Source organism: Actinoplanes sp. NPDC004185 (genome assembly GCF_053603475.1).
In genome coordinates this window covers 1-49,955 of the sequence record NZ_JBSGFR010000058.1, presented here as the reverse complement: position 1 = coordinate 49,955, position 49,955 = coordinate 1, and the positions used below count along the sequence as shown (strand labels likewise).

At 71.7% G+C, this 49,955-nt stretch carries 52 protein-coding genes and 1 pseudogene; 31 read left to right on the top strand and 22 right to left on the bottom strand.

Annotation, left to right across the window (positions count from 1 at the left end; translation table 11 throughout):
* Positions 1 to 106 precede the first annotated feature (106 nt).
* Positions 107 to 256, bottom strand: coding sequence for a hypothetical protein (locus ACWEOZ_RS38610; protein ID WP_451915625.1), 150 nt, complete (start codon positions 254 to 256; stop codon positions 107 to 109).
* 49 nt (positions 257 to 305) lie between these two features.
* Between ACWEOZ_RS38610 and ACWEOZ_RS38605 the strand changes: the two genes are divergently transcribed.
* The 4 genes from ACWEOZ_RS38605 (at position 306) to ACWEOZ_RS38590 (ending at position 3,633) form a co-directional block, all read left to right on the top strand.
* Complete coding sequence (locus tag ACWEOZ_RS38605; protein WP_451915624.1) at positions 306 to 1,418, top strand: glycerate kinase family protein; 1,113 nt, start codon at positions 306 to 308, stop codon at positions 1,416 to 1,418.
* 101 nt (positions 1,419 to 1,519) lie between these two features.
* Positions 1,520 to 1,894, top strand: a complete 375-nt coding sequence (gene erpA, locus ACWEOZ_RS38600; protein WP_360548229.1) for an iron-sulfur cluster insertion protein ErpA — start codon at positions 1,520 to 1,522, stop codon at positions 1,892 to 1,894.
* Positions 1,895 to 2,081: 187 nt separating this feature from the next.
* Entirely contained in the window at positions 2,082 to 3,065 is a 984-nt protein-coding gene (locus tag ACWEOZ_RS38595; protein ID WP_451915623.1) for a carbohydrate kinase family protein, read from the top strand.
* A gap of 7 nt (positions 3,066 to 3,072) precedes the next feature.
* Positions 3,073 to 3,633, top strand: coding sequence for an AAA family ATPase (locus ACWEOZ_RS38590; protein ID WP_451915622.1), 561 nt, complete (start codon positions 3,073 to 3,075; stop codon positions 3,631 to 3,633).
* Here the strand turns inward: ACWEOZ_RS38590 and ACWEOZ_RS38585 are convergent.
* The gene (locus tag ACWEOZ_RS38585) at positions 3,609 to 3,821 is read right to left on the bottom strand and encodes a sulfurtransferase TusA family protein (protein WP_451915621.1); all 213 of its coding nucleotides are present in this window, start codon (positions 3,819 to 3,821) and stop codon (positions 3,609 to 3,611) included. The two genes, ACWEOZ_RS38590 and ACWEOZ_RS38585, sit on opposite strands and share 25 nt — an antisense overlap.
* Positions 3,818 to 4,957, bottom strand: a complete 1,140-nt coding sequence (locus ACWEOZ_RS38580; RefSeq protein WP_451915620.1) for a cysteine desulfurase family protein — start codon at positions 4,955 to 4,957, stop codon at positions 3,818 to 3,820. The genes ACWEOZ_RS38585 and ACWEOZ_RS38580 overlap by 4 nt, the downstream gene beginning before the upstream one ends.
* 247 nt (positions 4,958 to 5,204) lie before the next feature.
* Here ACWEOZ_RS38580 and ctaC point away from each other — a divergent pair, with 247 nt between their 5' ends.
* Both ctaC and ACWEOZ_RS38570 read left to right on the top strand, forming a co-directional pair.
* Positions 5,205 to 6,068: an aa3-type cytochrome oxidase subunit II gene (gene ctaC, locus ACWEOZ_RS38575; protein ID WP_451915619.1), complete on the top strand. Its 864-nt coding sequence runs from the start codon at positions 5,205 to 5,207 to the stop codon at positions 6,066 to 6,068.
* Positions 6,069 to 6,077: 9 nt separating this feature from the next.
* A complete protein-coding gene (locus ACWEOZ_RS38570; protein WP_451915618.1) occupies positions 6,078 to 6,503 on the top strand; it encodes a cytochrome c oxidase subunit 4 in 426 nt (141 codons plus the stop codon).
* Positions 6,504 to 6,606: 103 nt separating this feature from the next.
* Here ACWEOZ_RS38570 and ACWEOZ_RS38565 read toward each other — a convergent pair whose 3' ends face one another.
* The 4 genes from ACWEOZ_RS38565 to ACWEOZ_RS38550 all read right to left on the bottom strand — a co-directional run bounded on the left by ACWEOZ_RS38565 (position 6,607) and on the right by ACWEOZ_RS38550 (position 9,598).
* Positions 6,607 to 6,813, bottom strand: a complete 207-nt coding sequence (locus ACWEOZ_RS38565; protein ID WP_451915617.1) for a hypothetical protein — start codon at positions 6,811 to 6,813, stop codon at positions 6,607 to 6,609.
* Between the two features lie 132 nt (positions 6,814 to 6,945).
* Complete coding sequence (gene trpD / locus ACWEOZ_RS38560; RefSeq protein WP_451915616.1) at positions 6,946 to 8,010, bottom strand: anthranilate phosphoribosyltransferase; 1,065 nt, start codon at positions 8,008 to 8,010, stop codon at positions 6,946 to 6,948.
* A gap of 88 nt (positions 8,011 to 8,098) precedes the next feature.
* Positions 8,099 to 8,545, bottom strand: coding sequence for a hypothetical protein (locus ACWEOZ_RS38555; protein ID WP_451915615.1), 447 nt, complete (start codon positions 8,543 to 8,545; stop codon positions 8,099 to 8,101).
* A 51-nt stretch (positions 8,546 to 8,596) separates the two neighbouring features.
* Positions 8,597 to 9,598 (bottom strand): cytochrome c oxidase assembly protein, encoded by a 1,002-nt coding sequence (locus ACWEOZ_RS38550; RefSeq protein ID WP_451915629.1) that lies wholly within the window; start codon positions 9,596 to 9,598, stop codon positions 8,597 to 8,599.
* 124 nt (positions 9,599 to 9,722) lie between these two features.
* Here ACWEOZ_RS38550 and ctaE point away from each other — a divergent pair, with 124 nt between their 5' ends.
* The 4 genes from ctaE to qcrB are packed head-to-tail and all read left to right on the top strand — an operon-like array spanning position 9,723 to position 13,945.
* A complete protein-coding gene (gene ctaE, locus ACWEOZ_RS38545; protein WP_451915614.1) occupies positions 9,723 to 10,319 on the top strand; it encodes an aa3-type cytochrome oxidase subunit III in 597 nt (198 codons plus the stop codon).
* A gap of 46 nt (positions 10,320 to 10,365) precedes the next feature.
* Positions 10,366 to 11,214, top strand: coding sequence for a cytochrome bc1 complex diheme cytochrome c subunit (gene qcrC, locus ACWEOZ_RS38540; RefSeq protein ID WP_451915613.1), 849 nt, complete (start codon positions 10,366 to 10,368; stop codon positions 11,212 to 11,214).
* On the top strand, positions 11,211 to 12,329 hold the full coding sequence (qcrA, locus tag ACWEOZ_RS38535) for a cytochrome bc1 complex Rieske iron-sulfur subunit (RefSeq protein WP_451915612.1): 1,119 nt from the start codon (positions 11,211 to 11,213) through the stop codon (positions 12,327 to 12,329). Before qcrC ends, qcrA begins: the two co-directional genes overlap by 4 nt.
* The gene (qcrB, locus tag ACWEOZ_RS38530; protein WP_451915611.1) at positions 12,326 to 13,945 is read left to right on the top strand and encodes a cytochrome bc1 complex cytochrome b subunit; all 1,620 of its coding nucleotides are present in this window, start codon (positions 12,326 to 12,328) and stop codon (positions 13,943 to 13,945) included. The genes qcrA and qcrB overlap by 4 nt, the downstream gene beginning before the upstream one ends.
* Before the next feature lie 382 nt (positions 13,946 to 14,327).
* On the opposite strand, the gene ACWEOZ_RS38525 is transcribed toward qcrB, so the two are convergent.
* Positions 14,328 to 14,723, bottom strand: coding sequence for an Imm1 family immunity protein (locus ACWEOZ_RS38525; RefSeq protein ID WP_451915610.1), 396 nt, complete (start codon positions 14,721 to 14,723; stop codon positions 14,328 to 14,330).
* Between the two features lie 204 nt (positions 14,724 to 14,927).
* Between ACWEOZ_RS38525 and ACWEOZ_RS38520 the strand changes: the two genes are divergently transcribed.
* Positions 14,928 to 15,143: a hypothetical protein gene (locus tag ACWEOZ_RS38520; protein WP_451915609.1), complete on the top strand. Its 216-nt coding sequence runs from the start codon at positions 14,928 to 14,930 to the stop codon at positions 15,141 to 15,143.
* Positions 15,144 to 15,182: 39 nt separating this feature from the next.
* Here ACWEOZ_RS38520 and ACWEOZ_RS38515 read toward each other — a convergent pair.
* The 6 genes and pseudogenes from ACWEOZ_RS38515 to ACWEOZ_RS38490 form a co-directional block, all read right to left on the bottom strand.
* Positions 15,183 to 15,694 (bottom strand): annotated as a pseudogene (locus tag ACWEOZ_RS38515) (GrpB family protein).
* A gap of 78 nt (positions 15,695 to 15,772) precedes the next feature.
* Positions 15,773 to 16,060, bottom strand: a complete 288-nt coding sequence (locus ACWEOZ_RS38510; protein ID WP_451915608.1) for an Lrp/AsnC family transcriptional regulator — start codon at positions 16,058 to 16,060, stop codon at positions 15,773 to 15,775.
* Positions 16,061 to 16,133: 73 nt separating this feature from the next.
* Positions 16,134 to 16,964: a nucleotidyltransferase family protein gene (locus ACWEOZ_RS38505; RefSeq protein WP_451915607.1), complete on the bottom strand. Its 831-nt coding sequence runs from the start codon at positions 16,962 to 16,964 to the stop codon at positions 16,134 to 16,136.
* Positions 16,961 to 17,476: an NUDIX domain-containing protein gene (locus ACWEOZ_RS38500; protein WP_451915606.1), complete on the bottom strand. Its 516-nt coding sequence runs from the start codon at positions 17,474 to 17,476 to the stop codon at positions 16,961 to 16,963. Before ACWEOZ_RS38500 ends, ACWEOZ_RS38505 begins: the two co-directional genes overlap by 4 nt.
* Before the next feature lie 31 nt (positions 17,477 to 17,507).
* On the bottom strand, positions 17,508 to 19,301 hold the full coding sequence (locus tag ACWEOZ_RS38495) for a RelA/SpoT family protein (protein WP_451915605.1): 1,794 nt from the start codon (positions 19,299 to 19,301) through the stop codon (positions 17,508 to 17,510).
* A gap of 109 nt (positions 19,302 to 19,410) precedes the next feature.
* Positions 19,411 to 21,210, bottom strand: a complete 1,800-nt coding sequence (locus tag ACWEOZ_RS38490; RefSeq protein ID WP_451915604.1) for a DEDD exonuclease domain-containing protein — start codon at positions 21,208 to 21,210, stop codon at positions 19,411 to 19,413.
* Positions 21,211 to 21,314: 104 nt separating this feature from the next.
* Between ACWEOZ_RS38490 and ACWEOZ_RS38485 the strand changes: the two genes are divergently transcribed.
* From ACWEOZ_RS38485 to ACWEOZ_RS38455, 7 genes are all read left to right on the top strand, one after another.
* Entirely contained in the window at positions 21,315 to 22,841 is a 1,527-nt protein-coding gene (locus ACWEOZ_RS38485; protein WP_451915603.1) for an NYN domain-containing protein, read from the top strand.
* 107 nt (positions 22,842 to 22,948) lie between these two features.
* Entirely contained in the window at positions 22,949 to 23,170 is a 222-nt protein-coding gene (locus ACWEOZ_RS38480) for a hypothetical protein (protein ID WP_360549028.1), read from the top strand.
* Positions 23,171 to 23,192: 22 nt separating this feature from the next.
* The gene (locus ACWEOZ_RS38475; protein WP_451915602.1) at positions 23,193 to 24,449 is read left to right on the top strand and encodes a M48 family metallopeptidase; all 1,257 of its coding nucleotides are present in this window, start codon (positions 23,193 to 23,195) and stop codon (positions 24,447 to 24,449) included.
* Positions 24,449 to 25,573, top strand: a complete 1,125-nt coding sequence (locus ACWEOZ_RS38470) for a glycosyltransferase family 4 protein (RefSeq protein WP_451915601.1) — start codon at positions 24,449 to 24,451, stop codon at positions 25,571 to 25,573. Before ACWEOZ_RS38475 ends, ACWEOZ_RS38470 begins: the two co-directional genes overlap by 1 nt.
* An 87-nt stretch (positions 25,574 to 25,660) precedes the next feature.
* Positions 25,661 to 27,646, top strand: coding sequence for an ABC transporter ATP-binding protein (locus ACWEOZ_RS38465; RefSeq protein WP_451915600.1), 1,986 nt, complete (start codon positions 25,661 to 25,663; stop codon positions 27,644 to 27,646).
* 173 nt (positions 27,647 to 27,819) lie between these two features.
* Entirely contained in the window at positions 27,820 to 28,377 is a 558-nt protein-coding gene (locus tag ACWEOZ_RS38460) for a TlpA family protein disulfide reductase (RefSeq protein ID WP_451915628.1), read from the top strand.
* 75 nt (positions 28,378 to 28,452) lie between these two features.
* Positions 28,453 to 28,866 (top strand): DUF4395 domain-containing protein, encoded by a 414-nt coding sequence (locus tag ACWEOZ_RS38455; protein ID WP_451915599.1) that lies wholly within the window; start codon positions 28,453 to 28,455, stop codon positions 28,864 to 28,866.
* Positions 28,867 to 29,862: 996 nt separating this feature from the next.
* Here ACWEOZ_RS38455 and ACWEOZ_RS38450 read toward each other — a convergent pair.
* Complete coding sequence (locus ACWEOZ_RS38450) at positions 29,863 to 30,531, bottom strand: response regulator transcription factor (protein WP_023359837.1); 669 nt, start codon at positions 30,529 to 30,531, stop codon at positions 29,863 to 29,865.
* A 7-nt stretch (positions 30,532 to 30,538) separates the two neighbouring features.
* On the bottom strand, positions 30,539 to 32,224 hold the full coding sequence (locus ACWEOZ_RS38445) for a GAF domain-containing sensor histidine kinase (RefSeq protein WP_451915598.1): 1,686 nt from the start codon (positions 32,222 to 32,224) through the stop codon (positions 30,539 to 30,541).
* Between the two features lie 287 nt (positions 32,225 to 32,511).
* On the opposite strand from ACWEOZ_RS38445, the gene ACWEOZ_RS38440 reads away from it, so the two are divergent.
* Complete coding sequence (locus ACWEOZ_RS38440; protein WP_360548179.1) at positions 32,512 to 32,964, top strand: SRPBCC family protein; 453 nt, start codon at positions 32,512 to 32,514, stop codon at positions 32,962 to 32,964.
* Positions 32,965 to 33,478: 514 nt separating this feature from the next.
* Here the strand turns inward: ACWEOZ_RS38440 and ACWEOZ_RS38435 are convergent.
* Positions 33,479 to 34,042, bottom strand: coding sequence for a hypothetical protein (locus ACWEOZ_RS38435; protein WP_451915597.1), 564 nt, complete (start codon positions 34,040 to 34,042; stop codon positions 33,479 to 33,481).
* 448 nt (positions 34,043 to 34,490) lie between these two features.
* Between ACWEOZ_RS38435 and ACWEOZ_RS38430 the strand changes: the two genes are divergently transcribed.
* From ACWEOZ_RS38430 to ACWEOZ_RS38410, 5 genes are all read left to right on the top strand, one after another.
* On the top strand, positions 34,491 to 34,676 hold the full coding sequence (locus ACWEOZ_RS38430; RefSeq protein WP_451915596.1) for a hypothetical protein: 186 nt from the start codon (positions 34,491 to 34,493) through the stop codon (positions 34,674 to 34,676).
* A 22-nt stretch (positions 34,677 to 34,698) separates the two neighbouring features.
* Positions 34,699 to 35,649 (top strand): ROK family glucokinase, encoded by a 951-nt coding sequence (locus ACWEOZ_RS38425; RefSeq protein WP_451915595.1) that lies wholly within the window; start codon positions 34,699 to 34,701, stop codon positions 35,647 to 35,649.
* Positions 35,650 to 35,669: 20 nt separating this feature from the next.
* Positions 35,670 to 36,356 carry an endonuclease/exonuclease/phosphatase family protein gene (locus tag ACWEOZ_RS38420; protein ID WP_451915594.1) on the top strand — a complete coding sequence of 229 codons (687 nt, stop codon included), beginning with the start codon at positions 35,670 to 35,672 and terminating at the stop codon, positions 36,354 to 36,356.
* Between the two features lie 25 nt (positions 36,357 to 36,381).
* Positions 36,382 to 37,725, top strand: coding sequence for a flavin-containing monooxygenase (locus ACWEOZ_RS38415; RefSeq protein WP_451915593.1), 1,344 nt, complete (start codon positions 36,382 to 36,384; stop codon positions 37,723 to 37,725).
* A 64-nt stretch (positions 37,726 to 37,789) separates the two neighbouring features.
* Positions 37,790 to 38,566, top strand: a complete 777-nt coding sequence (locus tag ACWEOZ_RS38410; RefSeq protein ID WP_451915592.1) for an alpha/beta hydrolase — start codon at positions 37,790 to 37,792, stop codon at positions 38,564 to 38,566.
* 5 nt (positions 38,567 to 38,571) lie between these two features.
* Here the strand turns inward: ACWEOZ_RS38410 and ACWEOZ_RS38405 are convergent, their stop codons facing one another.
* The 4 genes from ACWEOZ_RS38405 to ACWEOZ_RS38390 all read right to left on the bottom strand — a co-directional run bounded on the left by ACWEOZ_RS38405 (position 38,572) and on the right by ACWEOZ_RS38390 (position 42,800).
* Positions 38,572 to 39,711 carry an FAD-dependent oxidoreductase gene (locus ACWEOZ_RS38405; RefSeq protein ID WP_451915591.1) on the bottom strand — a complete coding sequence of 380 codons (1,140 nt, stop codon included), beginning with the start codon at positions 39,709 to 39,711 and terminating at the stop codon, positions 38,572 to 38,574.
* A gap of 57 nt (positions 39,712 to 39,768) precedes the next feature.
* Entirely contained in the window at positions 39,769 to 40,425 is a 657-nt protein-coding gene (locus tag ACWEOZ_RS38400; RefSeq protein WP_451915590.1) for a TetR/AcrR family transcriptional regulator, read from the bottom strand.
* Positions 40,426 to 40,466: 41 nt separating this feature from the next.
* Complete coding sequence (locus ACWEOZ_RS38395) at positions 40,467 to 41,879, bottom strand: alpha,alpha-trehalose-phosphate synthase (UDP-forming) (protein ID WP_451915589.1); 1,413 nt, start codon at positions 41,877 to 41,879, stop codon at positions 40,467 to 40,469.
* Between the two features lie 69 nt (positions 41,880 to 41,948).
* Positions 41,949 to 42,800, bottom strand: a complete 852-nt coding sequence (locus ACWEOZ_RS38390) for a DUF308 domain-containing protein (protein WP_451915627.1) — start codon at positions 42,798 to 42,800, stop codon at positions 41,949 to 41,951.
* A 201-nt stretch (positions 42,801 to 43,001) separates the two neighbouring features.
* On the opposite strand from ACWEOZ_RS38390, the gene ACWEOZ_RS38385 reads away from it, so the two are divergent.
* Positions 43,002 to 43,718 (top strand): lysophospholipid acyltransferase family protein, encoded by a 717-nt coding sequence (locus tag ACWEOZ_RS38385; protein WP_451915626.1) that lies wholly within the window; start codon positions 43,002 to 43,004, stop codon positions 43,716 to 43,718.
* A 380-nt stretch (positions 43,719 to 44,098) separates the two neighbouring features.
* Here the strand turns inward: ACWEOZ_RS38385 and ACWEOZ_RS38380 are convergent, their stop codons facing one another.
* The gene (locus ACWEOZ_RS38380) at positions 44,099 to 44,791 is read right to left on the bottom strand and encodes a Crp/Fnr family transcriptional regulator (protein WP_212993827.1); all 693 of its coding nucleotides are present in this window, start codon (positions 44,789 to 44,791) and stop codon (positions 44,099 to 44,101) included.
* Between the two features lie 232 nt (positions 44,792 to 45,023).
* On the opposite strand from ACWEOZ_RS38380, the gene ACWEOZ_RS38375 reads away from it, so the two are divergent.
* The 6 genes from ACWEOZ_RS38375 to ACWEOZ_RS38350 all read left to right on the top strand — a co-directional run bounded on the left by ACWEOZ_RS38375 (position 45,024) and on the right by ACWEOZ_RS38350 (position 49,865).
* On the top strand, positions 45,024 to 45,905 hold the full coding sequence (locus ACWEOZ_RS38375; RefSeq protein ID WP_451915588.1) for a phosphotransferase enzyme family protein: 882 nt from the start codon (positions 45,024 to 45,026) through the stop codon (positions 45,903 to 45,905).
* Between the two features lie 15 nt (positions 45,906 to 45,920).
* Positions 45,921 to 46,409 carry a polyadenylate-specific 3'-exoribonuclease AS gene (locus ACWEOZ_RS38370; protein ID WP_433726541.1) on the top strand — a complete coding sequence of 163 codons (489 nt, stop codon included), beginning with the start codon at positions 45,921 to 45,923 and terminating at the stop codon, positions 46,407 to 46,409.
* Between the two features lie 72 nt (positions 46,410 to 46,481).
* Positions 46,482 to 46,982, top strand: coding sequence for a pyridoxamine 5'-phosphate oxidase family protein (locus ACWEOZ_RS38365; RefSeq protein ID WP_451915587.1), 501 nt, complete (start codon positions 46,482 to 46,484; stop codon positions 46,980 to 46,982).
* A 144-nt stretch (positions 46,983 to 47,126) separates the two neighbouring features.
* Positions 47,127 to 48,155, top strand: a complete 1,029-nt coding sequence (locus ACWEOZ_RS38360; protein WP_360548156.1) for a 6-phosphofructokinase — start codon at positions 47,127 to 47,129, stop codon at positions 48,153 to 48,155.
* Between the two features lie 67 nt (positions 48,156 to 48,222).
* The gene (gene proC / locus ACWEOZ_RS38355; RefSeq protein ID WP_451915586.1) at positions 48,223 to 49,035 is read left to right on the top strand and encodes a pyrroline-5-carboxylate reductase; all 813 of its coding nucleotides are present in this window, start codon (positions 48,223 to 48,225) and stop codon (positions 49,033 to 49,035) included.
* Positions 49,036 to 49,091: 56 nt separating this feature from the next.
* Entirely contained in the window at positions 49,092 to 49,865 is a 774-nt protein-coding gene (locus ACWEOZ_RS38350; RefSeq protein WP_451915585.1) for an SDR family NAD(P)-dependent oxidoreductase, read from the top strand.
* The last annotated feature ends 90 nt before the right edge of the window (positions 49,866 to 49,955 follow it).

Genomic DNA, 49,955 nt, shown 5'->3' with positions numbered 1-49,955 from the left:
CCATGGCCACCAGATACGACAAGCTGGCCGTGCGCTACGAAGCCACCCTCACCGTCGCCGCCATCAACCAATGGCTCAAAGCTTTATGAAACGCGGCCTAGGGCACTCAGCGCCGGCGGTTCTGGAACCTGGTCGCGAGCTTGCGCAGCCGCGCCTGGTTCTCCGGCTTGGCCAGCTGACGCTGACCCTGCTGAACGATCTTCTGACCCTGCGGGCTGCGCAGGAACATCTGCAGTCGCTGCATGAGAGTGGCCATGCAACCGAGCGTGACACCCCAACCTGTGTGATGCCTGTACTTTCTCCCCGTGCGCGTATTGATCTGCCCCGACAAGTTCGCCGGCACGCTGACCGCCTCCGAGGTCGCCACCTCGGTGGCCGAGGGCTGGCACGAGACGGCCCCGGACGACGAGACCGTGCTGCGCCCGCTGTCCGACGGCGGTCCCGGCTTCGTCGAGGTGCTGAGCACCGCGCTCGGTGGCCGCCGCCTCCCGGTCGACACCGTCGACCCGCTGGGGCGCCCGGCCCGCGGCGAGGTGCTGCTGGTCGGCGACAAGGCCTACGTCGAGAGCGCCCAGGCCTGCGGCCTACATCTGCTCAGCAAGCAGGAGCGGGACGTCAACGGCGCGACCTCGTACGGGCTGGGCCTGCTGCTCGCCGCCGCGGTGGAGGCCGGCGCGGCCGAGGTGGTCGTCGGGCTCGGCGGTTCCGCGGTCAACGACGCCGGCGCCGGGATGCTGGCCGCGCTGGGTGCCGGCCCGGTCGACGTGAGCGGCTACGCCCTGCCGTACGGGGGAGCGCCGCTGGTCACCGCGACCGCCCTGGCCGGCGAGCCCCAGCTGCGCCAGGTACGCCTCGTGGCGGCCACCGACGTCGACAACCCGCTGGTCGGCCTGCACGGCGCCAGCAGCGTCTACGGCCCGCAGAAGGGCGCCACCCGCGAGGACGTGCTGCGGCTGGACGCGGCGCTGGACCACTTCGCCGGTGTGCTGGAGCAGGCGTTCGGCGTCGAGGATCTGCGCAGCCTGCCCGGTGGCGGCGCGGCCGGGGGGATCGGCGCCGCCCTGCTCGCCCTCGGCGGCCGGGTCGTCTCCGGGATCGGCCTGGTCACCGGCCTGATCGCGTTGGAGGAGCAGCTCGACGCGGCGGACCTGGTGATCACCGGTGAGGGCTCGTTCGACCACCAGTCGCTGCGCGGCAAGGTCGCCGCCGGCATCGCCAACGGCGCCCGCGACCGGGGCCTGCCCTGCGTGGTCATCGCCGGGCGCAACGAGACGGGTCACCGCGAGGCGGCCAGCGCCGGGGTCACCGAGACGTACGCCTTGATCGAGCACTTCGGCTCCGAGGAGCAGGCGCTGGCCGAGCCGGCCCGGGGCCTGCGCGAGGTCGCCGCCGGGCTCGCCCGGCAATGGAGCAGATGACCAGGTGTCCGACATCTCGGCGCCGGCGATTGGGAATAAGCCCGGACAGCGTTAGCGTTGGCCGGTACGGCACATCACCGGACCGGCAGGAGAACCGCAACGTGACCACTGAAGCGCACACCGAGTCGACCGAGGCCACCACGGCCGCGCCGACCGGCGTCATTTTGACCGACGTCGCGGCCGCCAACGTCAAGCGTCTCATCGCGCAGGAGGGTCGCGACGACCTGCGCCTGCGCATCGCCGTGCAGCCCGGTGGCTGCTCCGGCCTGCGCTACCAGCTCTTCTTCGACGAGCGCTCGCTGGACGGCGACATCGTGGCGGAGTTCGACGGTGTCGAGGTCGTCGTCGACCGGATGAGCTCGCCGTACCTGGCGGGTGCCACGATCGACTTCGCGGACCGCATCGACGCGCAGGGCTTCACCATCGACAACCCGAACGCGCAGAACTCCTGCGCCTGCGGCGACTCGTTCCACTGATCCACTCCGCCGAGGGCCGTTCCCGTGACCGGGGGCGGCCCTCGACCATGTCTCGAGCGGAAAACCAGGCCGGCCCGCGACCATGGGCCGGCCCGGGGAACCATGTCCGGCAGATGACGCCCGGGTGTCGCCCGGGCCGACGGCCGGTAGGCTCACCCGGTAATCGCACCCGACCTCGAGGGCCGACATGAAGATCGCCGTTACCGGCTCGATCGCCACCGACCACCTGATGCACTTCCCCGGCAAGTTCGCCGAGCAGCTGATCGCCGACCAGCTGCACAAGGTCTCGCTCTCGTTCCTCGTCGACGACCTGGTCGTGCGGCGCGGCGGCGTGGCGTCGAACATCGCCTACGGCATGGGCAAGCTGGGCCTGCGCCCGATCCTGGTGGGTGCGGTCGGCGCCGACTTCGCCGACTACCGGTCCTGGCTCGAGCGGCACGGGGTCGACTGCGACTCGGTGCACGTCAGCGAGGTCGCCCACACGGCCCGCTTCGTCTGCACCACCGACGACGACCTGAACCAGATCGCCTCGTTCTACGCCGGCGCGATGAGCGAGGCCCGCAACATCGAGCTGGCCCCGGTCGCCGCCCGCGTCGGCGGCCTCGACCTGGTGCTGGTCAGCGCCAACGACCCGGCCGCGATGATCCGCCACTCGCAGGAGTGCCGGGCCCGTGGCTTCGCGTTCGCCGCCGACCCGTCGCAGCAGCTCGCCCGGATGGACGGCAGCGACGTGCTGACACTGATCACCGGCGCGGAATACCTGCTGACCAACGACTACGAGCGCTCGCTGCTGGAGTCCAAGGCCGGCCTCACCGGCGAGCAGGTGCTCGAGCAGGTCAAGATCCGGGTCACCACGCTGGGCAAGGACGGCGTGGAGATCACCGGCCGCGACATCGAGCGGATCCACGTGCCGGTCGCCCGCGACGTCGTCCCGGACGACCCGACCGGCGTCGGCGACGGCTTCCGGGCCGGCTTCTTCGCCGCCCTGGGCTGGGGTGTCGGCCTCGAACGGGCCGCGCAGGTCGGCTCGCTGGTCGCCGCGCTCGTGCTCGAGACGGTCGGCCCGCAGGAGTACGACATCAAGGCCGACTTCTTCCTCAAGCGCCTCGCCGACTCCTACGGTGACCAGGCCGCGGCCGACGTCCAGCCGTACCTGCCCGCCACGGTCTGAGCCGCGCATGCCGACCCTCGCCGTCTTCGCCGGCCTGCCCGGGGTGGGTAAGAGCACCCTGGCCGGGCTGGTGGGGGCGGCGCTGCCGGCTGCCGTGCTGGCGGTCGACACGGTCGACTTCACCATGCGGGCGTACGACGTCACCGAGCCCCGGCCCGGCTATGCCGCGTACGGGGTGGTGGCGGCGCTCGCGGAGGCCCAGCTCCGGATGGGCCACCACGTGATCATCGACGCGGTGAACCCGGTGAAGGCGGCCCGCCAGCACTGGGTCGAGCTCGCCGAACGCCTCGACGTCCCGTTGCGGGTCGTCGAGGTGGTCTGCGGCGACGACGCCGAGCACCGCCGCCGGGTCGAGAGCCGTTTCGCCGCCCGCGCCCACGACGGCCATCCAACCGCCCCACCCGCCGCCCAAAACCGGACTGAAGACTATATCCCGGACTGGGTGCGCGTGCTGGAACGCCAGGCCGAGTACGAGCCGTACCTGGGCCCGCGGCTGGTGGTGGACACGTTCCTGGCCGAGGAGCCGGTCGGCCCGGTCATTGACTACCTGAGTCTGCGCACCTCGTAGACGTCCGGCGCCGGGCTGCCCAGATATTCCTGGGCCTTCATCCGGCACCAGGCCGGGATGTCGTTGGCCGCCGCCGGATCGTCCGCCAGCACTCGCACGACCTCGCCGACCGCCACCGCCGGCAGCCGCCTGGCCAGGTCGATGATCGGCAGGGGACAGCGCCGCCCCCGCGAGTCCACCTCGATCACATCCCCGCCTCCGCCCGGAGTCCGGCGACCACCCCGGGCAGGACCGCCAGGAAGCGGTCCACCTCCTCGTCGGTGGTCCCGCGGTGCAGCGACACCCGTACGTTGCCGTGGCTGAGCACGCCCATCGCCTCCAGCACGTGACTGGGCCGCAGCGTCGAGGCGGTGCACGACGAGCCCGAGGAGACGGCGAAGCCGTGCCGGTCCATCGCGTGCAGCAGGGCCTCGCCGTCGACGTACAGGCAGGAGAAGGTGACCAGGTGCGGCAGCCGCTGCACCGGATCGCCGACCACCTCGACGTCGGGCACGGTGGCCGCGACGGTCGCCCGGATCCGCTCCACCAGGGCGGTGAGCCGCACGGCCTCGGTCTGCGCCTCGGCCAGCACGGCCCGCAGCGAGGCCGCGGCCGCGACGACGGCCGGCAGATCGAGCGCGCCGACCGGCCGCGGCCGGTGACGATCATCACCCGGGTACGGCGACAGCCACCGCACCCCCTTGCGCACCACCAGCACACCCACCCCCGGCGGACCGCCCCACTTGTGCGCGCTGGCCGTCAGAAGTGACCAGCCCGGCGGCACGGGCACCCGCCCGATCGACTGCGCGGCGTCCACGAACAGCGGCACGTCGTGCTCCGCGCAGGCCTCCGCGGCGGCGGCCACCGGCTGCACGGTGCCGACCTCGTGACTGGCGCTGATGAGGCTGGCCAGGGCCACTCCGGGCGCGCCGACCGCCGTGCGCCAGGCGTCCAGATCGAGCCGGCCGGCCCGGTCGACCCCGACCGGCACCGCGTCACCGGCCTGGGCCGCGGCATGCAGCACCGCCGAGTGCTCGATCGCCGAGTGGACCAGCGTCCGGCCGGCCCGGGCCCGCCCGGCGAGTCCGCCCAGGACAGCGGCGTGCACTGCGGCCGTTCCCGAGGACAGGAAGGACACCTCGTCCTGCCGTACCCCCAGGGATTCGGCGACGCTGCCCTGCGCCGCCTCACGCAGCTGCTGGGCCCGCCGGCCGGCGGTGTAGAGGCGGTCCGGATCGGCCCAGCCGTCCGCCAGGGCGGCGAGCAGCGCCTGCCGCGTGACGGGATGCGGGGGAGCGGCGCTGGCCGCGTCCAGGTAGGCGGGCGCACCGGCGGGATCGGCCATGAATTCCACCTTCCGAACGGTATCGTCCACATGATCAGTCGTTTCGCGGGTACGCCGAAGATCCGACCCCCGGTCAGCGGGTGGCAGGGCCAGGTCGAGTAGTGTGCGACCGTCGGTGACACCTTGCCGCCGGTGTCCGGATTTCGCACCGGGCGGTGCTCTAGGGAGGCAGGAGCAGGTGGTCTCAAGGAGTTCGGTCGCACGGCCGCGTGTCGTACGGCTCGCCGGGCTCGGTGTCGGTGGTGCCATGCTGCTGGCCCTGCTGTCGGGCTGTTCGGTGGACAGCGTCGGAAGCGCCTTCGGCGGGTTCGGCTGGCCCGAGCACGGCATCAGTCTGCAGGCCCACAAGATGTACGACCTCTGGATCGCTTCGACGATCGCGGCGCTGGTCGTCGGGTTCTTCGTCTGGGGCCTGATCTTCTGGTGCATCATCCGGTACCGCAAGCGTGGCGACAATCTGCCCGTGCAGACCCGGTTCAACATGCCGCTCGAGGTTCTGTACACGGTGACCCCGGTGCTGATCGTCGCGGTGCTCTTCTACTACACGGCGATCGTGCAGACCGACGTGGACAAGCTCTCGGCCAAGCCGGACATGACCGTCGAGGTCGTGGCGTTCAAGTGGAACTGGCAGTTCAACTACCGCGACGCACCCGGCGCGGAGGCCAAGACGGTCGCGTCCAACCTCGGCTCGAGCGACGTCATCCCGTTGCTGGTCCTGCCCACGGGCAAGAAGATCCGCTTCGAGGAGACCAGCCGCGACGTCATCCACTCGTTCTGGGTGCCGGAGATGCTGTTCAAGCGGGACGTGTTCCCGGGCAACGTGCGCAACTCCTTCGAGGTGACCCTCGACCGTCCGGGCCGCTACGTCGGTCGCTGCGCCGAACTCTGTGGGACGTACCACGCCTTCATGCAGTTCGAGCTGGTGGTCGTCTCCCCGGAGCAGTTCGACAAGTTCCTCGCGGCCAAGCAGGCCGGCGGTTCCACCCAGGACGCGATGGGCGCGATCGGCTACACCGGCGACGAGCGCTTCGCCGTGACCACGAAGCCATTCGACACCCGCCGGACCGGACAGTCCTGGAATCAGTCCGGCAACACCGCGGCGGGGAAGTAGGGACCAGAGTTGAAGACCGAATACAAGATCTTCGCCGGCGTTGCCGTCTTCCTGTTCGGCGCGGCCGCCGTCTACGGCTCCTACACCTACGGCGAGGTGGGCAAGCTCGAGTGGATCGGCTTCGTCGCCCTCATCCTCTCCGGCCTGCTCTGCTCGATGTGCGGTGGCTTCTTCTGGTTCGTGGCCCGGCGCATCGACCTGCGGCCCGAGGACCGCGAGGACGGCGAGATCGCCGAGGGCGCCGGCGAGGTCGGCTTCTTCAGCCCGGGCAGCTACTGGCCGTTCGGCCTGGCCCTGGCCGCGTCGATCGCCGGCCTGGGCCTGGTGTTCTGGCAGTGGTGGCTGGTCGCCCTGGGCATGATCCTGGTGATCTTCGCGGCCTGCGGCCTGCTGTTCGAGTACTACTCCGGCACCCGGCACCCGGCCGAGCACTGACCGGGACGCAGCGACAGTCAGAAGGCCCGCATCCCCTCGGGGGTGCGGGCCTTTCTGCTGGCCTGTGCGCCCGCGCCGGGGCACGGGGTGAGGCGGGTATGGGTCAGGCGGCCCGGCGCTGCTGGGGGGCCACTCGGGACCCGCCCGCGGACAACAGCACGCGGAAGGTGACCGGGGCGACGATCTCCGCCGCGCCGCAGCGCGTGCAGAGCAGCTCGGGGCACTCCTCGGCATGGCCGTCGACGCAGGGTGGCGTCTCGAACGGCATCTCGGTGTCGCAGATGACGCAGCGCAGTTCTCGATCTCGCACGGGTGGCTCCTCTTCGCCGGAAGGTGGAATTACCCGAATGTCCTTCGAACGTTGTCATGGGCCGCGACGCGGGTCAGGAACCCGGCCCGGCGTGTCAGGAAAATATTGGCCGTCCCGGCCCGCTCCGTGACGTCAGGCGGACTCGGCGGCCTTAGCCGCTTTCGCGGCCTCGACCCATCGGCCGAGCAGCGCCGTGGCCGCCCCCGAATCCACCGTCTCCGCGGCCCGGGCGATCCCGGCGCGCATCGTGTCGGCGAACGTGCCGGGGAAGCGCGCGTGGGCCGCGAACGCCGCCGCCGCGTTGAGCAGGACCGCGTCGCGGACCGGGCCCTTCTCGCCGGCGAACGTGCGCATCGCCGCGTCGGCGTTGAACGTCGCGTCGCCACCGCGCAGGTCACCCGGGTTGCTGCGGGGCAGTCCGAAGTCGACCGCGTCCACCACGGACTCGGTCACCGTGCCGTCCTTGACCGTCCAGATCCGGGTCGGCGCCGCCGTGGTGAACTCGTCCAGGCCGTCCTCGCCCCGCATGACCAGCGCGGAGTCGCCGCGGCGGGCGAAGACCTGGGCCATCACCGGGGCCATCCGCTGGTCGAAGCAGCCGACCGCCGCCGCGCGGGGCCGGGCCGGGTTGGTCAGCGGGCCCAGCACGTTGAAGAACGTCGGATGGCCCAGCTCGCGGCGGGTCACGGAGGCGTGCCGCATGCCGGGGTGGTAGCGCGCGGCGAAGCAGAAGCCGATCCCGGCCTCGGCGACCGTGCGCTTGACCCCTTCCGGGCCCAGGTCCAGCGGGATGCCGAAGAACTCCAGCAGGTCCGCGGTGCCGCAGGCGGACGAGGCCGCGCGGTTGCCGTGCTTGACGACCTTGACCCCGGCCGCGGCCGTGATGATCGCGGCCATGGTGGAGATGTTGACCGTGTGGGCCCGGTCGCCGCCGGTGCCCACCACGTCGACGGCGTCCGCGCGGACGTCCTCGGGCAGCTCGACCACCGTGGCGTTGGCCAGCATGGCCTCGACCAGCCCGGCCAGCTCCGCGGGGGTCTCACCCTTGGCCCGCAGCGCCACCGCGAACCCGGCGACCTGCACCGGGGTGGCGTTGCCGGCCATGATCTCGCCCATCGCCCAGGCGGTGTCCTGCGCCGAGAGCTCCTCAGAGCGCAGCAGGGCACTCAGCAGGTTGGGCCAGGTCGGTGCTCCCATGCGGGGCACACTCCTTCGGGGGGAGAAAGGGAGGCTGGCTCGCCTTCAGTCCGGTCAGGGGCGGCGGCGGGGTGGTTGGACGGGGGCTTCAGCCCAGCTTGCCCATGGTGCCCAGCGGGATCACGCCGTTGCGGCGGCCACGGAGCATGCCGGCGATGGTCTGACCGGTGGTCACCGGGTCCAGCGGGTGCACCAGCGTCGCGTCGACCTGGGCGAACGCGGCCAGCCAGCGGTCGGCGGCGCGGGCGATCACCACACAGGTGGGCGGCGGGTCGGCGTACTCGTCCTTGGTCTGGCGGGCGATGCCCAGACCGCCGGCCGGGGCCGCCTCGCCGTCGAGGACCATCAGGTCGATCTCGTACGTGTCCAGCAGGATCCGGCACTCCTCCCAGGTGGAGGCGTCGACGAACTCCACGGAGAGGTCGGCGGCGGGGCGGACGCCGATGGCCAGCCTGATCCGGTCCCGGACCGCTGGGTCGTCGCTGTAGAGCAGGACGGTGTACTTGTCCGGCTGCGGCTTGCTGTCGTCGCTCATGTGTGCCCCGGTTCCCACGCTCGTAGGTGCCCGCTGATCGTACCGAACCGGTCAGCGGGCGTCCGGCTGTGGTCGTACCGTCGGGCCCGGCTCTGTGATCTTGGTCGCCGCCGCCGGTCCCACTCCGGCCGGCTCGTCCGGGCCGGCCCCGGCGCGGCGCTGGTCCTCGGCCTCCGCGCGGTCCAGGGCCCGGTCGATCCGCTTGGCCTCGCGCTCGGACTGCTTGATCCACTGCAGCACGAGGATGCCCAGCATCGTGACGCTGACGATCTCGCCGCCGGCCCACAGGATGCCGCCGGCCACCACCTGGTCGTTCCACGGGTCCGACCAGTCCAGGCCCAGGCTCGGGTACCAGTCGCCGCCGAGCAGGGTCTTGCTCTGCATGATGGTCAGCCCCAGCACCGTGTGGAACGGCACCGACAGCACCATGAGCAGCGCCCGGGCCGGGTACGGCCAGCGGTTGGGCAGCGGGTCCAGCCCGAGCAGCGGCCAGAAGAACAGGCAGCCGGTGACGATGAAGTGCACGTGGATGAACTCGTGCAGCCAGGCGTGCTCGAGGGTGGCCCGGTAGAGCCCGGTGAAGTAGAGGACGAACGGGTTGGCGACGAAGATCCCGAACGCGACCAGCGGGAACGTCAGCACCCGGGCGACCCCGCTGTGCAGCACCGCCAGCAGCATCTTGCGGTTGGCCGCGGGCAGCGTGCGCAGCGCCAGCGTCACCGGTGCGCCGAGGGCCAGGAAGATCGGGCCCACCATGGACAGCACCATGTGTTGCACCATGTGCACGCTGAGCAGGGTTGTGTCATATGCCTCAAGGCCGGTGACGGTGACCGCGGCGATGGAGCCCAGCCCGCCGAGCAGGAAGGCGACCGTGCGGCCCCGGGGCCAGTGGTCGCCGCGCTGCCGCAGGCGGTGGACGCCGTAGAGGTAGACGGCACCGGCGATGACCAGGAAGAGCGCGAGCAGGCTGGTCAGCCGGATCTGGGTGAAGATCTCGGCGACGCTGAACGGCGGGGGCGCAGTATCCCCCGAGGCCGCCGCGAGCGTGGGCATTTCGACTGGCTGCACCCTTCGAGGCTAGGCCCCGACCGACCGTCACCGGCGCACGGGGCGCGAACCAGGTACGGATTGGGCCCCCCGCGACATGTTCGAGTGATCGCGGGGCAATAATGAGCCCGTGACAGCGGCAGCCATCGACAAGAGCCGGATCCACTCGCTGACGAGACCCAACATGGTCAGCGTGGGGACCATCGTGTGGCTCTCCAGTGAACTCATGTTCTTCGCGGCGTTGTTCGCCATGTATTTCTCGATCCGTGCCGCCGCCCCGGAGATGTGGGAGGAGCACACCAAAGAGCTCAACATCCCGTACGCCACCACCTTCACGGTGGTCCTGGTGCTCTCCTCGGTCACGTGCCAGCTCGGGGTCTTCGCGGCGGAGAAGGGTGACGTCTTCGCGCTGCGACGCTGGTTCACCATCACCTTCGTCATGGGCCTGATCTTCGTGCTCGGCCAGGCGAACGAGTACCGCACGCTGGTCAGCGAGGGCGTCAAGCTCAACGGCGACGGCTACGGCTCGATGTTCTACCTGACGACCGGGTTCCACGGTCTGCACGTCACGGGCGGTCTGATCGCCTTCATCGTCTACATGATCCGCACCACCATGGGCCGGTTCACACCGGCGCAGGCCACCTCGGCGATCGTGGTGTCGTACTACTGGCACTTCGTCGACGTCGTGTGGATCGCGCTGTTCGCCATGATCTATTGGCTGCAGTAGCCGCCCGCCCGTGAGTTTCAAGGTCAAAACCCAGAGGACACAGCCCATGACTTCTGACACCCCCGCCGGCCGGCGTTTCCGGGTGTTCAACCGGCGGCGGTCGGCGCCGAGCCGGGTGCGGCGGCGCCTCGGCGCGGCGGCGCGCATGCTCGCCGCGCTCGCGCTGGCCGGAGGCGTCTACACCGCTTTCGCCCCGGGCGCGTTCGCCGAGGACACCCCTCAGCTCTCCGCGTCCGCGCAGGAGGGCAAGGCGCTCTTCGACAACAGCTGCATCTCGTGCCACGGCCGCAACGCCGAGGGTGTCGAGGGTCGCGGGCCGAGCCTCATCGGCGTCGGTTCGGCCTCGGTCGAGTTCCAGGTGGGCACCGGCCGCATGCCGATGACCCGTCAGGAGGCCCAGGCCGAGCAGAAGCCGCCGCAGTTCGACAAGGCGCAGACCAAGCAGCTGGGGCAGTACATCCAGGAGCTGGGTGGCGGCCCGCAGATCCCGACCGGCGACCTGACCGTGAGCCTCGAGGAGAACCCCGAGGCGCTGGCGGCCGGTGGCGAGCTGTTCCGGATCAACTGCACCTCCTGCCACGGCTTCGGTGGTGGCGGCGGCGCGCTGTCCTCGGGTAAGTACGCGCCGAGTCTGCACGACGCGACGACCGAGGAGATCTACGCGGCCATGCTCAGCGGCCCGCAGAACATGCCCGTGTTCGGCGACAACGAGCTGACCCCGGACCAGAAGCGCGAGATCATCACGTACGTCAAGATGCAGCTCCAGGAGGACAAGGACCCGGGCGGCCTGTTCAACCTGGGCCGGTACGGTCCGGTCACCGAGGGTCTGGCGATCTTCGTCGTCGGCATCACGATCCTGGTCTTCGCGGCGCTGTGGATTGCGGGGAAGTCATGACCGTTGTCAAGGAACCGCACGGCGCGCACGGCGCCGGCGAGGAGCCGCTGGACCTCAGCGACCCGCGGCTGTCGCGCTTCGAGATCGTCCGTGAGGGCGCTCGCCGGGACGACATCGAGATCGTCACGTACGAGTCGCAGTTCCCGGGGCCGAACACCCGGGCCGAGAAGCGCATCGAGCGCTCGATCGCCCTGATGTTCCTGGCCGCCGGTCTGGCCGGCCTGGTCTTCCTGATCGCGTACATCTGGTGGCCGTGGGAGTACAAGCTGGGTCACACCTCCAGCGACTACTACACGCCGATTCTGGGCATCTCGCTCGGCCTGGCCCTGCTGGCGATCGGCTTCGCCATCCTGACCTGGGCCAAGAAGCTGCTGCCGCACGAGGTCTCGATCCAGGACCGCCACGAGGCCATGTCCACCGACGAGGACCGGCAGATCACCGGCCAGACGATGCTCTTCACGGTCGACGAGCTCGCCGTCCAGCGCCGGCCGCTGCTCAAGGGCGCGGTCGTGCTGGGCCTGACCCCGATCGCCCTCGCCGCGGCGGCCCCGCTGATCGGTGGCCTCATCCGCAGCCCGCACAAGCCGGACCGCGGTCAGGACCCGCCGATGTTCCGCACCGGCTTCGACCCGGTGCCCAACCAGGGCAAGCTCGTCCGGCTCACCCGTGAGGACGGCACGCCGATCCGGCCCGAGGACGTCAGCGTCGGCGGCCAGATCACGGTCTTCCCGGGCATCCCGCACGGCGCCACCAACGAGTACGCCGACTCGCCCACCCTGCTCATCCACCTGCGCGCCGGTGACGCCTCGGTGGCCCGCGCCGCGACCGACGGCGATGCCAAGAACAAGGGTGCGATGTGGGGTAACTACGTCGCCTACTCGAAGATCTGCACCCACGCCGGCTGCCCCGCCAGCCTGTACGAGCAGCAGACCAACCGGCTCCTCTGCCCGTGCCACCAGTCGCAGTTCCTGATCACGGAAAACGCCAGGCCGATCTTCGGTCCCGCGAGCCGCCGCCTGCCTCAGCTGCCCATCACGGTGGACGATGAGGGCTTCTTCGTGGCAACGTCGGACTATCGAGAGGCCGTAGGGCCAGACTTCTGGGAGCGGCCATGAAGCGCCGGAAATTCGATCTAGCAGCCGTACCGGGTAAGACAGCCAAGGGCCTCGACGAGCGCCTGCAGGTCGCCACCCCCCTTCGCGGCCTGCTCAACAAGGTTTTCCCCGACCACTGGTCCTTCCTGCTGGGCGAGATCGCGCTGTTCTCGTTCATCGTGCTGCTGCTCAGTGGCGTCTTCCTGACCCTCTTCTTCGACCCGTCGATGAAGGAGATCGCGTACGACGGCGCCTACCCGGCGCTGCGCGGCACCGAGATGTCGACCGCCTACGCGTCATCGCTGGACCTGTCGTTCGAGGTCCGCGGTGGTCTGTTCATGCGCCAGATGCACCACTGGGCGGCCCTGCTCTTCATGGCCTCCATGATCGTGCACATGGCCCGCGTGTTCTTCACCGGCGCGTTCCGCAAGCCGCGCGAGGCCAACTGGATCATCGGTATCGCGCTGTTCCTGCTGGGCTTCCTCGCCGGCTTCACCGGCTACTCCCTGCCGGACGACGGCCTGTCCGGCACCGGCCTGCGCATCGCCTCGGCGATCATGCTGTCGATCCCGGTCGTCGGCTCCTGGGTGTCGGCGTCGGTCTTCGGCGGCGAGTTCCCCGGCGAGCTGATCATCGGCCGCTTCTACATCGCCCACGTGCTGCTCATCCCGGGCGGCCTGCTCGCGCTGATCAGCGTGCACCTGGGCCTGGTGTTCAAGCAGAAGCACACCCAGTGGCCCGGCCCCGGCCGGACCAACTCGAACGTCGTCGGCGAGCGCATGTTCCCGCGGTACGCGCTCAAGCAGGGCGGCTTCTTCATGGCCGTCTTCGGCGTCATCGCGCTGATGGCCGGCCTGTTCCAGATCAACCCGATCTGGCTGTTCGGGCCGTACCGGGCCTCCGAGGTTTCCTCGGCGAGCCAGCCCGACTGGTACGTCATGTTCATGGACGGCCTGGTCCGGCTCATGCCGGCCTGGCAGATCGACATCCCGATCGGCAACGGCTACGTGATCCCGCCGCTGTTCTGGCCGGCCGTCGTCGGCCTGGGCGCGCTGTTCACAGTCCCGATGATGTACCCGTTCCTCGAGGCCCGGCGGATGAAGGACAACAAGTCCCATCACCTGCTTCAGCGCCCGCGTGACGCACCCGAGCGCACCGGTGTCGGCGCGATGGCGTTCACGTTCTTCATCGTGGCCACCATCTCCGGCGGCAACGACGTCATCGCCGACAAGTTCCACATCAGCCTGAACGCGATGACCTGGGCCGGCCGCATCGGCCTGGTGATCCTGCCGCCGCTGGCGTACTGGCTGGCCGTACGGATCTGCCTGGGCCTGCAGCAGCACGACCGCGAGGTGCTGGCCCACGGCGTGGAGACCGGCATCATCAAGCGGGCTCCCGACGGCCGGTTCTACGAGGTCCACCAGCCGCTGGGCCCGGTCGACGACCACGGCCACCCGCTGCCGCTGGACTACGCGGGCTGGGTCGTCCCGAAGAAGATGAACCGCCTCGGCGCCCTGGCGCCCGCGGTGAAGGGCTTCTTCTTCCCGGTCGAGAAGCCGGCCGAGGCGCCGGTGTCACCGGGCATGCCGCCGGTGACCGCCCGCGAGGAGCGCGAGGAGATCACCTCCGGTCGCTGATCGACGAGCACGGAAAAGGGGACCCCACGGGGTCCCCTTTTTCCTGCCCGCAGGCAGCCGTGGGTCGTGCGGCACTATCGGGGTGGGCGCGGAAGAGCGGCCAGGGCCGTCTCGGTGAGGCTCCGCAGGGCGTTCTCGTCGAGCCGGCCTTGTCGAGGGGTCTCGACGCTGCGGTGCACGGGCCAGCAGGAGGCCGGCGAGCTGCCGCGCGTCAGCGGCGGGTCGATGTCGCCGATGCGCTGACGTCGCTCGAACGCCTGCTCGTCGTCACCGCCGAGCCGGATTCAACCTTCTTCGTGGGCGAGTCCTGCTCACCTGGCGAACGGCGCCGGTAACCGCCGAGACAGGAAGGCCGCGCCCATGACTTCCGAGGCGGAAGGGGTTACACCTCGACCCAGCTGATCAGCGGGGACAGCCTGCCATGCTCGCAGAAGTAGCGAACCGCTTCGAAGGCGTCTGCTGTCGGCACCGCAGCCGATGGCGGAAACTCCGACCAGTGCCCGTAGTAGAGGAAAACCACGCCTCCACCGTCTCGCCTCCGCACGGACCCTTGGCTATTGAAATACGGCGGCATCTTGGACGCGCCCACGTAGCTCAACACTGAGACCTCGCGGCCCAGCCCAACGGACAGACAGTCGCCATCGTCGAGCGTCACCTCAGCGATCAACGGCAGGTGCGCGGCGTCCTGCTCCGCCTCCGCGAATGCGTGCCGCAACTCCTCTTCGCAGGTAATGAGAGGGCCACGTTGGCCGGCCCGCCACTTGACCTTGGCGCGCAACCTACCTCCTCGGGTTGGCGCGATGCCTGGACGCCATTCCAGATCATTCACGCAGTTCGCGCCAGAGCCGAGAAGTGGCACCACTCGGGTGCAGCCGGATGATCGTGCGTAAGGCCGCTGGACGGGCCACCGCGTGACGACAGCGTTGACTTCGATCATGTTGCCGAGGCCAGTCTCTCCTGCTCGTCGGGACGCTTGGTGATCATGGGATGCACCGACTTCGAGCCCGAAGCGGCACGCTTTCCGGTGGCGGCCGGTTGGCTGCGGTTGCGTGTGTCCCAGTCCAATCTTGACCGCGCCTATCTGGCCGGCATCGACTCGGACGAGGATCCGCAGACGACGGAGCGCCTGCGATTGCAGGTGTGGTCGGCTGGGGAAGCGCCTGTGTTGGTCTCCAAGCGCTGGCGAACGCCGGCTTGAAGATTGCTTCTGCCCTGTGGGCGGAGCAGGTCCGTAGCGTCAGGTAACGGCCCAACCGGTTTCGGCTGCCCAGCGCTCTGCGGCCGCCATCAGGACGTCCGTGGCGGGCGCCTCGATCTGTCCGTAGTCCAGCAGGTCGGGCACGCTGATCGCCAGCCGTTGCTTGAAAGCCCCCCACGCCTGGCGCGCGCCGTCGTCCGACCGCAGGAAGTCGCGGAACAGCAGGGGGTACCGGGCGTTGCCACCACGACTTTCCCGGACGTGGACGTTGCATGAGCGGGCCCCGATCGGCGGCGCGAAGACCAGTTTGCGGTACGCCGGCCCGGCCGAGACCTCGCGCCGGTTCCATGGTTCCGATCTGCACCGGAAGCCGATCGTCCGGAACCGCGCCTCGATGCGAGGCTCGTCGAGCACCGCGACCCGTACCTGCACGTCGATGCAGTCTTTCCCGGCAGACCCGGCACCGACGTCGACCCGACATGGTCTATCGCGACTGCGGCATCACCCAGGGCTTCGGCGAGCTCGACGGCCAGCGCATCGAACTCCGCCACCCAGCTCGGCCGATAGTCGACCACCGCCACCTGCAGGTGTTCGTCGGCGAACGGCACGGCCCGGATGTTACCGGCAGCTCAGTCGGCGTCGGGCAGGCCGATCGCGAAAGCGTCCTCCAGGTCGTGCCTCGAGTAGGCCCGGAAGGCGATGTGCGACTCCGTGTTCAGGACCCCGGGCGTCTTGGAGATCCGTCCCGCGATCACCTCGGCGATCTCGTCGAACTGGGCGACCCGGACGATCGCGATCAGGTCGACGTTGCCGGCCACCGAGTAGACCTCGCTGACGCCGGGCAGCGCGGCGAGCGCCTCGGCGACCTCCGGGATGGAGTCGGTGGCGCACTCGATGTGCACGATCGCGGTGTTCACGCTGGCTTCTCCTCGGCGATGAGGCGGATGAGTGGGACGGACCGGTTCATGCTATCCACGGGCTGTCCCGCGGTCAGGCGGGGACGGTGAGGTCTTTGCCGGCGCGGACGGCGTCGCGCAGCGACTCGCCCTCGTGCACTGTCGCACCGGGCCAGACCACGCACCGGGTGACGCTGCCGTGGACCTCGGCGTGGGCGCCGATGACGGACCCGGCAGCCTGGCCGGTCACCGTGGCCGTGGGGTCGGTCAGGCCGGCGGCTGCGTGCAGGTTGGCCTTCAGGTAGTCCGCCGGCGTACCGGTGTCGATGTAGACGCCGTCGTAGGTGACCAGCTCCAGCCGGCCGGCCGCCTCGGCAGGGCGCCACACCGTGCGGACCAGGTCGGACGGCTCATCGGTGAGGTCGCGGAGGTAGGACCACGGCACGAGCGAGAAACCGGCGAACCGGTGGCCGCTGAAGCCACCCGTCGTGCCGGGAGCCAGGGGGCGGGTCAGCATCCGTACGGTCTCCCCGGTCCAGCCCTCCAGCAGCGCCGCGATGTCCTTGCCCGGCTCGCGCTGCGGATCCGCCAGATAGGCGTCCGCGTTGCCGATCAGCGCACCCCGGCCGTCGATCCAGCCCCGGAGGCGGCCGAGACCGCCGGACGTGCCCAGCGGGCCGTCAGGCTCCACGGACAGGTGCGCGCGGTCGCCGACGTGGGTGACGACCTGCTCGGCCAGGTACGCGGCGTTGACAGCCACCTGGGACGGTCCGCTCAGGCCGAGGCCGCCGATCCGGGTCAGCGCCCGGTCCAGCAGGGCGACGTTGCCGACCGGGCACAGCGCCTTGGGCAGCCGCTCGGTCAGGGGCCGCAGCCGCTGACCCTCCCCGGCCGCCAGCACCACCGCCGCGACGGACGAGGTCATGACGTGGTGTGGGCCGCGTGCGGGCCCATGCCGTAGACGCCGAGGACGATCGCTGTGTTCGGGGTCAGCCGGGGCAGGTCGTCCAGCGGGAACCAGCCCGCCTCGAGGACCTCACCGCCGTCGACCACCAGCGGGGTCGTCGATGCCGGGACCGAACCCATGAAGATCGTGTCGACCCAGCCCTTGGGGTGCACGATCGCGTTCGGCACCGCCGGGATCAGGTCGTCCGGGTCGATGACCACGCCCGACTCCTCGGACAGCTCACGCGCCGCGCCCACCGCCGGCGGCTCGGCCTTCTTGAGCAGGCCGGCCGGCAGGCCCCAGCTGCGGCCGGGCGGCTGCAGCAGCAGCAGCAACCGGCCGGGCTCGGGCGCCTCCGAGTCGCGGATGATCGTCACGGCGCCGACCAGATATTTCGGCACGACCAGGCGGACGATGCGGCGGCGCACGGGATGCGGCAGCCGGTAGAACGTCTGGTACGCGACGCCACGCAACCGCCGGTGGATGTTCACCCCGCCAGGCTAGCGGCCGGGCGCGATGGGCTCAGTCCGGGTGGTCGACCAGGGCGATGAGCTGCTCGACCACCTGATCGGGCTCGAGGTTGCGCTCGGTGACGGCCACCAGCATGGTCTCCAGGTCGGGATAGCCGAGCTCCTCGGCCAGCCGGCGCAGCGGGACCTCGCTGGCCAGGCCCCGGTCGTGCTTGCGCAGGGTCAGCCCGATCGTCGCGCGGCCCAGCCGGACCTTGTCGGCGATGCTGATGCCGGGGGAAGTCTCCTCGGCGAAGTAGCGGTTGATCTGCATCTGCGCCTGGGTCGACTTCACGAAGCCGAGCCATTCCTTGCGGGGCCCGCGCGGTGCCGTGCCCCGCTCCACCTCGACGGGCCCGTCGGTTTCGGTGAAGATCTCCACCACGTCGCCGTCGCACAGGGGTGAGCTCAGCGGGGCCAGCCGGCCGTTGATCGTCGCGGCGAGGGTCTCGTCACCCTTGTCGGCACTGAGCTCGTACGCCAGGTCGACGGGGGTCGAGCCGGCCGGCAGGTCGAACGTGTTGCCGTGGGCGAACACCTGGATCTGGCCCTCGGCGAGGTCGCACCGCAGCGAGGCGAGGAACTGGCCGGCGTCGGTGGTGTCCTCCTGCCATTCCAGAACCCGCTTGAGCCAGGTCAGCTGATCGGCGCCCGCGGCCTCGGCGCCCTCGGTCGACTTGGGGTACCGGTAGCCGGTGGCGACGCCGTACTCGGCGCAGCGGTGCATCGACACCGTGCGGATGAGCACCTCGACCAGGCGGCCCTCGGGACCGGTCACCGTGGTGTGCAGCGATCGGTAGAGGTTGTTCTTCGGGGAGGCGATGAAGTCCTTGAACCGGCCGGCGACCGGACGCCACTGGCCGTGGATCGCGCCGAGCGCGGCGTAACAGTCGGTCTCCGGCCCGTCGACGATCACCGCGATGCGAGGCAGGTCCAGCGGGACCGAGTGGCCGCCGGCGACCGTGTCCTTCCAGATCGAGTAGTAGTGCCGGGGGCGGGCCATGACCTTGGCGTCCACCCGCGAGCGGCGTAGCGCGACCTGGGCTTTGGCCTTGACGTCGTCGAGGTATTCGGCCCAGCCCGGGCGGTTTTTCACGTGCTCGTCGATGCGGGCGTAGGACTCCGGCTCGAGGTGGTAGAGCACCACGTCGTCGAGGTCGCGCTTGAGGGCCTGGATGCCGAGGCGGTCGCACAGCGGGACCAGCACGTCGAGGGTCGCGGTCGCGATCCGGGCCCGGGAAGCGGGGGAGCGGGCGTCGAGGGTGCGCATGTTGTGCAGGCGGTCGGCCAGCTTGATCACCAGCACCCGGACGTCCTTGCCGGCGGCCACGATCATCTTGCGGATCGTCTCGGCCTCGGCGGCCTTGCCGTAGAACGCCTTGTCGAACTTGGTCACGCCGTCGACCAGGTGGGTCACCTCGGGGCCGAAGTCGCCGTGCAGCGTCTCCAGCGTGTAACTGGTGTCCTCGACCGTGTCGTGCAGCAGCGCGGCGACCAGCGTGGTGGTGTCCATGCCGAGCTCGGCGCAGATCTGCGCGACCGCGAGCGGATGCGTGATGTACGGGTCGCCGCTCTTGCGGAACTGGCCGCGGTGCATGTTCTCCGCGACGGCATAGCTGCGGCGCAGCACGCCCGCGTCAGCGGAGGGGTGGATGTGACGGTGGGTGCGGGTGAGCGTGGTGACCGGGTCGTCGTCGTTGCCCTGGAAGCTGAGGAACGAACGCAGCCGGCGCGAGAGTGGGATCTCCGCGGGTGACGGAGACAGGGCACGTCCAAGGGCGGCGCCGTGGCCGGCGTCGACGTCCACTCGGACACCCCCTCACCGATCTACCGCACGATCCGCCCGGCCCGCTCCACTTACCCCGAACGGTACGCACGGATCCCACCGATTTTCACGGCTTCGCGCGCCGTGTTCCCTACAGCCTAAGCGAGCGAGCGTCATCCGAACGGTCAGTTACCGATGAGCGAACGGACGAGTCTCTTCTCGACGCCGCGGCTTCCGCCCTGGTGAGCAGCGTAGTGAAGCGCGCAGCGCCACGCGCCGGTGACACCCAGTCGCCAGAAGTTTCCACCAGCCGGGTGTCGGGCCGTTCCAGCCACGCCAGGATCCGCTCGGTCTCCTCGGCTGAGGCGGCCGGGACCGGACCTGGTCCTGTCAGGACCGTCTCGGCGGTGGCGCGGGCCATGTCGAGGGTCGGCCGGGGGTGCAGCCGGGGCGGGGAGGTCGCTGCGGCGGCGAGCCGGCCGTGCCGGACCACGATGATCTCCCACCCGTACGCGTCGTTGCGCCGGGCCGCGACCAGCTCGCTGATGCCGGTGAGCGCGCCGAGGCGTTGCATCCGGACGGTGGCGCGCAGGAGCGCCACGAGCCGGGACCTGATCACCGCCGCCTCCTCGTAGCGCTGCCGGTCGGACAGCACCTCGATGCGGGCGAGCAGGGCGTCCACCAGGGGCTGGGGGTCGCCGTAGGTGGCCGTGCGAAAGGGCAGGGCGGCTCTGTGGGCGTACTCCTCCGGGGTGATCTCGTGCTCGCAGGGCGCCGGGCACCGGCCCAGCTCGGCCAGCGCGCAGGCGGGCGTGCGGGTCTTGATCGACAGCTTGTGGGTGCACTGGCGCAGCGGCACGGCGTCGTAGACACCCGCGGCGGCCAGCTCGGCCGTGCGGCGCGAGGAAAACGGGCCGAGATAGGCGGCGCCGTCCTCGGCCAGCGACCGGACCACCGACAGGCGGGGGTACGCCTCGGCGGTCAGCTTGAGCCAGACGACCCGCTCCGGATACTTCGACCGGCGGTTGTACGGCGGCGCGTGGGCCGCGATGAGCCGCAGCTCGCGCACCTCCGCCTCCAGCGAGTGGGCGCACTCCACCGCCTCGACCCGGACCGCGGCGCCGATCATCTCGGACATCCGGGCCCGCTTCTCGCTGGCGGTGAAGTAGCTGCGCACCCGGGTCGCGATGTCGACCGACGTGCCGACGTAGAGCGGCCGCTCGTCGGCGGCGCGGAAGACGTAGACGCCCGGGGCGTGCGGCAGGCCGTCGGCGAGGTGCCGCTTGCGCCGCTGGGTCGGGGTGACCGCCTTGGCGAACTCGATGGCGTCGCCCAGCGTGTGCACCTTGAAGCTGCCCAGCCGCTCGATCAGCCCGTGCAGCACGTCGACCGTGGCCCGGGCGTCGTCCAGGGCCCGGTGGGTGGGCTGGACGGCGGCCCGGAAGAACTGGGCCAGGGTGCCGAGCTTGCGGTTGGGCACCTCGTCCTTGGTCAGCGCCCGGCGGGCCAGCGCGGCGGTGTCGAGCACCCGCAGCTGCGGCCAGGGATGCCCGTGCCGGGCGCAGGCGGCCTTGAGGAACCCGACGTCGTACGGCGCGTTGTGCGCGACCAGGACGGCCCCGCGCAGGAACTCCAGCAGGCTGGGCAGCACCGCCTCGATCGGCGGCGCCGGGGCCAGCATGGCCTCGGTGATGCCGGTCAGCACGGTGATGAACGGCGGGATGCGCTCACCCGGGTTGACCAGGGTGCCGAGCACCCCCAGCTCCTCGCCGGCGCGCACCTTGACCGCGCCGATCTCGGTGATGCCGCCGCCGTCCGGCGCGCCGCCGGTCGTCTCCAGGTCGAGCACGACGAAGGTCGTGTCCCGCAGGGACAGCGCCGCCGGATCGACGGAGCCGTCGGCGCTCAGGAGGGTGTCCAGAGTGCCCTGCACGTATGCCGGTTGTGCCACGACGGGCAATTTAGAGAGGGGGTATGACAAACTCCGGCCCGCGGCGGGAAAACATCACTTGCTACCGCAAGCTTTTCCGCTGCCCACGGTGGGAGAATAGAGAAATGTCCGCGCCACCGCCGTTCGACGACCGCCCCATGGAGGAGGCGGCTCGTGCGACGGACGGTGCTCCGGAACCGGCCGGTGACGACGGCGCCGGGCATACCTCCGGCGCATCCGTGGGCCGGGCGGATGCGTTTGCGGCCCCTGGACAGGGCACTGACCCTTCCATGGACCTCGACCCGGCCGCTGACCTGGACCTCGACCCGGCCGCCGGCGAGGACCACGGGCCCGAGCCCACCCTGCCCGAGGCCGTCCGCCAGCGGATCACCGTGCTCGCCGCGGCCGCGCTGACGGGTCTGCCGGCCGACGAGACCCCCGTACCGTTGCGCAAGGTCGCCAAATTCGCTCCCAACCGCCGGGCCCGGCTCGGTGGCCCGGCCATCGCCGCCCAGCTCGCGGCCGACCCGCTGTTCCGGCAGCGGATCAGCGGCCGGATCGTCACCGACGCCGGTGACCTGGGCGCGGCCGTGGCCGCCGGGATGGCACCGGCCGCGGCCGACCCGGTCGAGGTCGCCGCGCTGGCCTATCTGGCCCGGCCGGAGGGCTGGCGCGCGCTGATCGAGGCCGCCGGCGAGTCCGTCCGTGCCGAGGCCGACGTCGCCGCGATCGCCGGCCAGGTCCACGACGCCGAGCTGCGCGCCGCCCGGGCCGAGCACGACCGGGCGGTCGCCAAGGTCGAGGCCGACAAGCTGCGCGACGAGCTGGCCCGGGTCCGCGAGGAGCTCGGGCAGCTGCGCGAGGAGGCCCGCTCCACCGCGCGCGCCCTGCGCGAGACCCAGGCGGCCCAGAAGCGGGCCGCCGACCTGCTGGCCACCGAGAAGGGCCGGCAGGCCAAGGTGACGGCCGATCATGAGGCCGAGGTACGGCGGCTGAAGACCCGTCTCGCCGAGGCGGAGGCGGCGGCTGCCTCCGGCAAGCAGAGCGCCAAGGACGCCCGGGCGGCCGACGAGACCCGCCTCTGGCTGCTGCTGGAGACGATCGGGCAGGCCGCGTCCGGGTTGCGGCGCGAGCTGGCGCTGGGCCCGACCGACAAGCTGCCGGCCGACTTCGTGGCGGACACCGCGGCGGACCGGCCCGGCGCGCTCGAACGGTCGCGCCCGCGGGCCCAGGACACCGACGACCCGGGCCGCCTGGACCAGCTCCTGGCCCTGCCGCGGGCGCACCTGATCGTGGACGGTTACAACGTCACCAAGCGCGGCTTCGCCGAGATGTCGCTCGAGCAGCAGCGCAAACGTCTGGTCACCGGGCTGGGCGGGATCGCCGCGCAGACCGGCGACGAGGTCACGGTCGTCTTCGACGGCGCCGAGCGGGTGCACGGGCTGCCGCCCGCCCCGCGCGGCGTACGGGTGCTCTTCTCGCACAAGGGCGACACCGCCGACGAGCTCATCCGCCAGCTCGTGCGGGCCGAGCCGGCCGGCCGCCCGCTGGTCGTGATCTCGTCCGACCGCGAGGTGGCCGACGGCGTACGCCGGCACGGCGCGTACCCGATGGGAGCCGACTCACTGCTGCGCCGGCTCGCCCGCTCCTGATTTTTGTCATACCCCCTCCATAGCGTGACTGTCACCGATGGTGGTCGGTCCGCGACAGCTCCTCTTCCCCCTGCGCGGGCCGCACCCCCCACGATGCGGAGGAAATGATGATCATCGACTGCGGGCGCTGCGCCGAGCGGACCGATGAATGCAACGGATGCCTGGTCAGCACGTTGTACGACACCCCCGACGGCATCGCCGACCTGACCCCCGGCGAGCTGCGGGCGATCGAGACGTTCGAGCTGGCCGGCTTCGAGGTGGAGCTGCTGGAGACGCCGGACCCGCCGGTCTCCGTGCCGCTCTACCCGCGCCGCCGCCACGTGGCGTGATCACCATCTCTAGGATGGCTCGATGACTCCCCGGCTCTGGGCGGCGTGCGCGCTCGGTGTGCTCGTCGTGGTGCTGATCGCGTACGCGGCGACAGTGGTCCCGTGGCACCGGCCGCCGGCGCCCCGGGCCGACCAGCTCGAAGCCCTGCGCGGCCTGCCCGGCGACCAGGTGCAACGGGCCCGCGCCTTCCACTCCGACCTGCGCCCGGGCTCGTACGGCGCCATGGCGGTCAGCCTCCTGGCGGCCCTGGTGCTCGGCCTCACACCGCTGGGTGCGCGACTGGTGTCCCTGGTCGGGCGCCCGTTCGGCGACCACTGGATCGCCCGGGCCGTCCTCGGTGGCCTCGTGATCGTGCTGGTCGTCGAGGTGCTCACACTGCCGTTCGCGGCCTGGCGGCACACCATCGTGGTGCGCTACGGCATCTCCACCCAGACCTGGGGCTCGTGGGCGGTCGACCTGGCCAAGTCCTACGCGGTCGGTGCGGTCATCGGCGGGCTGGCCCTGCTCGGCTTCTTCACCGTGACCCGGCTCGCCCCGCGCTGGTGGTGGGCCTTCGGGGCCGCCGGGGCGGCGGCGCTGGTGGTGCTGCTGTCGTTCGTGCTGCCGGTGCTCGTCGAGCCGATCTTCAACAAGTTCACCCCGATGGCCCAGGGCCCGCTGCGCACCGAGCTGATGAGCCTCGCCGCCCGCGACGGCGTGCCGGTGCGCGATGTGCTGGTCGCCGACGCCTCCCGCCGCACGCGGGCCGTGAACGCGTACGTGTCCGGCTTCGGGCCGACGCGGCGGATCGTCGTCTACGACACGATGCTGACCGAGGCCACCCCCGAGGAGGTCGTCTCGGTCACCGCGCACGAGCTGGGTCATGCCGCGCGCGGCGACGTGGTGACCGGCACGATCATCGGCGCGCTGGGCGCGGCCGCTGCCGTGATCGCGCTCTACCTGCTCGGCTCGCTGGGCTGGCTGCTGCGGCTGGCCGGCACGGAGTCGATGGGGGAGCCGCGGACCATCGCGCTGCTGCTGGCCCTGGTGAGCGTGGCCGGGGTGGTCGGCGGGCCCGTCCAGGCGCTGGTCTCCCGGCGGATCGAGGCCCGGGCCGACGCGCACGCCCTGGAGCTGACCGGCGACGCGGCGACGTTCGAGGCCATGCAACGCCGGCTCGGTTCCGTGAACCTCTCCGACCCCGACCCGCCGACCTGGGAGCACGTCATGTTCGCCTCGCACCCGTCCACCGTGGAGCGGATGGCCGCCGCCCGCGCGTACGCCCGGGGGGAACGCTGATGGGCGGCACCCTGCTGGTGACCAACGACTTCCCGCCGCGCCCGGGCGGCATCCAGCAGTTCGTGCACAACCTTGCCGTCCGCCAGCCTGCCGGCTCGGTAGTGGCCTACGCGTCTTCCTGGAAGGGCGCGGCGGAGTTCGACGCCGAGCAGCCGTTCGAAGTCGTCCGGGAGGACACCGTTGTGCTGCTGCCGACCCCGGCGGTCGCCCGGCGGGCCGCTGAGATCGCCCGGTCGCACGGCTGCGACAGCGTCTGGTTCGGGGCCGGGGCACCGCTGGGCCTGCTCGCGGACGGGCTGCGGCGGCGCGCGGGCATCGAGCGGGCGGTGTCGTTGACCCACGGCCACGAGATCGGCTGGGCCGCCCTGCCCGGGGCCCGCCAGCTGCTGCGCCGCATCGCCCGCGGCAACGACGTGATCACCTACCTGACGGAGTTCCAGCGGGTGCGGCTGGACCGGGCGTTGCACGGCCTGACCGCGCTGGAACGGCTGACACCGGGGGTGGACGTGGACGCGTACCACCCGGGGGTGGACGGCTCGCAGGTGCGCGCCCGGCACGGGCTCGGCGACCGCCCGGTGATCGTCTGTGTGTCGCGGCTGGTGCCACGCAAGGGCCAGGACATGCTGATCCGCGCGCTGCCGACGATCCGTCGCCGGGTCCCGGGCGCGGCCCTGCTGATCGTGAGCGGCGGCCCGTACCGGGAGAAGCTCCAGGCCCTGGCCCGGGCCGAGGGCGTCGAGCGGGACGTGGTGTTCACGGGCTCGGTCCGCTGGGAGGAGCTGCCGGCCCACTACGCGGCCGGTGACGTGTTCGCCATGCCGTGCCGCACGAGGGGCGCGGGGCTCGACGTGGAGGGTCTCGGCATCGTCTACCTCGAGGCCTCGGCGACCGGTCTGCCCGTGCTGGCCGGTGACTCCGGGGGAGCGCCGGACGCGGTCCGGGAGGGCGAGACGGGTTACGTGGTCGGCGGCAGTGACGTGCCGGCGATCGCGGGACGGCTGGCGGAGCTGCTGGCCGACCCGGCGCGGGCGCGCGCGATGGGCGCGGCCGGACGGGCGTGGGTCGAGAAGGAATGGCGGTGGGAGACCAAGGCGGCCCAGCTGACCGAGCTGCTGCAACCGTGAATGAGTCCTCACTCCTGGTATGGGGATGGACACGCTGTGTTGAGGAGGCGTAGGAACGGCTGAGAGCCCACGGGACGGGAGCCGTCGATGCAGGACGCCATCCAGCAGCAGGACCCTCCGACTCCGACACCGCCGTCCGAGGCGGCTGGACCGGGCGACGGGCGGGTGCCGAATGTGGGCCTGGACTCCGGTGGGGACGGTGAGTGGTCCGACGACGCGGAGCTGGCCCTGCCGTACTGGCTGACCAGCACCGAGGAGGCCGCCAACACCACGTTCGTGCGGATGCTGCGGCGCCTGCCCCGGCTGCTGCGCTCGGCCTGGTCGCTGGCCTGGCAGGCGAGCCGGCGGACCACCATCGCCGTCGTCACGTTCCAGCTCGCCGCGGGAGTCGCCAGTGCGGTGGGGCTCATCAGCGTCGTCGGTGTCTTCGACGGGCTGCTGCGCGAGGGACCGACGCCGGAACGGGTGCGGGCCGCCGTACCCTCATTGCTTCTGCTCGTCGGCTCGGCCGCCGTGCGCAGTGTGCTGACGTCCGCCGGGGCGGCGGCCAACGGCCGGCTGTCCCCGAAGGTCTCCCAGGCCGCCCAGATGCGGCTGCTGGATCTGACCACCCGCGTCGACCTGTCCACCTTCGACGACCCGGGCTGGCGCGACGCCATGGAACGGGCCCGCGACCGGGGCATCGACGCCGCCCAGTACCTCGTCGACCGGGCCATCGAGCTCGGCACCAACTTGATCGGCCTGGCCGCCGCGGCCGGTGTGCTGGCGGTGCTGCACCCGGTCCTGCTGCCCCTGCTGGTGCTCGCGGTGCTGCCGATCGGGTGGGCCGCCGTGCGCTCCGCCCGGCTGCGGTACCGGCGGATGCTGCGGCTCATCGCCGTCTGGCGACGGCAGCGGATGCTCGCCGAGCTGCTCGCGGCCCGGGAGCCCGCGCCCGAGCTGCGGGCGTTCACGGTGCGGGAGTTTCTGCTGGCCGAGGTGCGGCGGCTGCTCGCCGTCTCCACCAACGAAGAGATCCGGATCACCACCCGGCAGATCCGCACCAACCTGGCCGGCACTGCGCTGAGCAGCGTCGCCACCGGGCTGACCTACGCCACGTTGCTCTGGCTGCTGTGGACCGGCCGGATGGACCTGGCGGTGGGCGGCGCGGCCGCGTACGCGATCAGCATGGGGATCGGCAAGCTCACCGAACTCGCCCACAGTGCCAACCGGGTCTTCGAACAGGGTTTGTACTTCGCCGACTTCCAGGGATTCTGCGACCTGTCGCTGAGCCGCACCGAGTCCGGCTCGGGCGCCGCGGTGCCGGCGCTGTCCCGGGAGATCCGGCTCGACCAGGTCACGTTCAGCTATCCCGACGCCGAACGCCCGGCGGTCCGCGACGTCAGCATGACCCTGCGCCGCGGCGAGATCATCGCGCTGGTCGGCGAGAACGGCTCCGGCAAATCAACCCTGGCCAGCCTGCTCGCGGGCCTGTTCCAGCCGCAGAGCGGCAGCATCAGCTGGGACGGCGTCGACCTCACCCGCTACGACCCGGAGACCGTCCGCGGCCAGGTCGCGGTCGTGATGCAGGAACCAACCCGATGGCCGCTCTCCGCGCGGGCCAACATCACCATCGGACGGTACGACCACAGCGTCGAACCCGACCGCGTGCTCGGCGCGGCCCGGGCCGGAGACGCCCACGAATTCGTGATGGAACTCGCCCGCCAGTACGACACGCTGCTGTCCCGGCACTTCACCGACGGCGCCGACCTCTCCGGCGGACAGTGGCAGCGGCTGGCGGTGAGCCGGGCGTTCTACCGCGACGCCCCGCTGCTGATCTGCGACGAACCGACCGCGAACCTCGACGCCCGGGCCGAGCACGACGTCTACCAGCGGCTCCGGGAGCTGGCCGCGGGCCGTACCGTCGTGCTGATCACCCACCGGATGGCCAGCGTGCGGGAAGCGGACCGGATCTTCGTGCTGGACCACGGCGAGGTGGTCGAGGAGGGCGACCACGCGACGCTGATGGCGGCCGAGGGGATCTACGCGCAGCTGTTCTCGTTGCAGGCGAGCGCGTACCAGTCGGCGTCGTAGGTCACATCGCGGCCGGGTGCGGGGCGTGCCAGAGTTGGCGGGTGGACACCACCGGGCTGATCGTCGTTGCGGCGGTCCTTGTGCTGGGGACGGCGGCCGGGATGTGGCGGCGGCGGACCGACGGGCGGTTCGTTGCGGGAGGCTCGGTTTCTGCTGGGGGAGCGGCTTTGGCCGTGCCGGGGCCGGCTGCTGAGCAGTCGGCGTTCGGCGGGGCGGCGGCTGATGTCGTCGGCTCGAGCGGTCTGGCGGGTGGGCTCTCGTCTGAGCGTGACCCGGATGCGTCCGGGGGCGACGCTGGCTCGGGTGGGCGTGATGCTGGCTCGGCTGGGCGTGACGCCGGTTCGGGTGGGCTTGGCGCTGATTCTTCGCGGGGTGATGCCGGCTCGGGTGGGGATGCCGGGGCCGCCGGGCAGCGGATCGATCCTGCCCTGCTGGCGCAGCTGGGTGTCGAGCCCGCGCAGGCCACGCTGCTGCAGTTCTCGTCCGCCTTCTGCGCGCCGTGCCGGGCTGTCCGGCGGGTCAGCGGTGAGGTCGCCGCCCTGCTCCCCGGCGTACGGCACGTCGAGGTGGACGCCGAGAGCCACCTGGACGCGGTCCGCGCGCTGGGCATCTGGCGCACCCCCACGCTGCTGGTCCTGGACGCCGAGGGCCGGGTCGCCAAGCGCGCCACCGGCGTACCAGGGAAAGCCCAACTCATCGCCGTGCTCGGCGAGCTGCTCCCAGCCGCCTGACCTGCGAATCTGCACCCCCACGCCGGTGATGGGACTCACCAGGACGACGGCGGCCGGCCGTGTCACGCTCAGCCCATGCAGCTCGACCCGCGTGGGCCCCGGTTCGCCGCGGCGCTGACCACCCTCGTTCTCGTCGTCGTCCTGGCCACCGGATGGGGGTGGCTCGCGCTGGCCCAGACCGCCGTCTTCGCGATCACCGCCGCCGACCCGCGCCGCGGGCCGTACGCCGTGCTCTACCGATTCCTCGTCGCGCCCCGCCTCGGTCCGGCGACCGAACGGGAGGACGCCGCGCCGGTCCGGTTCGCGCAGGTGGTGGGTTTTGTCTTCCTGGCTGTCGCCTCGATCGGCTACCTGGCGGGTGCTCCAGCTGTCGGCGTGGTGTTCGCGGGGCTCGGGCTGCTGGCGGCCTTCCTCAATGCGGCCTTCGGGCTTTGCCTTGGATGCGAGGCCTACCTCGCCGCTCGTCGGCTGACCGCCGGCCGCGCCTGACGCTCACAGCTTGGGCGTGCTGCCGCTCGCTGCTTGGCGTCCGCTGCTTGTGGCTCGCTGCTTGCCGCCCGCTGCTCTGCGCCGGTGTTCGCAGCCGAGGGCTTGCGTCCGTCGGCTGCCGCCGCTGCTCGCGGCCCCCGGTTCGCGACCACCGCCACCCCTGCTTGTCGTCCGCCGCTTGCCGCGCCGCTGCCTGTCGCCCGCTGCCTGTCGCCCGCTGCCTGCGCCCGCGGGCTCGCCCTCCGCCGATTGCCGTGCCCCGTGCTCACCGCCCGCCGCTTGTCGCCGGTGCTCGCGGCCGAGGGCTCGCCGCTCGCCGCTGCCGGCCGCCACTCGCCGCTGCCGCTGCTGCTTGCCGCCCGCTGCTCTTCGCCGTTGCTCGCGGCCGAGGGCTTACGGTCCGTCGTCTGCCGCCGCTGCTCGCGCCCGGGTTCGCGATCACCGTCACTGCCACGCCTGCTTGTCGCCCCGCCGCCTGCCGCGTTGCTGTTTGTCGTCCGCCGATTGCCATGCTCCGTGCTCACCGGCCGCCGCTTGTCGCCGGTGCTCGCGGCCGAGGGCCCGCCGCTCGCCGCTGCTGCCCACCACTGCCGGCCGCCGCTCGCTGCTGCCGCTCGCTGCTGCCGCTCGCTGCTGCCGCTCGCTGCTGCCGCTCGCCGCTGCCGCTCGCCGCTGCCGCTCGCCGCTGCCGCTTCTGCTCGCCGCCCGGGACTCTCGGCTCGACGCCCTTCGCCTCGCGGACCCCCTCGCGCGCCTCACCCGCCCCACCCAAGGCCCGTTATCCGCTCACCCCTAGACCCCACCCAGCCGACCCCAGGCCAAGATCAACCAGGCAGCAATTGAGTAGACATATCGCCCACCAGAGCAGCACTGCCTAGCTCGACAGGGCTGAAATTAAGTAGCGCCCGGAAACGCCCAAGATGCCGCATCCGTGCCCGGAAAGACAGATCCGCCCGCCACCCTCAGCGAGGGTGACGGGCGGATGCCGTGAGCAGATCAGAACTTGGGAGCGTCCGGAGCCTCCAGCAGACCCAGCCGCAGCGCCGTCATCAGTGCCTGGGCCCGGTTGGCCGCGCCCAGCTTCTCGTACAGCTTGGAGATGTGGGTCTTGGCCGTGGACTCGCTGACGAACAGCTGCTTGGCGATGCCGGCCACGCTCATGCCGTCCGCCAGCAGGCGCAGGACCTGGCCTTCGCGGGGCGAGAGCTGCGGACCCGATGGTGCCAGGCGCCGCTTCATGGCTTCGGCGAGGTCGGCCGCGGTGAATGCGCTCGGGGCCGAGGCGGCGTGCCGCGCGGCCGCCACGACCTCGTCTGCGGGGGCCGTCTTGGGCACGAATGCGCTGGCCCCGGCCTCGAGAGCGCCGAAGAGCTGGTCGTCGCCCGCGTACATGGTGAGCACCACGATGCCCATGTTGGCGTTGTTCTTGCGCAGCGCGCGGGTGGCCTCGAGGCCGCTGCCGTCGGGCAGCCGCAGGTCCATGATGACAACGTCCGGCTGCAAAGCACCGGCCTGCCGGACTGCTTCGGCGGCCGTGGCCGCCTCGCCGACGACCTCGAACTGCCGGTCCCGCTCGAACGCGTGCCGCAGCCCCTTACGGATCAGGTCGTGATCGTCGACCAGCAGCACCTTGGTGCGGGTCGTCGGCATCGGACTGGTCGACATGCTCGGGTTACTCCCCTTCTGGTGCGGAAACGCTATCCCGCACGCTATCGCGCCGAGCGGAGGTTCCGAGCACTACCGCAACGGTTGTCCCGCTGGGGTGTCGCGGCCGGATCTCCAGTCGGCCCCGGATACGTTCCGCCCTCTCGGCCATGATCGCAAGGCCGTAGCGGCCGTCCGGACGATCATCGGCGAATCCCTTGCCGTCGTCGGTGACCTCGATCTGCGCGTACGGCGGGTCGACCGTGCACGTGACCCACAGGTTGGAGGCACCGGCGTGCTTGCGGGCGTTGGTGATCGCCTCCTGGGCGATGCGCAGCAGCTCGGCCTCCGTGGCGGCGGGCAGCCGGGCGGTGGACTCGTCGAACGTGAAGTGCACCCGCAGCCCGGCCGACGTGCCCAGGGTGCGGGCGTACTCGGCGATGGCCGCGGCCAGGCCGCCGTTGCGATCCACCTCGGAACGCAGCTCGAACAGGCTCAGCCGCAGCTCGGTGATCACCCGGGTGACCTCGCCGCGCAGCGTGCGGAGCTCCTCGGCCGTCTCGTCGGCCCCCTCGGGCAGGGTCGCCTGGGCGTTGTCGATGCCGTAGCCGACCATGACCAGCTCCTGCGCCACCCCGTCGTGGATCTCCCGGGCCAGCCGCTGACGCTCCTCATTGGTCGCCAGCGACCGCACGTCGTCGAAGAGCAGCGCGGCCTCCAGCCGCAGCGCAGCCGGGCCGGTCACCTCGGTCACCCGGGCGACGACCGCCGACGGGTACGCGCTGGGCACGTCGGCCTCGAGGATCACCAGGCCGATCGTGCGCACCCCGGCGACCAGGGGCACGACCAGCGACGAGGCGTCCCCGCCCTGGTGCGAGCGGGCCTGCGAACGCGAGGCGGTCTGCGGCTGCTGCGAGGCCCAGGCGTCGGCGATCGCCGAGTCGGCGTCGAGGGTGACCTCCCAGTCGACCCGTTCGGCGCCGGTCTGCGCGAGCACGACCAGCCGCCCGCCACCGCTGGCGGACAGCACGGCGGCGCGATGGCCGGGCGCGACCTGGCGGAGCTCCTCCAGCAGGTGCTCGGAGATGCCGCCGGGGTCGAGCGTGGCTCCCGGCAGTGACCGGGCGACGCTGCGCAGCTGGGTCAGCAGGCGGGTCGCTTCCGCGTACGGTTGCGGTTTGTTCTCCACCGGGGTCATGAGCTGGCGCATCGTGTCGGCCGCGAAGGTGATGATCGCCCCCAGGACCAGCCACTGCCCGCACGCGGCGAGATAGCCCGGCTGCAGGATGACCGTGTCGCCGTTGCCGACGACGAGCCCGCCGGCGACCATCGCGACGGTCGCGACCCCGAGCAGCGCGGCGCCCTCGGTGGCCCGGCGCTGCAGACCGGCGGTGAGCAGCGGGACGACCAGGTAGGGCAGGATCGCCTCCGCGCCGAACCCCGCGGCGATGGTCCCGTTCGCGGCCACGGCCACCGATCCGGCGGCCAGGCCGACGACCGCGGCCTCGGCGAAGCGCCCGATCGGCGCGGCGATCCGATGATCCGGGGCGAACAGCGCCGGCAGGGCGGCGACCAGCAGCAACGCGATCCAGCGGAGCTGGCCGGGATCCCGGGTGGCGATGAGGGTGAGGGCCGCGACCAGGGCGAGCACGATGAGGCGGGCCGCCACCGCGAGCGGATGGACGCGCGCGGGGACGCTGGCTGAGGCTGGCACGTGACGGATCGTAGCCGCACCCCCCGACACCGCCGCATCCGCGACCCGGCGGAGATCGGTGGCCGCAAGTCCGGGAGTCGCAAGGTCAAGGGCCGGATCAAGAGCTTCATGTCGTAGGTCCGTGCGTGGTCCGGGCCGTCGCTCCCGCCGAGAACGGCCTGATTGCACGGGGCGGACCGCGGTGGCCGGGCCGGGCGGTCCCGTGGCGGGTGGCGGTGCGGAACCGGTCGGCGACGGGCGGTGCCCGGTGGCCCGGACGCGGGCCCGAACCGGGTAACCTGCCAGCCATGGCGGACACCTCGACGCAGTCGATCCAGGTCCATGCGCCCCTCGCTCAGGTGGCCGCGGTGATCTGCGACTTTCCGCGTTACCCCGAGTGGGCGGACGCGATGAAACAGGTCGAGGTGCTCGAGGAGTACGAGGACGGGTACGCCGCCCAGGTCCGGTTCGTCATCGACGCGGGACCGCTCAACGACGACTACACCCTCGACTACGCGTACGCGGAGGATCTGTCGCGCATCGAGTGGCACCTGGTCGCACCCTCGAAGATGCAGCGCACCCTCAACGGCTCGTATGACCTGGCCGACAACGGCGACGGAACCACGACAGTGACGTACATGCTGGAGGTGGAGCTCTCCATCGGCATGCTCGGCATGTTCCGCCGCAAGGCCGAGAAGATGATCATGGACACGGCGCTGAAGGAACTCAAACGCCGCGTCGAGAGCCTCGCCAAGGCGTAGCCGGGCAGCACGTCCGGCCGCGCCGCACATGCGGTCGCGAGCAGGGGAGCAGGACAATGGCAGAGCCCACAGGAACGGCCCGCCAGGAGGCCGAGAAGCTGGTCGCGACGGTGCTCGCCATGGCCTCCCAGGCCGGCTTGGGTGGGCCGCCGAAGGACCGTGACCCGCGCGACCCGGCCGGGCTGACCGGGTTGACCGGGTTGACCGACAGGCTTTCCGGTCTGATGGACCAGTTCTTGGGCGGCACCCCGGACCGCCAACCGGCCGGGCCGAGCGGGCCCACCGACCGCGACCACCCCATCGACCCGCGCGAAGCACGCTCGAACGCGGCCGCCGGCCGGCGGGAAGCCGGTTCCGGCGGCGGTGATCGACCTGCCACCGGCTCACCGCAGACCGGTGCGCGGGGCGGGGCCGAGCGCGGCCACGGAATGCCGGGTGCGGGGGGCGGCGGCGGGCCGCGGGGCGGTGCTACGGAAGACAGCGATCAGCTGGGTTTCGACTGGCGCGAGGCTTATCAGCACACGCTCGACTCGCTGGGCGCGCAGGCGCGACAGGCCGCGGGCCGCCAGTTGTGGGCGGGAGCCACCCGCTTCGGCGGCTGGTCCACCGGCAGTGCGGAATGCTGCGCGTGCCCGATCTGCCGGGCGATCGCCGGCGTGCGCAACCCGACCCCGGAGCAGGCGGAACGCCTGGCGACCGGCGCGGGCGACTTCGCGAGCGGAGTGGCGAGCCTGCTCCGGGCCTTCTCGGCGGTGACCGGCCCGACCGGCACGTCGGCCCACCGCAAGCCACCGCCCCGCCCGACGACAACGCCGGACCAGGCCTGGTCGGCGGCGACCCGCAGGGCCGAGCCGGCCGGTACCACCCCACCCGGCCACGAGGTCCGCGAGACCGACGATCCGTGGACGGCGGCGACCCGCGCCCGACCGGCGGACTCCCCGGCAGCACGAGCCACCGCACCGCAGGACCCGACGACCGGGACCGCGGCCGAACAGGCAGCCACCCGGACCGACGCAACTCCCACCGAGCCGACAGCTTCACCGTCGTCGAGGTCAGGTGACCCCTGGGCGGCTGCCACCCGCACTTCCCGGCCACCCGCCCGGCCGCGCACCGCACCCGCCCCGACGTCCCGGCCGGCACGGAAGAGCCCCGATGCCGCGTCGACCGAGGCCGGTACGTGGGTCGTGACGCCGGCCGGGACTGTCTCGCACCCCGCGCCCGACGCTGAAAGCGCGGCTCAAGAGCCTCAGCGGAAGGCGGAGCCGGCGCAGGGTGACGCCCGGGCCGCGGCGACCCGTCCGCCCCGGCGGGCCGGCCGGGCCACACCGGGCCGGCCATCCACGCAGGTCGCTCCCACTGCGGCCGCGCAACCCACCACCGACCGTTCCGCCAGCACCCGGCCCGCCCCCGTCCAGGACCCCGCCGCTGCGGTTGAGCAAGCCGGCGCGCGTACCGGAAAAAGCCGTCGAGAAACCGGAACCCGACCCCCTGTTCTGCCTGACAATGGTCCCGGCTCCCCTCGACGCGTGATGGGGGCCACCGATGTCTGGGCGGCGGTTACCGCCGCAAATGGCGACACGGCCGGTGATACCGGCGTGGCGCAGACGCCCAGCGTGGATCATGATGTTCCGGGCACTGCGCCGGCCGCTGAGGCGGCCGAAGGCCGTGGTGCCGGTTCGGGCGACGACGCCCGTCCCGGCGACGCGGTGTGACACAACAGAGGGGACGGGCAGCGTGACGCTGACCATCGGAATCGACGTCGGCGGCACGAAGGTGGCCGGCGGGGTGGTGGACGACCGCGGCGTCGTGCTCGCGCAGACCCGGCGGGAGACGCCGGCCGAGGATCCTGCCGGTACCCGGGACACCATCGTGGCCGTCGCGGCCGAGCTGGCCGCCGCCCATCCCGAGGCCAAGGCGGTCGGCATCGGTGCCGCGGCCTGGATCGACGCCGCCGGGGCGACCGTCCTGTTCGCGCCCAACCTGGCCTGGCGGGACGAGCCCGTGCGGGATTACGTGGCCAAGGCCGTCGGCCTGCCCACCGTGCTGGAGAACGACGCGAACGTCGCCGCCTGGGCCGAGTTCCGGTACGGCGCCGCCCGGCACGCCGACGACTCCATGGTCATGATCACCGTCGGGACCGGTATCGGTGGCGGCATCGTCATCAACGGCGGGTTGTGGCGGGGCGCCAACGGCATCGCCGGGGAGCTCGGGCACATCCAGTCCGTGAACGGCGGGCATCCGTGTGGCTGTGGCCGGCTCGGCTGTTTGGAGCAGTACGCGAGCGGCAACGCGCTCGTGCGGTTCGCCCAGGCCGGTGCCCGCCAGGAGCCGGGGCGGGCGACGTCGCTGCTGCAGCTGGCCGGTGGTGATCCGGCGGCGATCAGCGGACGGATGATCACCGAGGCCGCGCAGGGCGGGGACGGGGTCGCCCGGGACGCGTTCGCGCAGATCGGCTACTGGCTCGGCGTCGCGATGGCCGACCTGGCCCAGGCGTTCGACCCGCAGGTGCTGGTGGTCGGCGGGGGCGTGATCGACGCCGGGGAACTGCTGATGGGACCCACCGAACGGACGTATCGGGACCAGCTCGCCCAACGCGGGAGGTTTCCGGTCGCCGAGATCAGGGCAGCTGAGACCGGCAACACGGCAGGTGTGCTCGGCGCCGCCGATCTCGCCCGACGTATCTGACCAACGACGAGGAGCACGCCGTGTCCGGGGTCCCGCTGCGGGTATTGAGCTACAACGTGCACGGCCTGCGCGACGATCGGGCGGCCCTCACCGGGCTCGTCCGCGACCTCGCCCCGGATGTCGTCGTCGTGCAGGAGGCCCCGCGCCGGTTCCGCTGGCGGCAGAAGTGCGCCTCCCTGGCCAGTGACTTCGGCATGGTCGTGGCGGCCGGCGGGCTTCCCTCGCTGGGCAACCTGCTGCTCGTCAGCCTCCGGGTACGGGTGCACGAGCAGTGGTGCCTGCGTTATCCGCTCACCCCGGGCCGGCACCTGCGCGGCGCCGCGTTCGCCCAGTGCTCGGTGCGCGGCGCCCGGTTCACCGTGTCCGGCTCGCACCTGGCCACCGACGCACGGGAACGCCCGGACCAGGCGGCCCGCTGGAAGGAGGCACTGGCGGCGGTCGACGGTCCGCTGATCGCCGCCGGTGACCTCAACGAAGGGCCGGGCGGGGGTGCCTGGCGTACGGTCGCCGACGGTCTCACCGACGCCGCCGGTGCCGCCTCCGCGGCCCTCACCTTCCCGGCCACCCTGCCCCGGTTGCGCCTCGACGGGCTCTTCGTCTCGCCGGACATCACGGTCGAGCGGTACGAGGTCGTGGAGACCGATCAGGCCCGCCGGGCCAGCGACCACCTGCCCGTTCTCGCGGAGCTGTCCCTGCCTTCCGAGTAGCTCTCGCTTCTGCGAGGATCTCCGGGTGCCCGACACCCCTGACATCGCCGACCGGCACGACGCGGTCTGTGTGATCGGCGCCGGCGGCAGTGGCCTCGCGGCGATCAAGAACCTGCGTGAGCAGGGCTTCGCCGTCGACTGCTACGAGCGCGAGACCGCCGTCGGCGGCGCCTGGAACTGGCGGCACGATCGCAGCCCGGTGTACGCCTCTGCCCACCTCATTTCTTCCCGCCCGCTCACCGAGTTCCCCGACTTCCCGATGCCCGACGACTGGCCGGACTACCCGCACCACAGCAAGCTGCTCAGCTACCTGGAGCGGTACGCCCAGCACTTCGGTCTCGGCGACAGCATCTGGTTCGGCACCGAGGTCGTCGCGGTGACGCCGGTCGGGGACGGCCGCTGGGACGTCACCACGCGCAGCACCGGCGGCGGCGCCGAGCGGATCCAGCGGTACGCGGCCGTCGTCGTCGCCAACGGGCACAACTGGTCGCCGAAGCCGCTGCCGGTGGACGCCTCGAAGTACCGGGGGCAGGTGATCCACGCGTCGGCGTACAAGGACCCGGCGCAGCTGCGTGGGCGCAAGGTGCTGGTGGTCGGCGGCGGCAACACCGGCTGCGACATCGCCGTCGAGGCCGCCCAGCAGGCCGCCACGGTCTGGCACTCGACCCGCCGCGGCTACTGGTACGCCCCCAAGTACGTCTTCGGCCGCCCCGCCGACCAGGTCAACGACAAGATGCTGCAACTGCGCCTGCCGTTGTGGCTGCGCCAGTGGATCTACCACCGCACTCTGCGGCTCACCGTCGGCGACATCACCCGGTACGGCCTGCCCGAGCCCGACCACCGCCCGTACGAGAGCCACCCGGTGGTCAACAGCCAGCTCATCTACTACCTGGGCCACGGCCGGATCACCCCGGTGCCGGACGTGACCCGGCTCGAGGGGTCGGCTGTGGAGCTGGCCGACGGCCGCCGGGTCGAGCCCGACCTGGTCATCACCGCGACCGGCTACCTGCCCCGGTTCGAGTTCCTGGCCCCCGAGCTGCTCGACATCGACGACGACGGCAAGCCTGATCTGCACCTGCACGCGTTCGCCCGTAAGCATCCGACGCTCGCGGTGATCGGGCTGGTGCAGCCGGACGCCGGGCTGTTCCCGCTCGCGCACTGGCAGAGCGTGGCCGTGGCCCGCTGGCTGCGGTTGCGGGCCACCGACCCGGTCCGGGCGGCCGCGGTGCAGCAGCGGGAGTCGACGCGGCCGTTGCGGTCGTGGACCCGGCTGCGGGTCGTGCCGTCCTCCCGGCACTGGTTCGAGGTCAGCCACACCAGTTATCTGCGCACTTTGGAAGACTTGTTGAAGCAGCTGGAGCCCGCATGACCGACTGCACCGGACGGAGGCCACGGAGGAAGGGCCAGGAGGGCATGCGAAAGGTGAGCACCGCATGAGTTCGCAGGTGTTGCGGTTCGCGGACTGGACGTCGCCGGTGCCCGCGGTGCGGCGGGAGGTGCTCAGCGCCGTACCGGAGTCCGCCGAGGACAATCCGCCGGTGCTGTTCGTGCCGGGGCTGGGCCACGGCGCGTGGGCGTTCGCCGAGCACTGGCTGGGGCACACGGCGTCGCGGGGTTTCGCGGCCTGCTCGGTGAGCCCGCGGGCGAACGGGTCGCTGCGGGCCTACGTGCACGACGTCGTGCAGGTCGCGGCCGGGCTGCCGCGGCAGGCCGTGCTGGTCGGTCACGGCGCGGGCGCGCTGGTGGTGGCCCACGCCCTCGCGCGGTATCCGGCCCGGGCCGCCGTGCTGGCCTCGCCGGTGCCGGAGGGCTGGTCGGCCCTGGGCGCCGCGTTGCGGGCCAATCCGCTCGGCACGCTGCCCGCGCTGGTCGGAGCGGCGCCCCGGCTGAGCCGCAAGCAGCTGTTCAGCACGGGGCTGGCCGAGGCCGACGCGTACCGGGCGAAGCTCGAGCGCACCCCGGCCGCGATCTACCGGCAGGTGCTGTTCGCGACCTCGCCGGCGGCGCCGGTCGGGGACCCGCCGACGCTGGTGGTGGGCAGCCCCGATGACCGGGTGGTGCCGCGCAAGGCGCTCGACCGTACGGCGGCCCGCTTCGGTGCGGCCCCGCTGCTGTTCCCCGGCATGGCCCACGATCTGATGCTCGACACCAACTGGCCGGAGCCGATCGACGCGATCCTGGACTGGCTCACCAAGGAGCTCGCCGGCTGACCGGGTCACCGCGCGTCGGCGTAGGCGGCGAACCGGTCGACGAGGCTCTGCGGCGCATTGTCGTCGAAGCAGAGCGCCAGGTTGTCGGCGGCTTCCCGGGCGGCTTCGGCGCTGCGGGGGAAGAGCTCCTTCTCGTACGCGGTCAGCGCGGCCTCGATGTCGCCGGGGTGCGCGGCGATGGCCGTGCCGAGTTCGGCGCCGTCGAGCATGGCCAGGTTGGCGCCCTCGCCGGCGAACGGTGACATGAGGTGGGCGGCGTCGCCCAGCAGTGTCACCCCGGGCACGCGTTCCCAGCGGTGCTCGATCGGCAGGGCGTTGATGGCCCGGGGGTGCAGGTCGCCGTCGGCCTCGGTGATCAGCGCCCGCAGTTCGGGCGCCCAGTCGGCGAAGTGCTCGAGCAGGACCGCCTCGGCCCGGCCGCGGTCGGTGAAGTCGACGCCGGCGATCCACTCCTGCGGTGTGCTGACCGCGGCGTAGACGTGCAGGCTGCCGTCGGTCTCCCGGTGGGCCAGGAAACCCTTGCCCGCGCTGAGCGCGAACAGCATGCCGGGGCCGACCACCGCGGCCGGGCCGGGGTGCCGGACGTCGGCGTCGAGCAGGTCGATCTCGACGAACGACACTCCCGCGTACGCGGGCCGGGCGTCGGACAGCAGCGGCCGGATCCGGGACCAGGCGCCGTCCGCTCCGACCAGGACGTCGCTGACCACTGTGGTGCCGTCGGCGAAGCTGAGCTCGTGCCGGCCGTCGCCGAGCGCCCGGGCGCCGGTGAGCTTGCGGCCCCAGTGGATGGTGCCGGCCGGCAGCGACTCGAGCAGCATCCGCCGCAGCTGCCCACGGTCGACCTCCGGGCGGGTGCCGTCTCCCTCGTCGGCGTCCTCGTGCAGCAGGGTGTTGTGCCGGTCCAGGACCCGGGTGGCCTCACCGCCCGGGTGGATGATGGCGCGGAACTCGTCGATCAGCCCGGCCGCGTGCAGAGCGATCTGGCCGTTGTAGTCGTGGATGTCGAGCATGCCGCCCTGGGTGCGGGCGGCGGGGGAGTCGTCGAGCTCGTAGACGGTGGCGGGGATGCCGTGGACGTGCAGGACGCGGGCCAGGACCAGCCCGCCCAGGCCGGCTCCGACGATGGTGATGGTGGGCGTGTGCATGATGCCTCCAGTGAATACGCGTTCGTGACGAACATGTTCGGAACGGGCACGGCTCGGTCAGCCGGTCGAGATGCTGCTCAGCCCCTTGATCAAGGCGGCGAAAGCCCAGCGGGTGCGCTGCTCGCCGGTGCCGGAGAGCAGCTCGTCGCGGGTGCGGTGGATGTGCGGGTAGGTGCCGGCGTCCGCCTCACGGACGACGGCCGCGAGCTCCTCCTCCTCGCCGGCGGCCTCGGTGGCCTCGTCCCGGCTGCCCTGCTCGGCGGCGACCGCGGTGGCGTGCTGGAGCAGCAGGTCGACACCCCAGGCGGCCTGGCGGTCGGGCACTCCTTCGGCCAGCAGGAGCCCGAGGATCGTGTCGATCAGGCGGAGGTAGTGCGGTCCGCTCGGGCGCAGCGTCAGCACGGAACGGGCCAGGCTGGGATACCCGAAGAGCAGGACGGTGTACTCGTACAGCAGGTCGATCAGCTCGGCGGAGAAGTCGAAGTCGGCCAGCAACTCGTCCAGCAGGGCGCCGTGCAGCTCGGCGGTGTTGCGGACGTAGACGTACAGCGAGGCCGGGCCGGTCTCCAGCTCGCTCGCCAGCCGGCGCATGGTGAGCCGTTCCAGGCCCTCCTCCCGCATCACCCGCAGGCCGGTCGCCACCAGGACCTCCCTGCTCAGGGGGGCCTTGGCCGGACGGTCACGGCGGCTGACAGGGATGCGGCGCGGGCTCATGAACACGATCGTAGCGAACATGTTCGTCAGCGGCAACCGCCTCAGCGGCGCAGGCCCGCAGCCAGGCGCCCGGAGTGGTCCAGGGCGGTGAGGTAGGCGCGCGCCCAGGCCAGGATGTCGTAGCGGGTCAGATGGTCACGCATGGCCCGCATCCGTCGCCGCAGATCCGCCGGGTCGGCATCCAGCGCGTCCAGCAGCGTCGCCTTGAGCCCGTCCACATCGTGCGGGTTGACCAGGAACGCGTCTTCGAACTCGGCGGCCGCCCCGGCGAACTCGCTGAGCACCAGCGCCCCGGTGCCGGCGGCGCGGGCGGCCACGTACTCCTTGGCGACCAGGTTCATGCCGTCGCGCAGCGGGGTCACCACCATGACGTCGGCGGTCAGGTAGAGCGCGGCCAGGTCGGCCCGGTCGAACGGCTGGTTCAGATAGTGGATGGCGGGTTCGCCGACCCGGCCGTACTCGCCGTTGATCCGGCCGACCTCGCCCTCGATCCGGTCGCGCAGCACCCGGTAGCTGTCCACGCGTTCCCGGCTCGGCACGGCCACCTGCACCAGGACGGTGTCGTGCACCTTGACCCGGCCGTCCCGCAGCAGCTCGCTGTACGCCGTCAGCCGGTGCTCGATGCCCTTGGTGTAGTCCAGCCGGTCGACGCTGAGCAGCACCCGCCGCGGCCGGCCCAGGTCGGTGCGCAGCTGCTCGGCGTGCTCGACGATGTCGGGGCGGGCGGCCAGCGCCTGCATCTCGCTGACGTCGATCGAGACCGGGAACGCGCCGGTGCGCACCACCCGCCCGTCCAGGGTGATCTGGTCGTCGGTGGCCTGCGCGCCGAGCAGTTTGGTGGCCAGCTGGGCGACGTTGTGCGCGGCCTGCGGGCGCTGGAAGCCGACCAGGTCCGCGCCGAGCATCCCGCGCAGCAGCTCGACCCGGCGGGGTAGCTGCATGAACAGCTCGGGCGGCGGGAACGGCACGTGCAGGAAGAAGCCGATGAGCACGTCCGGGCGCAGCTCGCGCAGCAGCTGCGGAACCAGCTGCAGGTGGTAGTCCTGGATCCAGATCGCGGCGCCGGGCTCGGCGACCTCGGCGGCCGCCTCGGCGAAGCGCCGGTTCACGTCGCGGTACGTCTCCCACCAGCGCCGGTCGAAGACGGGCTGCTCGACGGCGTCGTGGTAGAGCGGCCAGAGGGTCGAGTTGGCGAAACCCTCGTAGTAGCCGCGGAGCTCCTCCTCGGACAGTGCCACCGGGCGGATCCGGAGGGTGCCGATGTCGGGCAGGGCGGGGGCGCTGTCGATGCCGCCGTTCCAGCCGACCCACGTCGCCGGCGTCTGCTGCAGGATCGCGTGCAGGGCGCTGGCCAGGCCGCCGGGGCTGCGCCGCCACTCACACGCACCGTCCGGGGCGGCACTGTCATCCAGCGGAAGGCGGTTGGCGACGACCACGAGCGAGCTCTGGCGCATCCACGAAAGGTTACGCGATGGCTACCGAGAGGAACAACGGCAGTGATCTATGTCCTTATCGAGGTCTCGTCAGACCACTGCGCCGTCGTCGAAGTCATCGTCGTCGTCGCCCGAGCGCAGCCGCCAGACCAGCGTCACCGCGCCGCCGACGATCGCGGTGAAGCCGATCAGGGTGACGAAGTTGCGCTCGATCGGCAGCAGCCACGGGAACAGGAACAGCAGGAAACCGAGCACCACGCCGAGCACGCCGGCGACCGCGTACTTCGAGATGTGCGGCAGCGGCGGCGGAGGCGGCGGGGTGTAGCGCTCGTTGTCCTCGTCGTTGTCATCGTCATCCGTGCCGGCGCCGGTGCCGAACGTGTCCAGCCCGTCGAGCAGGGACGGCTCGTCCGTACGGCGGCGGTTGAGCGAGACGCCCGAGAAGTCGGCGGCCGACGGCAGGGTGCCGCCCGGCCGGCGCGGCTGCTCCGGCGGGTCGGCCGGCGGCAGCTCCGGCGCGCGGGTGGGATCGACCCCCTCCGACGCCGGCCACGGCGGGGCCGTCGGATCGACCGGGGTGTGGAAGCCGGCCACGATCTTGGCCCATTCGGCGTCCACGGTGCTCTGGTCGGTCCGGGTCTCGGACTTCGGGGCGACCGGGGTCGGTCCCACGCCGCCGGTCAGCTTGTGCAGGTGCTCGCGGGCCGTGGCCAGGTGGGTGCGGTCGACGTAGAGCCGGTCGGTGGGCCGGGCCGGGAACGTCGTGGCGCGCAGGATCGGATTCAGGTCCGCGGACGGCTGCAGGTAGGCCGCGATACCGCCGGCGGCCAGCACGTCCAGGAGGTGTTCACCGACGCGGGGATCCACGTCGCCCGCGGCCGCGTAGTCGGCCGCGTCGAGCCCGTTGTCCCGCCGCCCGCGGCGGGCGCCACCCGCTGACACCCTGCTCACTCCTCGCTTCGCGCCGTCGCGCGCTGTGCCCGCCCCGTCCGGCGGATTCGGTACCCGTTCAGCTGCGCCCGGCCGACCGTGCCTTGAATGGTGACACGTGACATGCCGGTTCCGGGAGTGCGTTGTGGCGTGCCGCTCCCGCTTCGTACGCTTTCGGTGGCCACAGACCGTGGCGCGCGGGAAAGGACACCGGTGTTCTACTGGCTGCTCAAGTACGTCGTGCTGGGACCCGTCCTGAAATGCCTCTTCCGCCCCGATGTGGAGGGGTTGCACCACGTACCGCGGAGTGGACCGGTGATCCTGGCCTGCAACCACCTCTCCTTCTCCGACTCGATCTTCACACCCCTGCTGGTGAATCGGAGGGTGACGTTCGTCGCCAAAGCGGAGTACTTCACCGGTAAGGGGATCAAAGGCTGGCTCATGCGACAGTTCTTCGTCAGCACGGGGACGATCCCGGTGGACCGTTCGGGCGGCAAGGCGGCCCGGGCGGCTCTGGACACCCAGCTGCGGGTGCTGCGCGGCGGGAACATCGCGGGCATCTACCCGGAGGGCACCCGCTCGCCGGACGGCCGGCTCTACCGCGGCAAGACCGGCGTGGCCCGGCTGGCCCTGGAGAGCGGCGCCCCGGTCGTGCCGGTAGCGCTGCTCAACACCGACGAGATCCAGCCGACCGGCAAACTGATCCCCAAGATCAAGCGGGTCCGCATCCGCTTCGGCGCCCCGCTGGAATTCGCCCGCTACGCGAACTCCCTGGGCGACCGCTTCGTCGAGCGGGCGGTGACCGACGAGATCATGTACGAACTGATGACCCTGACCGGCCGCCCCTACGTCGACATCTACGCCGCATCCCTGAAAACAGCAATCGTCGCCCCGAGCCGCTCAACGTCAGCGACCGTAGAAAAGGCCTGACCCTTGGGTACGCGTCCCGGCGTCACCCAACCGCAGCACGGGGCCGGAGTGGCGCAGCTTCCGAGCTGAGCGGCCGGTCCAGGCCGAGGGATCAGCCGCCGGGCTAGATCGACGGCAAGGGCGACCGGATCCGCGGCCGCGCCGTCCTGACGGACATGATCCGCGCGACAGGCCCCGGCCCGGGGCTGATTGCCCGGTTGGGCCGGCGGCGTGGGCGGCGATCGGCCGGCGGCTGATTGTTCGGCTGGACCGGCGGTCGGGCGGCGATCAGCCCGGCGGCAGATCCCTCGGCCTGGACCGGCCGACCAGCCCAAAGCTGCGAAACTCCAGCCCCCGACCTGCGGTTGCCCGGCGCCGAGACGCGTAAGGGAAAAAGAGCTTTACCGATCCGCCATGCCGGCCCGGCGGCGGAGAGCGGAAACATCCGTGACGACGATGCGGCGGCCTTCGGTGCGGAGCCAGCCGCGGCTGGCGAAGGAGCCGATGGCCTGGTTGACGCTCTGCCGGGAGCCGCCCGCCATCTCGGCCAGCTGGCTCTGGTTGAGCTCGATGGTGATCATCGGGGCCTGGCTCTCGCCGGCCAGCCGGACCAGGGTCTTGGCCACCCGGCCGGGCAGGTCGAGGAAGACGTGGTCGGCGTTCTGTTCGGTGAGGCGGCGGATCAGCGCGCCGACCGAGCGCATCACCGCGTCCAGGATGCGGGGGTTGGAGTGGACCAGGTCGATGAACGCCACGCGGGACAGGGCCAGCGCCTGGCTGTCCTCGATCGCTTCGGCCGACGCCGAGCGGGTCAGCGCGTCCAGCAGGGAGACCTCGCCGAGCACGTCGGGTGGGCGGACCACGGTCAGGACCGCACGTTCGCCGGTCGGGGCAGTGCGGAAGACGGCGATGGCGCCGCGGCGCAGAATGATCAGGGAGTCGCCGGGGTCGTGCTCGACGAAGAGGATCTGACCTTTGCGGTACGTGCGCGGCACGGCGGCCGCGATCACCCGCTGGCGGACGTCCGGCTCCAGCCCGGCGAACATCTCCACGCCTGTGAGCGCGTCTCCGTGCTCTGCCAGTCGATGATCCACGGTCAGTCCCTCCCCGATCGGGACCCCCGTGGACACAGTTGTCCGGCGCCGGCCCCACGACGCGAACGATCACTCTTAGCATGAAGAGCCACGTCGACGCCATTTGATACATCCAGCAGACGCTTACGATCATCCCGCGCGAGTAGCTATCTGTACACCCTCCAATCGCCCGGCGTGACTATCGCCCACGGTGTCCGTCGTCATTACGGTCTGTACCGGGATAATCGCCGCCGTGCCGGATGACGACCTTCTTCGATCGACTTTGCGCGACCAGTGGCACCTCGTACCCGCCGAGATCACGGCGTTGCCCGGGGGTCTGCTCTCGCACGGCTGGGACGTGACCGCGGGCGGCGAACGCTTCGTGGCCCGCCTGGCCGACCCCGCCGCGCGCCAGCCGGTCGAGGCCGGGCTGGCCGCCGCCGAGCACCTGCGGGGCACCGGTATCGAGGCGGGAGAACCGGTGCGGACCCTGGCCGGCGGCCTCACCGCGGAGACCCCGGCTGGTGCGCTGGCCGTGCTGCGCCGGGCCCCCGGCCGTACGCTCGACGGCCGCGACCCGGTCGACCAGCAGTTCTGGGGCGACCGCCTGGGCGCGGTGCACCGCCGGCTGCAGGGCTTCCGCCATCCGGGGCTGCGCCGCTGGAACCTGCTCGACCCGGAGGCGGCGCACCTGGCGATCGAGCCGTGGCTGCGCCCGGCGGTCACCGAGGCTGTCACCGCCATGACCCGGCTGACGGTCACCGACCGGCTCACGTACGGGGTGCTGCACGGCGACCCGGCGCCGGAGATCTTCCTGATCGATCCGGCGACCGGCCGCGCGGGCCTGCTCGACTGCGGCGCCAGCGGCACCGGCCCGCTGCTCTACGACGTGGCGGCGGCCGTGGTCTACGCGGGCGGCACCGACACCTCGGCCGAGCTGCTCGACGGCTACCTCGCGGCCGGCCCCGTCGACGAGGACGAACTGCACGCGGCGCTGCCGGTCCTGCTGCGCTTCCGCTGGGCGGTGCAGGCCGACTGGTCGGCCCAGCGGCTCGTACGCGGCGACGACGGCAACGCCCGGGAGGCTCTGGGCCGGGCGAGGCAGGCCCTGGCGGAGACCACCGGCGCGGCGTAGGCAAGGATGTCGGCGATGGCCTACAGGTATTTCTACGACTGCGAATTCATCGAGGACGGGCGCACGGTCGACCTGGTCTCGATCGGCATGGTGGACGAGTTCGGCCGCGAGTTCTACGCGGTCTCGACCGAGTTCGACGACTCCCGGGCGGTGCCCTGGGTGCGCCGCAACGTGCTCGACAAGCTGCCCTCCCCGGCCGACCCGGCGTGGCGGTCCCGCGAGCGCATCCGCGACGACCTGTACGCGTTCATGCGCGAACCCGTCCAGGGCCGCGACGAGCAGATCGAGCTGTGGGCCTGGTACGCGGCGTACGACCACGTGGCCCTGGCCCAGCTCTGGGGGGCGATGCCGGCGCTGCCCCGCGAGATCCCCCGCTTCACCAAGGACCTCCGCCAGAAGTGGGACGACCTCGGCCGCCCGCCCCTGCCGACCGCTGAGGGCCGGCACGACGCCCTGGTGGACGCCAAGCACAACCTGGCCCGCTGGCGGGCCATGGGGGGCTGACGCCCGTTCGTTTCGGGTCCCCCGCACGGGGCACGTTCCCCTGCGTATCCGACAACGGTGAGGGGATTTGTGATGGCCGAGAAGACCGAGCAGGAGAAGCGGGAAACGCTCAAAGGGCTGGTCAAGGACGCCCGGATCGGCATGCTCACCACCATGACCGCGGACGGGCGGCACGTCAGCCGGCCGATGGCCGTGCAGGACGTCGAGTTCGACGGCGACCTCTGGTTCTTCACCTACTCCGACTCCGACCTGGTCCAGCAGGTCCGCACGCACCCCCAGGTCAACGTCTCGTTCAGCGACGACAAGCAGCACGCCTGGGTGTCCATCGCCGGCTCCGCCGAGCAGCTCACCGACCGGGCCAAGGCCGAGGAGCTGTGGAACCCGATGCTCAAGGCGTGGTTCCCGGACGGCCTGGAGACCCCGAACCTGACGCTGGTGAAGGTGCACGCCGACACCGCGGAGTACTGGGAGTCGGCGCACAGCTCCCGTGTCGTCACGCTGCTGGGCTATGCCAAGGCCGCGGTCACCGGGAAGACCCCTGAGGCGGGGGAGAACGAAACCGTGCAGTTGTAGCGGGGCGCCTTGGTCCGGGCTGCGAGCGGCGACTACAGTGCGCTTGCGGCCCGCCCCATGTGACCCCGGCAGTGCAGCCGGACGACAGCTTTCTCCTCCGGAGGCGGGCATCTCGCGACCTGATCTCAGGGAGGACGAGCAATCATGCGTATCGGCGTGCTCACCGGCGGCGGAGACTGCCCCGGTCTGAACGCGGTGATCCGGGCGGTCGTCCGTAAGGGCGTCGCCACTTACGGACACGAGTTCGTCGGATTCCGCGACGGGTGGAAGGGCCCCCTGGAGGGCCTGACGAAGCCCCTCGGCATCGCCGAGGTCCGGGGTATCCTGCCGCGCGGCGGCACCATCCTGGGCTCTTCCCGCACCAACCCGTTCAAGATCGACGGCGGCGTGGAGCGGATCAAGGCCAACCTGGCCGAGCAGGGCGTCGACGCGCTCGTCGCGATCGGCGGCGAGGACACCCTCGGCGTCGCGACCAAGCTCAACGACCTGGGCGTGAACGTCGTCGGCGTGCCGAAGACGATCGACAACGACCTCAACGCCACGGACTACACCTTCGGCTTCGACACCGCGGTCAACATCGCGATGGAGGCCATCGACCGGCTGCACACCACCGCCGAGTCGCACCACCGCACCCTGGTGGTCGAGGTCATGGGCCGGCACGCCGGCTGGATCGCGCTGCACGCCGGCCTGGCCGGCGGAGCCAACGTCATCCTGCTGCCGGAGCGCAACTTCGACGTGGAGCAGGTGGCCACGTACGTGACCAAGCGCTTCCAGGTCGAGTACGCCCCGATCGTCGTGGTCGCCGAGGGCGCGCAGCCGCTCGAGGGCCAGATGAGCCTGCAGAGCCAGGAGAAGGACGCGTTCGGTCACGTCCGCCTGGGCGGCATCGGCCAGTGGCTGGCGCAGCAGCTGGAGGAGAAGACCGGCAAGGAGGCCCGTACGGTCGTCCTCGGTCACATCCAGCGCGGCGGCACGCCCACCGCGTTCGACCGGGTGCTCGCGACCCGCTTCGGCCTGCAGGCGATCGACGCCGTCCACGAGGGTGATTTCGGTAAGATGATGGCGTTGCGTGGCACCGACATCGTCCGCGTCCCGCTCGCCGACGGCACCGGTGAGCTCAAGACCGTCCCGATCTCGCGGTACGACGAGGCCGAGGTCTTCTTCGGCAGCTGAGCCGGCGTTCTTTCACAAAAAGGGGGCGACCGCCGGTCGCCCCCTTTTTCTGTCCCGAAGGGGTCCGATGGGTAATCACATGATCGCGGTGATCGGTGCCGGCAAGCTCGGCGAGCTGGTGCTCTCCGGTCTGCTGCGGGCCGGCTGGCCGGCCGGCCGGATCATCGCCACCACCCGGCGCCCGGAGCGGGCCGCCGAGCTGGCCGAGCGGTACGGCATCCGGCCGACCCTGAACCTCACCGCCGTCACCCAGGCCGACGTGCTGCTGGTGGCGGTCAAGCCGCAGGACGCGGGCAAGCTGCTGGACGAGTTCGGCATGAAGATCCCGCCGGGCAAACTCGTGGTGTCGCTGTGCGCGGGCCTGCCGACGAGCTTCTTCACCGAACGGTTGCCCGGCGGCATCCCGGTGGTGCGGGTCATGACCAACACCCCGGCGCTGGTCGACCAGGCCATGACGGTGATCTCCGCGGGCCCGTACGCGACCGACGAGCACCTGGCGCTGACCGAGGAGATCTTCCAGCCGCTGGGCAAGACGATGCGGGTGCCCGAGACCCAGCAGGACGCCGTGACCGCGCTGTCCGGCTCCGGCCCGGCGTACTTCTACCTGCTGGTCGAGGCCATGATCGACGCCGGGATCCTGCTCGGGCTGCCGCGCCAGGTCGCCCACGAGCTGATCGTGCAGACCGCGATCGGCTCGGCCGTGATGCTGCGCGACTCCGGCGAGCACCCGGTGAAGCTGCGCGAGGCGGTGACCTCCCCGGCCGGCACGACCATCTCGGCGATCCGCGAGCTGGAGAAGCACGGCGTCCGGGCGGCGCTGCTGGCCGCTCTGGAGGCCGCGCGGGACCGGGCTCGGGAGATCGCCGCCCAGTCCGCTTAGCCGGCGGTGTCTGCCTTGCGACGGCTCTGATCGACGGGGCCCGGAAGGTGGTTGCGATGTTGCTGCGGGACAAGGTGGCCGTGATCTACGGGGCCGGTGGGGCGGTCGGCGGCGCGGTGGCTCGCGCCTTCGCCGCTGAGGGGGCCCGGCTGTTTCTCGCCGGGCACCGCCGGGCTTCGGTCGACGCGGTCGGCGCGGAGGTCGCCGGCGCTGAGGTGGCCGAGGTCGACGCGCTGGACGAGCGGGCGGTGGACGCGCACCTGGCGGCCGTGGTCGAACGGGCCGGCCGGATCGACATCTTGTTCGACGCCGTCGGCATCGCCAACGCTCCGATCCTGGGTGTGCCGTTGGTCGAGCTGGCCGCCGAGCGGTTCGCCGAGCCGATCGCGGCGTACCCGATGGCGTACTTCCTGACCGCGCGGCTGGCCGCCCGGCGCATGATCCCGGCCGGGTCCGGGGTGATCATGACGGTCACCGGGCTGCCGGCCCGGACCGGCCTGCGGCTCAACGGCGGGTACGGTCCAGCGCAGGCGGCCAAGGAACAGCTCACCCGGGACCTGTCCGCCGAGCTCGCGCCGTACGGGATCCGGGTCGTGGGGTTGCGGCCGCACGGCATGCCGGAGACCCGGACCATGCGGGAGGCTTTCGAGGCGAAGTCCTCGGGAGCGAAGTGGGCGGAGTTCGAGGCGGCGCTGGCCGGCACGACGCACGCCCGGCGGGTCATGACGCTGGCCGATCTGGCCGGCGCCGCGGTCCTGCTGGCCGGCGACCGGGCGAGCGGGATGACCGGCAGCACCGTCAACCTGAGCCTGGGCGGCCTGGCCGACTAGGTCGCGTTTCGTAATGTCGGGCGGTGGCTGAGGTTGCGGCGTGGCGGTGATCGATAGACGAAGAGGTCTCCGGTAAGTGGTTCAGCGACC

Excerpts from the sequence above, each read along its gene's own strand:
- ACWEOZ_RS38610 (WP_451915625.1), bottom strand. The coding sequence starts at position 256 with ATGGCCACTCTCATGCAGCGACTGCAGATGTTCCTGCGCAGCCCGCAG.
- ACWEOZ_RS38595 (WP_451915623.1), top strand. The coding sequence starts at position 2,082 with ATGAAGATCGCCGTTACCGGCTCGATCGCCACCGACCACCTGATGCAC.
- ACWEOZ_RS38590 (WP_451915622.1), top strand. The coding sequence starts at position 3,073 with ATGCCGACCCTCGCCGTCTTCGCCGGCCTGCCCGGGGTGGGTAAGAGC.
- ACWEOZ_RS38580 (WP_451915620.1), bottom strand. The coding sequence starts at position 4,957 with ATGGCCGATCCCGCCGGTGCGCCCGCCTACCTGGACGCGGCCAGCGCC.
- ctaC (WP_451915619.1), top strand. The coding sequence starts at position 5,205 with ATGCTGCTGGCCCTGCTGTCGGGCTGTTCGGTGGACAGCGTCGGAAGC.
- trpD (WP_451915616.1), bottom strand. The coding sequence starts at position 8,010 with ATGGGAGCACCGACCTGGCCCAACCTGCTGAGTGCCCTGCTGCGCTCT.
- ACWEOZ_RS38555 (WP_451915615.1), bottom strand. The coding sequence starts at position 8,545 with ATGAGCGACGACAGCAAGCCGCAGCCGGACAAGTACACCGTCCTGCTC.
- ACWEOZ_RS38550 (WP_451915629.1), bottom strand. The coding sequence starts at position 9,598 with ATGCCCACGCTCGCGGCGGCCTCGGGGGATACTGCGCCCCCGCCGTTC.
- qcrC (WP_451915613.1), top strand. The coding sequence starts at position 10,366 with ATGACTTCTGACACCCCCGCCGGCCGGCGTTTCCGGGTGTTCAACCGG.
- qcrA (WP_451915612.1), top strand. The coding sequence starts at position 11,211 with ATGACCGTTGTCAAGGAACCGCACGGCGCGCACGGCGCCGGCGAGGAG.
- qcrB (WP_451915611.1), top strand. The coding sequence starts at position 12,326 with ATGAAGCGCCGGAAATTCGATCTAGCAGCCGTACCGGGTAAGACAGCC.
- ACWEOZ_RS38520 (WP_451915609.1), top strand. The coding sequence starts at position 14,928 with ATGGGATGCACCGACTTCGAGCCCGAAGCGGCACGCTTTCCGGTGGCG.
- ACWEOZ_RS38505 (WP_451915607.1), bottom strand. The coding sequence starts at position 16,964 with ATGACCTCGTCCGTCGCGGCGGTGGTGCTGGCGGCCGGGGAGGGTCAG.
- ACWEOZ_RS38485 (WP_451915603.1), top strand. The coding sequence starts at position 21,315 with ATGTCCGCGCCACCGCCGTTCGACGACCGCCCCATGGAGGAGGCGGCT.
- ACWEOZ_RS38480 (WP_360549028.1), top strand. The coding sequence starts at position 22,949 with ATGATCATCGACTGCGGGCGCTGCGCCGAGCGGACCGATGAATGCAAC.
- ACWEOZ_RS38475 (WP_451915602.1), top strand. The coding sequence starts at position 23,193 with ATGACTCCCCGGCTCTGGGCGGCGTGCGCGCTCGGTGTGCTCGTCGTG.
- ACWEOZ_RS38470 (WP_451915601.1), top strand. The coding sequence starts at position 24,449 with ATGGGCGGCACCCTGCTGGTGACCAACGACTTCCCGCCGCGCCCGGGC.
- ACWEOZ_RS38465 (WP_451915600.1), top strand. The coding sequence starts at position 25,661 with ATGCAGGACGCCATCCAGCAGCAGGACCCTCCGACTCCGACACCGCCG.
- ACWEOZ_RS38455 (WP_451915599.1), top strand. The coding sequence starts at position 28,453 with ATGCAGCTCGACCCGCGTGGGCCCCGGTTCGCCGCGGCGCTGACCACC.
- ACWEOZ_RS38450 (WP_023359837.1), bottom strand. The coding sequence starts at position 30,531 with ATGTCGACCAGTCCGATGCCGACGACCCGCACCAAGGTGCTGCTGGTC.
- ACWEOZ_RS38440 (WP_360548179.1), top strand. The coding sequence starts at position 32,512 with ATGGCGGACACCTCGACGCAGTCGATCCAGGTCCATGCGCCCCTCGCT.
- ACWEOZ_RS38410 (WP_451915592.1), top strand. The coding sequence starts at position 37,790 with ATGAGTTCGCAGGTGTTGCGGTTCGCGGACTGGACGTCGCCGGTGCCC.
- ACWEOZ_RS38405 (WP_451915591.1), bottom strand. The coding sequence starts at position 39,711 with ATGCACACGCCCACCATCACCATCGTCGGAGCCGGCCTGGGCGGGCTG.
- ACWEOZ_RS38400 (WP_451915590.1), bottom strand. The coding sequence starts at position 40,425 with ATGAGCCCGCGCCGCATCCCTGTCAGCCGCCGTGACCGTCCGGCCAAG.
- ACWEOZ_RS38395 (WP_451915589.1), bottom strand. The coding sequence starts at position 41,879 with ATGCGCCAGAGCTCGCTCGTGGTCGTCGCCAACCGCCTTCCGCTGGAT.
- ACWEOZ_RS38370 (WP_433726541.1), top strand. The coding sequence starts at position 45,921 with ATGGCCTACAGGTATTTCTACGACTGCGAATTCATCGAGGACGGGCGC.
- ACWEOZ_RS38365 (WP_451915587.1), top strand. The coding sequence starts at position 46,482 with ATGGCCGAGAAGACCGAGCAGGAGAAGCGGGAAACGCTCAAAGGGCTG.
- ACWEOZ_RS38360 (WP_360548156.1), top strand. The coding sequence starts at position 47,127 with ATGCGTATCGGCGTGCTCACCGGCGGCGGAGACTGCCCCGGTCTGAAC.
- proC (WP_451915586.1), top strand. The coding sequence starts at position 48,223 with ATGGGTAATCACATGATCGCGGTGATCGGTGCCGGCAAGCTCGGCGAG.
- ACWEOZ_RS38350 (WP_451915585.1), top strand. The coding sequence starts at position 49,092 with ATGTTGCTGCGGGACAAGGTGGCCGTGATCTACGGGGCCGGTGGGGCG.